General features: G+C 39.6%; 58 protein-coding genes and 1 other RNA gene (1 of these 59 running past the window's edge). 52 read left to right on the top strand and 7 right to left on the bottom strand.

Annotated features, from left to right (window positions below):
- The 19 genes from ndk to CBM15_RS15400 form a co-directional block, all read left to right on the top strand.
- Nucleotides 1–111, top strand: partial view of a nucleoside-diphosphate kinase gene (gene ndk / locus CBM15_RS15490; protein WP_008404915.1) — the 3' portion only. 309 nt of this gene lie to the left of the window's left edge; 111 of the gene's 420 nt are visible here — the last part of the coding sequence; its start codon lies off the left edge, out of view; its stop codon occupies nt 109–111.
- Between the two features lie 153 nt (nt 112–264).
- Complete coding sequence (locus CBM15_RS15485; protein WP_087618201.1) at nt 265–480, top strand: hypothetical protein; 216 nt, start codon at nt 265–267, stop codon at nt 478–480.
- A gap of 39 nt (nt 481–519) precedes the next feature.
- Entirely contained in the window at nt 520–741 is a 222-nt protein-coding gene (locus CBM15_RS15480; protein WP_008404913.1) for a hypothetical protein, read from the top strand.
- 21 nt (nt 742–762) lie between these two features.
- Nucleotides 763–1,002 carry a hypothetical protein gene (locus tag CBM15_RS15475; protein WP_008404912.1) on the top strand — a complete coding sequence of 80 codons (240 nt, stop codon included), beginning with the start codon at nt 763–765 and terminating at the stop codon, nt 1,000–1,002.
- Between the two features lie 80 nt (nt 1,003–1,082).
- Nucleotides 1,083–1,853: a CheR family methyltransferase gene (locus CBM15_RS15470; protein WP_014824305.1), complete on the top strand. Its 771-nt coding sequence runs from the start codon at nt 1,083–1,085 to the stop codon at nt 1,851–1,853.
- Nucleotides 1,854–2,118: 265 nt separating this feature from the next.
- Nucleotides 2,119–3,300, top strand: a complete 1,182-nt coding sequence (aroC, locus tag CBM15_RS15465; RefSeq protein WP_087618200.1) for a chorismate synthase — start codon at nt 2,119–2,121, stop codon at nt 3,298–3,300.
- A 1-nt stretch (nt 3,301) separates the two neighbouring features.
- A complete protein-coding gene (gene aroB / locus CBM15_RS15460) occupies nt 3,302–4,387 on the top strand; it encodes a 3-dehydroquinate synthase (RefSeq protein ID WP_087618199.1) in 1,086 nt (361 codons plus the stop codon).
- 2 nt (nt 4,388–4,389) lie between these two features.
- Nucleotides 4,390–4,752 carry a chorismate mutase gene (aroH, locus tag CBM15_RS15455; RefSeq protein WP_087618198.1) on the top strand — a complete coding sequence of 121 codons (363 nt, stop codon included), beginning with the start codon at nt 4,390–4,392 and terminating at the stop codon, nt 4,750–4,752.
- 25 nt (nt 4,753–4,777) lie between these two features.
- Entirely contained in the window at nt 4,778–5,878 is a 1,101-nt protein-coding gene (hisC, locus tag CBM15_RS15450) for a histidinol-phosphate transaminase (RefSeq protein ID WP_008404904.1), read from the top strand.
- On the top strand, nt 5,875–6,972 hold the full coding sequence (locus CBM15_RS15445; RefSeq protein ID WP_087618197.1) for a prephenate dehydrogenase: 1,098 nt from the start codon (nt 5,875–5,877) through the stop codon (nt 6,970–6,972). Before hisC ends, CBM15_RS15445 begins: the two co-directional genes overlap by 4 nt.
- Before the next feature lie 12 nt (nt 6,973–6,984).
- Nucleotides 6,985–8,271 (top strand): 3-phosphoshikimate 1-carboxyvinyltransferase, encoded by a 1,287-nt coding sequence (gene aroA, locus CBM15_RS15440; protein ID WP_087618196.1) that lies wholly within the window; start codon nt 6,985–6,987, stop codon nt 8,269–8,271.
- Between the two features lie 151 nt (nt 8,272–8,422).
- The gene (locus CBM15_RS15435; protein ID WP_087618195.1) at nt 8,423–9,667 is read left to right on the top strand and encodes a tetratricopeptide repeat protein; all 1,245 of its coding nucleotides are present in this window, start codon (nt 8,423–8,425) and stop codon (nt 9,665–9,667) included.
- Between the two features lie 15 nt (nt 9,668–9,682).
- Complete coding sequence (locus CBM15_RS15430; RefSeq protein WP_087618259.1) at nt 9,683–10,231, top strand: ReoY family proteolytic degradation factor; 549 nt, start codon at nt 9,683–9,685, stop codon at nt 10,229–10,231.
- 71 nt (nt 10,232–10,302) lie between these two features.
- On the top strand, nt 10,303–10,746 hold the full coding sequence (locus CBM15_RS15425) for a YpiF family protein (protein ID WP_087618194.1): 444 nt from the start codon (nt 10,303–10,305) through the stop codon (nt 10,744–10,746).
- A gap of 175 nt (nt 10,747–10,921) precedes the next feature.
- Nucleotides 10,922–11,428 carry a Rieske (2Fe-2S) protein gene (locus CBM15_RS15420; protein ID WP_087618193.1) on the top strand — a complete coding sequence of 169 codons (507 nt, stop codon included), beginning with the start codon at nt 10,922–10,924 and terminating at the stop codon, nt 11,426–11,428.
- A gap of 22 nt (nt 11,429–11,450) precedes the next feature.
- Nucleotides 11,451–12,125, top strand: coding sequence for a menaquinol-cytochrome c reductase cytochrome b subunit (qcrB, locus tag CBM15_RS15415; RefSeq protein ID WP_008404891.1), 675 nt, complete (start codon nt 11,451–11,453; stop codon nt 12,123–12,125).
- Between the two features lie 39 nt (nt 12,126–12,164).
- Nucleotides 12,165–12,959: a menaquinol-cytochrome c reductase cytochrome b/c subunit gene (locus tag CBM15_RS15410; protein WP_087618192.1), complete on the top strand. Its 795-nt coding sequence runs from the start codon at nt 12,165–12,167 to the stop codon at nt 12,957–12,959.
- A gap of 181 nt (nt 12,960–13,140) precedes the next feature.
- Nucleotides 13,141–13,740, top strand: a complete 600-nt coding sequence (gene lhaT, locus CBM15_RS15405) for a lipoprotein heptaprenylglyceryl N-acetyltransferase LhaT (protein ID WP_087618191.1) — start codon at nt 13,141–13,143, stop codon at nt 13,738–13,740.
- 49 nt (nt 13,741–13,789) lie between these two features.
- On the top strand, nt 13,790–14,470 hold the full coding sequence (locus CBM15_RS15400) for a zinc metallopeptidase (RefSeq protein WP_008404887.1): 681 nt from the start codon (nt 13,790–13,792) through the stop codon (nt 14,468–14,470).
- A gap of 126 nt (nt 14,471–14,596) precedes the next feature.
- Here CBM15_RS15400 and CBM15_RS15395 read toward each other — a convergent pair whose 3' ends face one another.
- Nucleotides 14,597–15,463: a YitT family protein gene (locus CBM15_RS15395; protein WP_008404884.1), complete on the bottom strand. Its 867-nt coding sequence runs from the start codon at nt 15,461–15,463 to the stop codon at nt 14,597–14,599.
- Between the two features lie 189 nt (nt 15,464–15,652).
- On the opposite strand from CBM15_RS15395, the gene dapB reads away from it, so the two are divergent.
- The 19 genes from dapB to CBM15_RS15295 all read left to right on the top strand — a co-directional run bounded on the left by dapB (nt 15,653) and on the right by CBM15_RS15295 (nt 34,930).
- Nucleotides 15,653–16,450: a 4-hydroxy-tetrahydrodipicolinate reductase gene (dapB, locus tag CBM15_RS15390; RefSeq protein WP_087618190.1), complete on the top strand. Its 798-nt coding sequence runs from the start codon at nt 15,653–15,655 to the stop codon at nt 16,448–16,450.
- Nucleotides 16,451–16,466: 16 nt separating this feature from the next.
- On the top strand, nt 16,467–16,871 hold the full coding sequence (mgsA, locus tag CBM15_RS15385; RefSeq protein ID WP_087618189.1) for a methylglyoxal synthase: 405 nt from the start codon (nt 16,467–16,469) through the stop codon (nt 16,869–16,871).
- A gap of 84 nt (nt 16,872–16,955) precedes the next feature.
- Entirely contained in the window at nt 16,956–18,128 is a 1,173-nt protein-coding gene (bshA, locus tag CBM15_RS15380; RefSeq protein ID WP_087618188.1) for an N-acetyl-alpha-D-glucosaminyl L-malate synthase BshA, read from the top strand.
- Entirely contained in the window at nt 18,088–19,257 is a 1,170-nt protein-coding gene (locus tag CBM15_RS15375; RefSeq protein ID WP_239835865.1) for a CCA tRNA nucleotidyltransferase, read from the top strand. The genes bshA and CBM15_RS15375 overlap by 41 nt, the downstream gene beginning before the upstream one ends.
- Nucleotides 19,235–20,221, top strand: a complete 987-nt coding sequence (locus CBM15_RS15370; protein ID WP_087618187.1) for a biotin--[acetyl-CoA-carboxylase] ligase — start codon at nt 19,235–19,237, stop codon at nt 20,219–20,221. The genes CBM15_RS15375 and CBM15_RS15370 overlap by 23 nt, the downstream gene beginning before the upstream one ends.
- 315 nt (nt 20,222–20,536) lie before the next feature.
- Nucleotides 20,537–21,373 carry a 3-methyl-2-oxobutanoate hydroxymethyltransferase gene (gene panB / locus CBM15_RS15365; RefSeq protein ID WP_087618186.1) on the top strand — a complete coding sequence of 279 codons (837 nt, stop codon included), beginning with the start codon at nt 20,537–20,539 and terminating at the stop codon, nt 21,371–21,373.
- A complete protein-coding gene (gene panC, locus CBM15_RS15360; RefSeq protein ID WP_087618185.1) occupies nt 21,373–22,236 on the top strand; it encodes a pantoate--beta-alanine ligase in 864 nt (287 codons plus the stop codon). Before panB ends, panC begins: the two co-directional genes overlap by 1 nt.
- Nucleotides 22,229–22,612 carry an aspartate 1-decarboxylase gene (panD, locus tag CBM15_RS15355; protein WP_087618184.1) on the top strand — a complete coding sequence of 128 codons (384 nt, stop codon included), beginning with the start codon at nt 22,229–22,231 and terminating at the stop codon, nt 22,610–22,612. The genes panC and panD overlap by 8 nt, the downstream gene beginning before the upstream one ends.
- A gap of 193 nt (nt 22,613–22,805) precedes the next feature.
- Nucleotides 22,806–23,384 (top strand): 3D domain-containing protein, encoded by a 579-nt coding sequence (locus CBM15_RS15350; protein WP_087618183.1) that lies wholly within the window; start codon nt 22,806–22,808, stop codon nt 23,382–23,384.
- A 138-nt stretch (nt 23,385–23,522) separates the two neighbouring features.
- Nucleotides 23,523–24,860: a dihydrolipoyl dehydrogenase gene (gene lpdA, locus CBM15_RS15345; protein ID WP_014824293.1), complete on the top strand. Its 1,338-nt coding sequence runs from the start codon at nt 23,523–23,525 to the stop codon at nt 24,858–24,860.
- Nucleotides 24,861–24,973: 113 nt separating this feature from the next.
- Nucleotides 24,974–25,312: a transketolase gene (locus CBM15_RS15340; protein ID WP_087618182.1), complete on the top strand. Its 339-nt coding sequence runs from the start codon at nt 24,974–24,976 to the stop codon at nt 25,310–25,312.
- A gap of 167 nt (nt 25,313–25,479) precedes the next feature.
- Complete coding sequence (locus CBM15_RS15335) at nt 25,480–26,628, top strand: cation:proton antiporter (protein WP_014824291.1); 1,149 nt, start codon at nt 25,480–25,482, stop codon at nt 26,626–26,628.
- 586 nt (nt 26,629–27,214) lie between these two features.
- On the top strand, nt 27,215–29,995 hold the full coding sequence (dinG, locus tag CBM15_RS15325) for an ATP-dependent DNA helicase DinG (protein WP_087618181.1): 2,781 nt from the start codon (nt 27,215–27,217) through the stop codon (nt 29,993–29,995).
- Between the two features lie 76 nt (nt 29,996–30,071).
- The gene (locus CBM15_RS15320; protein WP_008404867.1) at nt 30,072–30,554 is read left to right on the top strand and encodes a cell wall elongation regulator TseB-like domain-containing protein; all 483 of its coding nucleotides are present in this window, start codon (nt 30,072–30,074) and stop codon (nt 30,552–30,554) included.
- A gap of 13 nt (nt 30,555–30,567) precedes the next feature.
- Entirely contained in the window at nt 30,568–31,761 is a 1,194-nt protein-coding gene (locus CBM15_RS15315) for a pyridoxal phosphate-dependent aminotransferase (RefSeq protein WP_087618180.1), read from the top strand.
- A gap of 32 nt (nt 31,762–31,793) precedes the next feature.
- A complete protein-coding gene (gene asnS, locus CBM15_RS15310; RefSeq protein ID WP_087618179.1) occupies nt 31,794–33,089 on the top strand; it encodes an asparagine--tRNA ligase in 1,296 nt (431 codons plus the stop codon).
- Nucleotides 33,090–33,173: 84 nt separating this feature from the next.
- A complete protein-coding gene (locus CBM15_RS15305) occupies nt 33,174–33,905 on the top strand; it encodes a DnaD domain-containing protein (protein WP_087618178.1) in 732 nt (243 codons plus the stop codon).
- Nucleotides 33,906–33,923: 18 nt separating this feature from the next.
- A complete protein-coding gene (gene nth, locus CBM15_RS15300) occupies nt 33,924–34,583 on the top strand; it encodes an endonuclease III (RefSeq protein WP_087618177.1) in 660 nt (219 codons plus the stop codon).
- On the top strand, nt 34,580–34,930 hold the full coding sequence (locus CBM15_RS15295; protein WP_087618176.1) for a YpoC family protein: 351 nt from the start codon (nt 34,580–34,582) through the stop codon (nt 34,928–34,930). Before nth ends, CBM15_RS15295 begins: the two co-directional genes overlap by 4 nt.
- 113 nt (nt 34,931–35,043) lie before the next feature.
- Here the strand turns inward: CBM15_RS15295 and CBM15_RS15290 are convergent, their stop codons facing one another.
- Both CBM15_RS15290 and recU read right to left on the bottom strand, forming a co-directional pair.
- Nucleotides 35,044–37,731, bottom strand: coding sequence for a penicillin-binding protein 1A (locus CBM15_RS15290; protein ID WP_087618175.1), 2,688 nt, complete (start codon nt 37,729–37,731; stop codon nt 35,044–35,046).
- Complete coding sequence (gene recU, locus CBM15_RS15285; protein ID WP_087618174.1) at nt 37,718–38,401, bottom strand: Holliday junction resolvase RecU; 684 nt, start codon at nt 38,399–38,401, stop codon at nt 37,718–37,720. The genes CBM15_RS15290 and recU overlap by 14 nt, the downstream gene beginning before the upstream one ends.
- Nucleotides 38,402–38,582: 181 nt before the next feature.
- Between recU and CBM15_RS15280 the strand changes: the two genes are divergently transcribed.
- The 9 genes from CBM15_RS15280 to CBM15_RS15240 all read left to right on the top strand — a co-directional run bounded on the left by CBM15_RS15280 (nt 38,583) and on the right by CBM15_RS15240 (nt 48,840).
- The gene (locus CBM15_RS15280; RefSeq protein WP_008404851.1) at nt 38,583–38,813 is read left to right on the top strand and encodes a hypothetical protein; all 231 of its coding nucleotides are present in this window, start codon (nt 38,583–38,585) and stop codon (nt 38,811–38,813) included.
- Nucleotides 38,814–38,912: 99 nt separating this feature from the next.
- Nucleotides 38,913–39,278: a YppE family protein gene (locus CBM15_RS15275; RefSeq protein WP_008404849.1), complete on the top strand. Its 366-nt coding sequence runs from the start codon at nt 38,913–38,915 to the stop codon at nt 39,276–39,278.
- Nucleotides 39,271–41,547, top strand: coding sequence for a DEAD/DEAH box helicase (locus tag CBM15_RS15270; RefSeq protein ID WP_087618173.1), 2,277 nt, complete (start codon nt 39,271–39,273; stop codon nt 41,545–41,547). Before CBM15_RS15275 ends, CBM15_RS15270 begins: the two co-directional genes overlap by 8 nt.
- 4 nt (nt 41,548–41,551) lie before the next feature.
- Nucleotides 41,552–42,814 carry a ribonuclease H-like domain-containing protein gene (locus CBM15_RS15265; RefSeq protein ID WP_087618172.1) on the top strand — a complete coding sequence of 421 codons (1,263 nt, stop codon included), beginning with the start codon at nt 41,552–41,554 and terminating at the stop codon, nt 42,812–42,814.
- A 100-nt stretch (nt 42,815–42,914) separates the two neighbouring features.
- Nucleotides 42,915–43,214, top strand: coding sequence for a cell division regulator GpsB (gene gpsB / locus CBM15_RS15260; protein WP_008404845.1), 300 nt, complete (start codon nt 42,915–42,917; stop codon nt 43,212–43,214).
- Nucleotides 43,215–43,277: 63 nt separating this feature from the next.
- Nucleotides 43,278–43,660: RNase P RNA component class B (rnpB, locus tag CBM15_RS15255), an RNA gene on the top strand.
- Between the two features lie 198 nt (nt 43,661–43,858).
- A complete protein-coding gene (locus CBM15_RS15250) occupies nt 43,859–45,607 on the top strand; it encodes a putative bifunctional diguanylate cyclase/phosphodiesterase (RefSeq protein ID WP_087618171.1) in 1,749 nt (582 codons plus the stop codon).
- A 4-nt stretch (nt 45,608–45,611) separates the two neighbouring features.
- The gene (locus CBM15_RS15245; protein WP_087618170.1) at nt 45,612–46,751 is read left to right on the top strand and encodes a THUMP domain-containing class I SAM-dependent RNA methyltransferase; all 1,140 of its coding nucleotides are present in this window, start codon (nt 45,612–45,614) and stop codon (nt 46,749–46,751) included.
- A 187-nt stretch (nt 46,752–46,938) separates the two neighbouring features.
- Nucleotides 46,939–48,840 carry an ATP-dependent DNA helicase gene (locus CBM15_RS15240; protein ID WP_087618169.1) on the top strand — a complete coding sequence of 634 codons (1,902 nt, stop codon included), beginning with the start codon at nt 46,939–46,941 and terminating at the stop codon, nt 48,838–48,840.
- Between the two features lie 278 nt (nt 48,841–49,118).
- On the opposite strand, the gene CBM15_RS15235 is transcribed toward CBM15_RS15240, so the two are convergent.
- From CBM15_RS15235 to CBM15_RS15225, 3 genes are all read right to left on the bottom strand, one after another.
- Nucleotides 49,119–49,583 carry a chemotaxis protein CheX gene (locus CBM15_RS15235; protein ID WP_087618168.1) on the bottom strand — a complete coding sequence of 155 codons (465 nt, stop codon included), beginning with the start codon at nt 49,581–49,583 and terminating at the stop codon, nt 49,119–49,121.
- Nucleotides 49,584–49,896: 313 nt separating this feature from the next.
- A complete protein-coding gene (locus tag CBM15_RS15230; protein WP_008404837.1) occupies nt 49,897–50,349 on the bottom strand; it encodes an NUDIX hydrolase in 453 nt (150 codons plus the stop codon).
- Between the two features lie 72 nt (nt 50,350–50,421).
- Nucleotides 50,422–51,411, bottom strand: coding sequence for a S66 family peptidase (locus CBM15_RS15225; protein ID WP_087618167.1), 990 nt, complete (start codon nt 51,409–51,411; stop codon nt 50,422–50,424).
- 145 nt (nt 51,412–51,556) lie between these two features.
- Here CBM15_RS15225 and glsA point away from each other — a divergent pair, with 145 nt between their 5' ends.
- A complete protein-coding gene (gene glsA, locus CBM15_RS15220; RefSeq protein ID WP_087618166.1) occupies nt 51,557–52,477 on the top strand; it encodes a glutaminase A in 921 nt (306 codons plus the stop codon).
- 52 nt (nt 52,478–52,529) lie between these two features.
- On the opposite strand, the gene abc-f is transcribed toward glsA, so the two are convergent.
- Nucleotides 52,530–53,990: a ribosomal protection-like ABC-F family protein gene (abc-f, locus tag CBM15_RS15215; protein WP_087618165.1), complete on the bottom strand. Its 1,461-nt coding sequence runs from the start codon at nt 53,988–53,990 to the stop codon at nt 52,530–52,532.
- 485 nt (nt 53,991–54,475) lie between these two features.
- Between abc-f and CBM15_RS15210 the strand changes: the two genes are divergently transcribed.
- The 4 genes from CBM15_RS15210 (at nt 54,476) to CBM15_RS15195 (ending at nt 57,076) form a co-directional block, all read left to right on the top strand.
- On the top strand, nt 54,476–55,204 hold the full coding sequence (locus CBM15_RS15210; protein WP_087618164.1) for a DUF2087 domain-containing protein: 729 nt from the start codon (nt 54,476–54,478) through the stop codon (nt 55,202–55,204).
- Nucleotides 55,205–55,215: 11 nt separating this feature from the next.
- A complete protein-coding gene (locus tag CBM15_RS15205) occupies nt 55,216–55,563 on the top strand; it encodes a DUF6176 family protein (protein WP_087618163.1) in 348 nt (115 codons plus the stop codon).
- 222 nt (nt 55,564–55,785) lie between these two features.
- Nucleotides 55,786–56,835 carry a YeeE/YedE family protein gene (locus tag CBM15_RS15200; protein WP_087618162.1) on the top strand — a complete coding sequence of 350 codons (1,050 nt, stop codon included), beginning with the start codon at nt 55,786–55,788 and terminating at the stop codon, nt 56,833–56,835.
- Between the two features lie 16 nt (nt 56,836–56,851).
- Complete coding sequence (locus CBM15_RS15195; RefSeq protein ID WP_008404823.1) at nt 56,852–57,076, top strand: sulfurtransferase TusA family protein; 225 nt, start codon at nt 56,852–56,854, stop codon at nt 57,074–57,076.
- The last annotated feature ends 595 nt before the right edge of the window (nt 57,077–57,671 follow it).

The following is a 57,671-nucleotide window of genomic DNA, read 5'->3' as shown; positions in this document are numbered from 1 at the left end:
CGCGGTGACTACGCTGTAACTTTATCTCACAACGTAATCCACGGTTCTGACTCTTTAGCTTCTGCTGAACGTGAAATCGGTTTATGGTTCCCAGAAGGAATCGCTGAATAATAAAACTTACAGAAAGCTACCACTTTTAAGTGGTAGCTTTTTTTATATGGAAAAGGAAAAACATGGACTATTAATGGTATAATAAATCGGAATAATGAAACTATTTTTGGAATACATACGTATAAAAAGTACTGATAGATTAGGGGGATGTATATGTGGGTTTTGGCCGTTATTTCAGTTATGGCAGTAGGGGCGATTGCAGTCATCACCGATGCACACAATGAAAGTAAACGGATTGAAGTAAATAAATTAACGAAAGAAATTGAGCTGGAACAATTACGTCTTGAAAATTACGATAAAGAAACAGAAAAAATGCGACTGGAATTGGAACATTCAAAGCAAATATTGTTGGAGCATAACCAAAAGTAATTATTCTACTAATTTAACTATTCATAAGGGGTGACATCCATGTTCTGGGCAATGATTACAATAATCGCTGTAGTAGGGATATTAACAGACACGTATACGAAAAATAAAAATATCGAACTAAAGCGTCTCGATAAAGAAATCAAACTTGAAAAACTTAGACTCGAAACTTACGATAAAGAAACAGCGAAGATGCAGCTTGAATTGGAACAGACAAAGCAATTACTGCTTGAAACACAATTAACAGATCGATCAGACAAGTAAAATAATAATTAGAGGAGCGTAATGAAACGTATGGAAGATATTATTATTATATGTATTATTTTCGGGTCAGGGGCTTTGATTGCATTAACCGCAATACTGACAGCACATAAACGGTCGAGTATGAAACTGCAAATTAGAATGTTGGAGAAAGAGGCCGAACTTGAACAGATTCGTTTGCAGAGCTACCATTCCGAAACGGAAAAGATGAAGCTGGAACTTGAACAATCGAAACAACTTTTGCTGGAAAGACACATTGATTAACGTTTATGGGCGAAATCTGTTTCGAGTTCTGAAATTTTCAGCTATAATAGGCATACGTTAGATGAGGGGAAAGATGAATAATGTCAGATTATGTACAATTTATTGATGGCATTAAGCGCAAAACGGGCATTGATTTAGCCCTTTATAAAGAAGCGCAAATGAAACGTCGGTTAACATCATTATATGAAAAAAAGGGATATCGGGACTTTGTTGATTTTTATAATGCATTGATAAAAGACCGTGAACTGATGAATGAATTTTTGGATCGCATGACAATAAACGTTTCAGAGTTTTACCGGAACGGAAAACGGTGGGAAGTATTACAAAATAAAATTTTCCCTTTACTGCTGCAATCTAACAAACGTCTGAAAATATGGAGCGCTGCTTGTTCAACTGGAGAAGAGCCGTATAGTTTGGCGATGGTGCTGTCCCACCACTTACCGTTATCCCAAGTGAATATACTGGCAACGGATTTGGATGAAAATGTTATCCAAAAGGCGAAGTTGGGCCTTTACCCGGAACGGTCTCTTGCAGAAGTGCCAAAACCTGTTCAGTCAAAATATTTCACCCAAGAAGGTCCGTTTTACAAAGTGAAAGATGAGATTAAGCGTACAGTTAATTTTAAGAAACATAATTTACTAAATGATCCTTATGAATCGAATTTTGATTTGATTGTTTGCCGGAATGTGATGATTTATTTCACTGAAGAAGCGAAAGATCAGATCTATGCAAACTTCAGTAAAGCATTGCGTCCAGGTGGCATTTTATTTGTAGGGTCAACAGAGCAGATATTTAATCCTGCAAAATATGATTTTGAAGTTGAAGATACATTTTTTTACCGTAAAAAATAATAGTACAATAATAGATGCTCTGTCGAACGTAGAAGCTTAAGTTGAGATATACTTTAAAAAGCTATATATGAATGCGCTTTTCGGATAATAGAGCGAAAAGCGTATTTTTGTTTCTTTTTGCTGAAAAATGTGGCGTTTTTTAGTTGGAACGTTCAGAATATTCTAAAATAGCTTGTTTAATAGCGGAAACAGTACTGTTATTTAATTTGAAATATGTTATAGTGAAAAATACATACTTTAGCGAGTTGAAGGGAGAAAGTGTTTAATGCGTTATTTAACAGCAGGTGAGTCACACGGACCACAATTAACAACAATTATCGAGGGGTTGCCTTCATTACTTCCAGTAACAGCAGAAAAAATAAATTATGATTTAAAACGTCGTCAAGGTGGTCACGGTCGTGGTCGTCGCATGCAAATTGAGACAGATACAGTGGAAATTGTATCAGGAGTCCGTCACGGGCAAACATTAGGCTCACCAGTCGCATTAGTCGTAACAAATGATGACTGGAAACACTGGACAAAAATTATGGGTGCGGCCGAGTTGCCGGAAGATATCGATCCATCTGAAATTAAACGTCAAATTTCACGTCCACGTCCAGGTCATGCTGATCTAGTCGGAGGAATGAAATACGGTCACCGTGATTTACGGAATGTACTGGAGCGTTCAAGTGCACGTGAAACGACAGTACGTGTTGCAGTTGGTTCTGTGGCAAAAGCGTTGTTAAACGAGCTTGGGATTTCGATTGTTTCTCATGTTACGGAAATTGTAGGTATTAAAGCAGACAGCAGTTTATTAGAAGGAAAAACAGCAGATGAAATCCGTTCAATTATTGAAAACGACCCATGTTACTGTATTGATCCGGAAGCTTCGGCAAAAATGGTTACAGCTATTGATGAAGCGAAGAAGGCGGGGGATTCAATCGGCGGTGTTGTAGAAGTCATTGTAGAAGGCTTACCTGCTGGAATCGGTTCTTATGTACATTATGATCGTAAGTTGGATGCAAAGCTGGCATCAGCAATGCTAAGTATTAATGCATTTAAAGGTGTCGAGTTTGGGATCGGTTTTGAAATGGCGCGCAAAAAAGGATCGGAAGTACACGATGAAATTTTATGGGATGAAGAAAAAGGCTATACGCGAGCAACAAATCGTTTAGGCGGTTTGGAAGGTGGTATGACGACAGGAATGCCGATTGTCGTACGAGGTGTAATGAAGCCAATTCCAACATTATATAAACCGTTGCAAAGTGTGGACATTGAAACAAAAGAGCCGTTTAAAGCAAGTGTCGAGCGTTCTGACAGCTGTGCAGTACCTGCAGCATCAATCGTTGCGGAACATGTTATTGCCTGGGAAATTGCAAATGCAATTGTTGAGCAGTTCCATAGTGACCAATTACCACAATTAAAGGCGCAGTTAGATGAAATGCGTCAGTACACGAAGGAGTATTAATATGGAGATTCCGGTAAAAACTCCTTCACACTCATATGCTGTAACGATTGGGAAAGGGATATTACGTGAAGCTTTAACAGCACAGCATGATTTGTTTACTAAAGCCGATAAAATCATCGTATTGACTGACGAAAATGTTTGGACAGCACAGCAAAGCTATTTTGAAGCGAATTTCCCTTATATATTCGAAGTACATGTCATGCCTGCAGGGGAAAAGTGTAAAAGCTTTGAAAACTACAATGAGGTCCAAACATATTTACTTAAGCAAAAGTGTACTAGAAAATCACTCATTATTGCGTTCGGCGGTGGTGCAGTCGGTGATTTAGCCGGTTTTGTTGCAGCCACTTATATGCGGGGTATTCCGTTTATCCAAATGCCGACAACAATTTTGGCGCATGATTCAGCTGTTGGCGGAAAGACAGCCATCAATCATGAATTAGGGAAAAATATGATCGGTGCATTTTACCAGCCGGAAGCCGTAATTTTCGATATAACATTCTTACATAGCCTATCCGAAAAAGAAGTGCGCTCAGGGATGGCAGAAGTAATTAAGCATGCTCTGATTTCCGATGCACAATGGGTGGAAGAGCTGCTGGAAGGCGATCATGTTACGGAACTTCCGGAAGATCTATTGGCGAATTATTTGGCGCATGGCATTCAAGTGAAAGCGACTATTGTTGAGCAGGATGAAACAGAACAGTCTGTCAGAAAGTATCTTAACTTAGGCCATACTTACGGACATGCAATTGAAGCAGCTGCAGGCTATGGACGTGTCGCCCATGGGGAAGCTGTTATGATCGGCCTTATTTTTTCACTTTTATTAAGTGAGAAATTCGGAAAAGTAAATCATCAATTTACAAAGCGCTTTTTGCATTTTGCAATGGAAAATGGCTATCCGTTTGAAGCTGTTCGGGAATTTACATTTGAACAACTGACTGAATATTTACTGAAAGACAAAAAAGCAGACTACGGTCAATTGCAGTTCGTACTGCTTGAAACAATCGGACAGCCATTTGTCCAAAAAGTTGAACTTGAACAATGCAGAGAAATTGATCGTCAACTAAGAGCATTATTAGCGGAGGTGTAGCAATGATTCGTGGAATTCGCGGCGCAATTACGATTGTTGAAGATAAAGCCGAGTATGTATGGGGAGAAACGGCAAGACTTGTGAAAGAAGTTGCGAAACAAAATAAGATTGAACCGGAAGATATTGCCTCTGTGACAATTTCTACAACACCGGATATTCATTCAGCCTTTCCTGCCAAATCGGTACGGACGATGCCAGGATGGCAGTATGTACCGATTATGTGTATGCATGAAATGGATGTGCCGGGTGCATTGCCATTATGTATTCGCGTATTACTACATGTAAATACAGATACGCCACAAAATGAAATCCATCATGTATATTTAGAAGATGCGGTAAAGTTAAGACCAGATTTAGTGAAATAATTGCAAGTTAGAGGAGACGTTGAAGATGAAGTGGAAACAACAGTTATTTGGAATGAAAGCTTACCAACCGGGTAAACCGATCGAGGAAGTAAAGAAGCTTTTCGGATTAGATGAAGTCGTGAAGCTTGCTTCAAATGAAAATCCCTTTGGCAGCTCACCAAAAGTAAAACAATTTTTACAAAAAGATGAGTCCAATCATGCAATTTATCCAGATGGCTATGCACAAAGCTTACGTACATCGTTGGCGAATTTTTATGGTGTTGCCGAAAATGAACTTATTTTAGGGAATGGATCAGATGACTTAATCGCAATTATTACCCGTGCATTACTATATCCGGGTGTGAATACAGTCATGGCAGACCTGTCATTTTCTCAATACTGGCATAATGCAGAGATTGAAGGTGCAGAAGTGCGTAAAGTACCATTGAAAAATGGTGTCCATGATTTAGAAGCAATGCTAGAAGCAATTGATGAGAAAACATCGGTTGTTTGGGTATGTAATCCGAACAATCCGACAGGAACAATCGTATCGGATGACACATTAAGTGCCTTCTTGGCAAAAGTGCCTAAGGATGTTTTTGTAGTATTGGATGAAGCATATGTGGAATACATTAACGATGCCTCTTATAAAGATACATTGCATTATTTCCGTGACTACCCGAACTTAATTTTACTGCGCACATTCTCAAAAGCGTATGGATTGGCATCTTTCCGTGTCGGTTACGGAATTGCGCAGGCTGATATTATTGCGAAGCTTGATCCTGTGCGTGCGCCGTTCAACAATACGATCCTAAGTCAGCAAGTTGCGCAAATCGCTCTTCAGGACCAGGAATACATTGCCAGCTGCCGTGAAGCAAATGAAATCGGCAAAAAGCAGTTTGTAGAGTTCTGCAAGCAGCACGGTTTAAATTATTTCCCTTCACAAACAAACTTTGTGATGTTTGAAGTGAAGGCTCCGAGTAATGTAGTATTTGAAGAAATGATGAAGCGCGGATTTATTATCCGAAGCGGTGCAGCACTAGGATTGGAAGGGTATATTCGGGTGACAATCGGTACGGAAGCTCAAAATGCGAGATTTTTACAATTGCTTGGAGAAGTCTTAAATGAGCAAGGAGTACTTGCATGACACGAAATGTCTTCGTAATCGGACTAGGGTTAATTGGTGGATCTGTAGCGATGGCTCTGCAGAAGGCACCACATACAAAAGTGTTCGGCTATGATGCTCATGAACAAACACGACAATTAGCAGACACATTACAAGTCGTTCATGAAGTAGTTAAAAATCCTGCAGAGTTTGCAAAAGAAGCAGACGTAATTATATTCGGTACACCGGTTAATATCACACTCGATTTTATGGACCAGTTAAAGTCATGGGAATTAAAACGCAATGTCATTATTACAGATACAGGCAGTACGAAAGCGAAAATAATGGAAAAAGCATTAGAGCTGAGACAAATGGGCATTACATTTATCGGTGGGCACCCGATGGCAGGTTCCCATAAAAGCGGTATTACAGCAGCGAAGCCGTATTTACTGGAAAATGCCTACTATATGCTGACTCCTCATGAAGGAGAAGAACTTGAAAAGCTTGCGGCACTGGACGACCTGCTAAAATTTACGCTCGGTAAAATGGTCGTTGTCGATGCAAAGGTACATGATCATATGACGGCTGTTGTCAGCCATTTCCCTCATATTATCGCGGCATCTTTAGTACATCAGCTAAATAGTGAAAAACAGACTTATCCGATGACCTCTTCGTTAGCTGCCGGGGGCTTCCGTGATATTACACGTATTGCTTCCTCAAACCCTGCTTTATGGCGTGACATTACAATGCAAAACAAGCAGGAACTAGTCGGTCAGCTTGATAATTGGCTTACAGAAATGCAGCGAGTACGCAATTTATTAGCTGAAGGCGATGCGAAAGCAATCGAAAATTACTTCAGTGAAGCGCGTGATGTCCGGGACAGCTTGCCAGTCGCAAACGGTGCCTTATATATGCCGTATGATTTATATGTCGATATCCCGGATTATCCAGGGGTCATTTCAGAAGTGACAGGCTTATTGGCAGAAAACAATATTAGTATTACAAATATACGTATCGTTGAAACACGTGTCGATGTTTTCGGTATTTTAGTCATTAGTTTCCAGACAAACGAAGATCGGGAACGTGCTGCACAATGCATTGCACACAAGGCGAAGTTCGATACTTATATTTCTTAAAGGGGGGTTCATATGAGTACAACATTACAATATAGTCAACCGTCATTACAGGGAGATATTACAGTACCAGGTGATAAATCTGTCTCGCATCGCTCGGTTATGTTCGGCTCCATTGCAGAAGGAAAAACGACTGTCAGCGGCTTCTTATTAGGAGAAGATTGTCTGCGCACAATTGACTGCTTCCAGAAGCTTGGGGTAGACATTGAAGTGAACGGGACAGATGTAACGATTAACAGTCCAGGAATCGATGGTTGGACAGAACCGAAAGAAGTGCTTTACACAGGAAATTCCGGTACGACAACGCGTTTAATGTTAGGACTGTTATCCGGCACGAAATTACATACGATCATGACAGGTGACGCATCGATTGGTAAGCGTCCAATGCGCCGTGTTGCAGATCCATTGCGCTTAATGGGTGCGCAAATAGCCGGACGAGACAATGGTCAGTATACGCCACTTGCCATTCAGGGTGGACCGTTAAAAGCAATTGACTACAAAATGCCTGTTGCAAGTGCCCAAGTGAAATCAGCTATTTTACTTGCCGGTATCCGTGCAGAAGGTACAACGGTTGTACGTGAGGAAGAGATTTCACGTGACCATACAGAACGTATGCTGCGACAGTTCGGTGCAACAGTAACAGTTGAGGATGGTGTCGTGTCATTGCAAGGTGGCCAAACACTGTCGGGGACACATGTAAATGTGCCTGGTGATATTTCCTCGGCTGCATTTTTCCTTGTTGCTGGTGCAATCGCGAAAAATAGCCGAATTGTTCTAAAAAATGTGGGGGTCAATGAGACACGTGACGGCATTTTGGAAGTGCTTCAAAAGATGGGTGCGAAAATGTCGGTAGTAATCGATGACGAGAATGCGGCTGAACCAACTGCTACAATCACGATAGAAACTTCCGATCTAAAAGGAACGACAGTCGAAGGGGCTATAATTCCACGCTTAATCGATGAAATTCCGATTATTGCGCTGCTTGCCACACAATCAGCCGGTAAAACGATCATTAAAGACGCGGAAGAACTTAAAGTGAAAGAAACAAACCGTATAGATGCCGTTGTCAATGAATTAAAGAAACTGGGCGCAAATATTGAAGCAACAGATGACGGTATGGTAATCGAGGGTTCAACACCTTTACATGGTGGAAGTTTAAAAACATATGGTGATCACCGAATCGGGATGATGGGGGCAATCGCTGCCCTTATTGCGGACGGAGAAGTGGAATTGGATGATGCGGACTGTATCGCTGTTTCCTACCCAACTTTTTTTGACCATATCAATAATATTTTAAAATAATGATTTGCGGAGATGTAAAAAGAACTCACTTTTTACATCTCTTTTTCACTTTGCAAGATGAATTTATAAAACATCCAGATTCTTTTTCTTGTGATGCATTGCTTCGTCATGTAGCATAATATTGAGAACAAAAGAAAAAGGTGAACTACACATGGAACTATTACTACAAGCGATTCAAGAAGGAAATTTAGAGGAGATTAACCGACTTCTTGAATCTTTTTTAATGGATGCTGAACCCGCAGCACAATATGAAGTAGCTGAAGCACTTATGCATTACGGATTTTTAAATGAAGCAGATCGCGTATTTGAGCATTTGCAATTTTTATTTCCTGAGGAAGCGCAAATTTCAATCGACCGTGCAAGTGTCCTAATTGAGCTAGGTGAAGAGGATAATGCCCTTGATTTATTAATGGGGATAGATGATGATGCACCTGAATATCCTCAAGCACTGTTAGTATTGGCCGACTATTATCAGATGCAGGGATTATTTGAAGTGGCGGAACAACGAATTAATGATGCGCTGCAAATTTTACCGCATGAACCTTTACTGCAATTTGCAAAAGCAGAATTATTATTTGAAACAGGACGTTTTACTGAGGCTGTTCGAATTTATGAGGAGCTTTATGCAATTGATAAAAAGTTTGCCGGTATAATTTTAGCCCAACGTCTAGCGGAAGTTTACCGTGCAGGTGCAGGTTATGAAACGGCCCTGGATTATTATATGGAAGCACTTGAAGAAGAAGTTACAGCAGATTTACTGTTTGGCTCGGCTTATGCAGCCTTCCAGACGGAAAAATATGAGCTTGCTATAAAACAATTGGAAGATTTAAAAGAGTTGGACCCTGACTATTTCGCTGCTTATTTACTGCTGGCGGAAAGTTATGCAATGCTCGAGGATAATGAGCGTGCTTTAAAAGTGATTAAAGAAGGTCTTAAACGAGATGAATACGATAAATCCCTCTATTTATTTGCGGGGAAAATGGCGATAAAAAATGGCAAACAACAAGAAGCAGTAGAGTTTTTAAGTGAGGCTATTGCCTTGGATCCAGAATATATGGAAGCAATTTTAGTATTAATGTCTGTTTACAATACAGAACAACGCTATGAAGAAATTATTTCACTATATGAACAATTGCATCAAAATGAGTTCGAATGGGTCGCTTTATATCCATTTGTGGCCAATGCTTATAATGAAGAAGAACTGTTCGAAAAAGCATACGAAATTTATAAAGAGGCATATAATGAATTTAACGATGATGTTGAATTTTTAGAGAAGTACTTCCTGTTTTTAGTTGAGGACGGCAAGCGTGATGAAGCAAAACAAATTGCAGAGCGACTTGTCCAATTACAGCCTTCTGAACAGCAATGGACTGATTTATTAGAACGCTTTGAGTAAAGGGAGGATTGCATGTTGACATATTCCGTACCACTGAATGACAAAAAGTTGTTTATCAGGTGGTTTTTAAAAAATTTCCAGTTAAAAAGACGTGAAGGTGTATGGATTTTAAATTACTTACTAAGTAATGATGACTTGTTGCAAAACGTTCACTTTGTTGATGAAGCACATTATTGCCCGCGCTCCATTGTTATGTCGACAATTGAGACGACGAGCATCCCATTCCGATTTTATAAAGAAAATATTATGACATCCGATGCTGAAAAAGCATTCCATGATTTACGTATTAACGCTCATGAAGCAATTTATTTTCAGCTGAATTTTCCTAATGTACCGCCTGATCCTCTGTATTTGGCGGTACTGGAGGAGAATCCTTATGTACCAGCTGATATCTTTATAAGTGAAAAAGACCGTCTAGCAGCAGAGCGTTTGCTGGAAAATAGTGTTCTAGAATTCCAGGAACAGCAACTATTGAAAGAAATTGATGAAGCGCTGGATTCGGGAAATAAAGAGCGTTTTTTCGAGTTATCTAATTTATTGCAAGCATTAAAGCATACGAAGTAATTTTGAACTTTATTAAAAAAATTACTTCTTTCCTATTTTCAGAAGTTATATATGTACTAGGAGGAAAGAATATGAACTTTATTGTAAAAGATGTAGAGCAGTTTCAGGCACAAAAGCAGTTTATAGATACGGCGATTGTCCCGCTCGTACATTTGGATTTTTCGGATCAAGGAATGAAGCAGAGCAGTTCTGCTTCAGAATATTTAATGACGTTGACGAATTTCATAGAACAGCAGTTTAAAGGTCGTCTTTTGTTATCCCCCCCCTTTTCATATACGATGGGAACCAAGTCAGATACATTGCCAGCAACATTGGAAAAGGAACTGAAGGAAGCAGGTTTTAAAGCAGTGGTCTTTATTACCTGTGACCATTCATGGACTGAATATAAAGAATATTTAAATATTATTTGGCTTCCGGCTATCCCGCTTGAGTCCATGGATCAAACCGTTAAACAGCGAATTTTGGAAGATCAGTTAAAACAAGTCATCCCAACCTTTACGAAAATGTGGATTTAACGAGCAATTATCTGCAACATTTGTTTCATTAAATGTTCACAAACTACACTTTTGGAAATGAATGCTATATTGACCAACTTATTCAGTTGATATATCATAGATATGTCCTAGTTATTTACTATTTTTAAAAGTATATGTCCGTTGGACTGACCTTTTAGTAAGAGGGGGGAAAAGGATGAGTAGGAATCGAGTTACAAGACGTCAATTTTTAACTTATACAATTACTGGTGTAGGTGGATTTATGGCGGCAGGAATGTTAATGCCAATGGTACGTTTTGCTATTGACCCAATTCTTCAGTCAAAAGAAGATGGAGATTTTGTACAAACAAGCAAAAAAATTGCCGAAATTACAGAAGTTCCAGTTAAAGTGGACTTCTCGTATGAACAGACGGATGGTTGGTACAAATCAGAAGTATCAGATGCTGCTTGGGTTTACAAAGAAGGTGACGAAATCATCGCAATCTCACCTGTATGTAAGCATTTAGGGTGTACTGTAAACTGGGAAGGTAATCCAGAACACGCAAATCAGTTCTTCTGTGCATGTCATGCTGGGCGTTATGAAAAAACAGGTGTAAACGTCAAAGGTACACCACCTCTTGGACCACTGGATATGTATGAAGTGTCAGAAAATGATGGTTTCTTAATGCTTGGGAAAAAAATCGCTAACACACACAGTAAATAAATAAGTTAGGGGGTACGACACAGTGCTAAATAAAATTTATGATTGGGTCGATGAACGTTTAGATATTACTCCTATTTGGCGTGATATTGCCGACCATGAAGTGCCAGAGCACGTTAACCCTGCCCATCACTTTTCAGCATTCGTTTACTGTTTCGGGGGATTAACATTCTTTATTACAGTAATTCAAATTCTATCAGGTATGTTCTTAACGATGTATTATGTACCAGATGTAGAGAATGCTTGGAAATCAGTTTACTATTTACAAAACGAAGTAGCATTCGGTGAAATCGTTCGTGGTATGCACCATTGGGGGGCATCTTTAGTAATTGTCATGATGTTCTTACATACACTTCGTGTATTTTTCACAGGTTCATATAAAAAACCGCGTGAATTAAACTGGTTAGTTGGTGTAGGTATCTTTGCCATTATGTTAGGTTTAGGTTTCACAGGTTATTTATTACCATGGGATATGAAAGCATTATTCGCAACTAAAGTAGGTATCGAAATTGCTGCATCTGTTCCGTTTTTAGGTGAAACGATAAAAATATTATTAGCTGGGGATTCCACGATTATCGGGGCGCAAACTTTAACTCGTTTCTTTGCTATTCATGTATTCTTCTTACCAGCAGCGTTATTTGCTTTATTGGCAGTTCACTTTATTATGATCCGCCGCCAAGGTATTTCAGGACCTCTATGATCCGAAACTAATTGTACTATTTTTTAAGGAGGGGACACTATGCAACGCGGAAAAGGTATGAAGTTCGTAGGTGATTCACGTGTAAAAGCGAATAACCGTATGCCGAACGTGCCAAAAGATTATTCCGAGTATCCGGGGAAAACAGAAGCTTTCTGGCCTGACTTCTTATTAAAAGAATGGATGGTTGGTGCAGTTTTCTTAATCGGTTATTTATTATTAACTGTCGCACATCCTTCACCACTTGAAGGTCCGGCAGATCCAACAAATGCATCGTATATACCGTTACCAGACTGGTACTTCCTATCAATGTACCAACTATTAAAATACTCTTATGCATCTGGTCCATATAACGTAATTGGCGCGATGGTCATTCCAGGTATTGCATTTGGTTCATTAGCATTGGTACCATTTTTAGATAGAACACCTGAACGTCGACCATTTAAACGACCATTACCGACAGCATTTATGTTGTTGGCAATAGCAGCACTTATTTATACAACATGGGAATCTGTTCAGGCTACTAACTGGGAAGCAGTTCATGCTCAAGGTGAAATTACGGATAAACATTTAGGATTGCTTCCGGATGTTGAAGTAGATGAAACGTCCGAAGGTTATGAAATCTATCAGGCCCAAGCTTCATGTATTGGGTGTCATGGTGGAGACCTGGCAGGAGTATCAGGCCCAATGCTTCTCGGCAATGAGTTAACAGCTGAAGAAGTTCAAGAAGTAATTGTGAACGGACGTGGCGGTATGCCTGCCGGAGCATTTACAGGTACAGACGAAGAACTTCAAGTTTTAGCCGAATTTATTGCAGGATTAAAAGAAGCTGAATAATTTTTACACTGGAGAGTCAGAATATTGACTCTCTTTTTAATTTTCATTTAGTTGCAATGTTATAGTGAGCGCTTGCGTATCAATTGAGAACATATATAATTAAAGACGTACAATATTTAGTTTAGTTGCACAGAATACATAATACGGAATGATGAAGAATGAAGGAGAAAAAGGTGAATAAATGAAAGCATATATGATGCAATTATGGTACGTGTTAAACCATCGTGCCTTTTTAACCTTACTGCTTATTATTAACTTGCTTGGTACGATTTACGGCTATTACTGGTACCGAGGGCAGTTGGCAGTAACAGAACCGATTTACTATATATTCGTACCGGATTCGCCCACCGCAAGCTTATTTTTCTGTTTTGCCATTATTGGTTGGCTGATCGGCAGAAATTTTAAATTAATGGAAGTTCTTGCCTTTATCACCTTAATTAAATATGGATTATGGGCAGTTGCGATGAATCTTCTAACATTTGCGGAGAATGGACAGTTGGGAACGGATGGTTGGATGCTCGTGGCCTCACATTTTTTAATGGCTGTACAGGCTGTACTTTATTTACCGAATTACCGATTTAAAATGTGGCACGTGATGGTTGCGGCCATTTGGACATTGCATAACGATATAATCGATTATTTATTTGGGCAAATGCCATTTTACCGAGTCATTTATCAGTATCCGAGCGAGATTGGGTACTTCACTTTTTGGCTTTCTGTGGCCTGCATAATCTTTGCTTTTCTCGAAAGTCGTAAGCGTGAATATTTGCAACAAGACTAGAAAGCCTTTAAAATTAAAGAATAGAAAGAGATAGAAAGGGAGTTCGATAATGGGATTGTATATCATTTATTTTATCATCATTTTGCTGTTACCGTTGTATGCGCAAATGAAGGTAAAGAGTACGTACAAAAAATTTGCTCAAGTTTCAGCTGAAAAAGGGATGACAGGTGCTCAAGTAGCACGTTATATTTTAGATCAACATGGTTTAACAGATGTTCGTGTAGTTCCGACTCAAGGTTATTTAGCTGACCACTATAATCCTGCAACTAAAACGGTTGCCTTGTCTGAAGACAACTACTATAATTCTTCAATCGCCGGTACAGCTGTAGCGGCGCACGAAGTCGGTCACGCAATGCAACATGCGGAGGCTTATTCGTTTTTAACATTACGTTCAAAGTTAGTGCCAGTAGCTAATATTTCATCGAATATGTCTTGGATTTTTGTAATGATCGGTATTTTTGCTTCATCTTCAGGTTTCCTGTTACTAGGTATTGCTTTATTATTAGCAGGTGTTGTTTTCCAAGTTGTAACATTACCGGTAGAGTTCGATGCATCAAAACGTGCGATGAATGAAGTTGTATCTTTAGGTATTATTAACAATACTGAAGAACGCTCAGCACGCAAAGTTTTAAATGCAGCGGCAATGACATACGTTGCAGCAGCAGCTGTAGCAGTAATGGAGCTATTACGTTTAATTCTGATTTACACTGGTATGACTTCGGAAGATTAATCATTAGCGTAAAAAAGTTAGAAAAAAGTCATTTTCTCATTAGGGAAAATGACTTTTTCTTTTGATAATTATTCAAACATTAACCTGAGTATGTCCACTTAAATCACTGTACTTTATAAGAAAGGCCTAATGGATAGGCTGCTTTTTATCATCCAGTGTGAAGCCTTCTCCTGTTACATCGCGGACATCCATGACGGAAACAAATGCATGCGGATCAACGCCGTGGACGATGTTTTTTAACCGGACGAGTTCGTTTCGGCCGATGACACAGTACAGAACATCGCGATGCTCTTTTGTAAAATGCCCATGTCCGTCAAAAACGGTTACGCCGCGGTCCATGTTATTTGTAATTAAGTTTGCGATTTCATCGGACTTAACCGAAATAATAAACGCGCCTTTTGCTGAATAGGCACCTTCCTGCACTAAATCGATGACACGACCGCCGACATAAACGGCTACTAATGTATACATCATCGAGCGGGCATCCAAAAACGTCATCCAGGAAAGAATTATGACAAAGAAATCAAAGCCGAACATCGTTTTACCCATACTCCAACCAAGGTATTTATTTGCCAGTCGGGCTAAAATATCGACCCCGCCAGTTGTCCCACCGAATCGGAACACAATCCCTAAACCGATTCCGACAAATACCCCTGCAAACAACGATACAAGGAATAAATCATCCTGCAAGTTCATATCGACTTCGTAAATTTGAAAGATTTTTAAGAATACCGATACGCTAAGTGTACCGATTATCGTATAGATAAATGATTTTTTCCCTAGTAAACGCCAGCCTAGAATAAACATTGGAATATTTAATAGTAAATTCATTAATGCTGGGTCCCAATTTAGTGTAAAATATAAAATAAGTGTAATACCACTAAATCCACCTTCACCCAGTTGGTTTTGCATATTAAAGTGGACAAAACCGAAACTGAATATTGCGGATCCTATCAGAATTCCGATGATATTCTGTATTTTTATTCCTTGCATAGTAAACCTCCTAAAATCGGTTGAGTAAGAATATATGTGTTGGAGCAGAAAAAAGGTTACATTGTTTATTATGTTTGATTTTGTCGCATTTGACAACAATATGGATGAACGGTTGAATGACGCACCATATTACTCAAAATTAATTAAACAAGGATAAAGCAACTAAAAGTAAAAAGGAGTTATTTTAGTATGACAATTAGAGTAGCAATTGCCGGTGCACGAGGCAAAATGGGTACAGAAGCAGTACATACAATCATGAATAATGACGGGATGGAACTTGTGTCAGCACTCGACTATAAAGAGGTCGGTACATCACTGGGCTTGCTTGAAGAGTTTCCGAATCATTATGAAGTTCCGATTTATACAAATTTTGTTGAGCTTGTGCGTGAGACAAAGCCGGATGTGCTTTTGGATTTAACAAATCCGCTTTGTGTTTATGAACGAACAAAACAGGCACTACTACATAATATACGTCCAGTTGTAGGGACGACAGGTTTTACCGAAGAACAACTTGAAGAACTGCAGCAAATGGCAACCGAAAAACAATTAGGCTGTATTATTGCACCGAACTTCGCGATTGGTGCAATATTAATGATGAAATTTGCGAAAGATGCCGCAAAATATTTCCCGGATGTGGAAATTATCGAAATGCATCATGATCAAAAGCTTGATGCGCCATCTGGTACCGGCATTAAAACAGCGCAAATGATCAGTGAAGTACGAGAGGCGAAAAAGCAAGGGCATCCGGATGAAAGAGAAACACATACTGGTGCAAGAGGCGCAAACTATGACGGAATGCACATCCATTCAGTAAGACTTCCAGGTTTAGTAGCGCACCAGCAAGTACTGTTTGGCAGCACAGGTGAATTATTAACGATTCGTCATGATTCTTTAAATCGCGGAAGCTTTATGAGCGGTGTTACATTTAGTATTGAAGAGGTAATGAAAACCAATACATTAATCTATGGATTAGAGAACATCATTTAGAAATGAGTTGATAATAATGAAAATTGCATTAATAGCACATGACCGGAAAAAGGATAATTTAATTCAGTTTGCGATTGCTTATCGCGATATTTTGAAAGAACATGACCTATATGCGACCGGCACTACGGGCACAATGATTGAAGCAGAAACAGCACTTCCGATTACGAAGTTTCGCTCAGGTCCACTGGGGGGAGATCAGCAAATTGGTGCGATGATCGCAAATAATGATATGGATATGGTATTTTTCTTCCGCGATCCATTGACAGCACAGCCGCATGAACCGGATGTTATGGCGTTAGTGCGGTTATGCGACTTGTATCATATACCGCTTGCGACAAATATGGGGACAGCTGAAATTTTATTAAAAGGGCTTAAGGAAGGTTTTGTTGACTGGCGCATTTTAGAAGAGCGCAGAAAATAAAGAGCCAGTCAATTTTACTTTATAAATGTGTTAAATCATTTTGAAGAAAGTAAAAATCGTATAGTTGAAAGGATGGGGAGCCGAATGAAAAAATTAAAAATTGGTATTACATGTTACCCGACAGTGGGAGGCTCGGGTGTAATTGCAACAGAGCTAGGCAAAATGTTGGCAGAACGAGGACATGAAATTCACTTTATTACATCAAGTGTGCCATTTCGACTTAATAAAATTTATTCAAACGTCTTTTTCCACGAGGTTGAAGTGAATAATTATTCGGTATTTCAATACCCACCATACGATATTGCATTAGCAAGTAAAATGGCTGATGTTATAAAAGAGGAAAAACTCGATTTATTACATGTTCATTATGCGATTCCTCATGCGGTTTGTGCGGTATTGGCCCGTCATATGAGCGGCGAGAACTTTGGTATTGTCACAACACTTCACGGAACAGATATTTCTGTTTTGGGAGAAGATTCTACGCTGGCGCAGGCAATCAAGTATGGAATTGATTGTTCGGATGCAGTGACGACTGTTTCGGAATCGTTAAAACAGCAGACATATGCTTTAATCGATACGAAAAAACCGATTGAGACAATTTATAACTTCGTCGATGAGGATGTATTTAAGCCAGTGGACCCTGGCAATCTAAAAGAGCAATTTGGTATTTTGCCGAATGAAAAAGTAATTATCCATGTGTCGAATTTCCGTAAAATAAAAAATCTGCCGGATGTAGTCGATTCATTCCTGAAGATTCGTGAGCGTATGCCGGCAAAATTATTATTAGTCGGGGATGGCCCGGAAAAGCATCGTGTCACAGATATGGTTAAAGATTCACCTTATACGGATGATGTTTTGTTTTTAGGTAAGCAGGAAAACATTACAGAACTTTTTGCAATCAGTGATTTAAAGTTATTGCTTTCAGAAAAAGAATCATTCGGGCTCGTATTATTGGAAGCGATGGCATGCGGTGTACCAGGTATCGGTACTGCAATCGGCGGGATTCCTGAAGTGATCAATGATGGTGTGAACGGCTATTTGGTACCACTTGGTGATACCCAGGCTGTCGCGGATTATGCGGTCGAACTGCTGCAGGATGAAGAAAAACATCAAGCTTTCAAAGAAGCCGCACTACAATCAGTACGCGAACAGTTCCATCAAACAAAAATGGTTGAACAATATGAACGGATATATGAAAGTGTGGTTGAAAAAAAGAATGATTCCGCAACAATGGCAAGCGGCAAAGGAAGTCATTAAAAAGATTGAACATGCCGGCTTTGAAGCATTTATTGTAGGTGGAGCGGTACGTGATTATTATTTGAAAAAGGAAAATAATGATGTCGATATCGCAACGAGTGCAATGCCTGAAGAAATTCAAACGATCTTTTCACAAACAATTGATGTTGGAATCGCTCACGGGACGGTCATTGTACTGGACTGTGGAGAGCCAATCGAAGTAACAACGTACCGGACAGAGTCTACTTACAGTGATCATCGTCGTCCGGATACTGTCGAATTTGTTCGTAATTTACAAGAAGATTTAAAACGCCGGGATTTTACAATGAATGCGATGGCACTTAGCCAATCGGGAGAGTACATCGATTATTACAATGGCCGCCAACATATCGATAGCAAAGTTATTTGTGCGGTAGGTGAGCCGGATCAGCGTTTTGAAGAAGATGCTCTCCGAATGCTGCGTGCTGTCCGATTTGCTGCACAGCTTCACTTCTCAATCGAGGAAAATACATTCGAAGCAATCCGGCAAAAAGCAGCTTCAATTGAGTATGTCGCAATCGAGCGCATTCAGGTTGAACTTTCAAAGATTTTTATATCTGCTCATGCGTCATTCGGCATTGATTACATGGAAAAAACGACATTGGGCGATTACTTGCATGGCAATTTTACTGCTTCTAATTGGGCACATTATTATTCGGAAGATCGCCAAGTTGGGTGGGCATATTTCTGTTTAGTAAACGGCAGCGATTTATCGTTGCTTACGAAGTATCGCTGTTCAAATAAGGATAAGCTCTTCGTAAAAACAGTTTTGGATGCTTATGAAAGCTTACGCAATGGGATGAGTCTTGTAGATTTGTTACGCTATGATACAATCGTTCTTAAAACGTCCTTCCAGTTTACTATTTGGCAAAATTGCAAACTTGAATTGAGCTACGAAGAATTAGTGGCCAGAAAAAATGCATTGCCAATTCAGCATGTAAATGAGCTTGCGGTTACAGGAAAAGACTTGTTGGACTGGTCCTCAAAAAAACGCGGCAGCTGGATTAAACAGACATTAGATGCAGCAGTAGAAGCGGTCTTAAATGAGGAAGTACAAAATGATAAACAACAATTAAAGGAATGGTTTTATGCATTTCACGATGAAGGATGAAATTTTGAAACGGTTTTTGACTGCGGAAGGAGAACCGATTTCCGGCCAAGTGTTGGCGGATGAGCTGAATGTTTCTCGAACAGCAATATGGAAACATATGCAAACATTGAAGCAGGAAGGCTATGAGTTTGAAACAGTAAAAAAACGCGGGTATAAACTTCTATCTGTACCGGATAAAGTGGATATGGGACAATTGCAGCAATTTTTGACGACGGAACGTTATGGCCGCCAAGTACATTATTATGAAACGGTTGAGTCGACACAGCTTGTTGCGCATGAACTTATCCGAGCTGGTGCACCGGATGGCACGGTTGTCATCGCTGAGCATCAAACAGCAGGGCGAGGGCGGATGATGCGTGAATGGGAATCAACAGAAGGGCAAGGGATTTGGATGACGGTCATCATTCGTCCGGATGTTGCCCCACACCAAGCCCCTCAATTTACCCTAGTCACTGCTGTAGCCATTGTTGAAGCGATGAAGTCCAGTTTTAAAAATTTCACTCCTGAAATCAAATGGCCGAATGATATTTTAATTAACGGCAAAAAAACAACGGGAATTTTGACTGAAATGGTAGCTGAGGCTGATCGTATCCAGGCGTTGTTAATTGGTATTGGCATCAATGTCAATCAGAAGATAGATGATTTTCCTGAACAGTTACAAACGATTGCCACTTCGATTGCGATTGAAGAAGGAGAACCGGTTGAACGTGTACATTTCGTCGCCAATGTGCTTGAATCTTTGGAGAAATACAGTGATGAATACGTGAAAAATGGCTTCGGTCAAATAAAACAGCTCTGGGAACAGTCTTCGGGGACAATCGGAAAGCGTGTAAAAGCAACAACGCTGCGGGAAGTCGTTGAAGGGGAAGCTGTCAGTATCACTGAGAGCGGTGTCCTGGAAATTCGTCAAGCGAACGGGGAAATCAAAGGCATTTACTCTGCGGATATTGAACTTTTACCGTAAAAGCTAAGTAGAAATATTTTTTTACATTAATTATTTATTCTGTACGTTTTCTTCCAAACTTGTTATAGTAGCTTTAGGACAGTATCTTAATAGAACTGTACCTGCAACTGCTAGTCAACATTTAAAAAATCTGCTTTGATCTACACAAGACAGAGACGGAAGAAAACGCGCATAAATGAATTCATTTTATACTTGTAGTTGGATTATTTCCAATTTAAGTATGGAATGTATTGAATTTACGTATGGTACCTACCCTTCTGTCTAATTTTAGATAGAAGGGTATTTTTGTTTTCTTTCCACTTAAGGAGGAAGAACATGAAAACAACAGCACAGTTTTTAAAAATGAAAGAGCAAGGCGAGAAAATTGTCATGATTACCGCTTATGATTATCCGGCAGCAAAATTTTCAGAAGCGGCAGGTGTTGATATGATTCTTGTCGGGGATTCCCTCGGGATGGTTGTATTGGGCTATGAATCGACAATGCGTGTGACGGTAGAAGATATGATCCACCATAGTAAAGCGGTTCGCCGTGGTGCACCCGATACCTTTATCGTAGTCGATATGCCTTTTGGTTCTTATCATGGAGATATCAATGAAACATTGAAAACAGCTGTGAAAATGATGCAGGAAACGAATGCGAATGCCTTAAAAGTTGAAGGTGCAGATGAAATCGTACCTGTTATTAAGAAGTTAACTAATGCCGGTATCCCGGTTGTTGCACATTTAGGCTTACTACCACAATCGGCAGGTGTACTTGGCGGTTATAAAGTGCAAGGCAAAACAGCCGAGCAAGCGGAAAAGTTAATAAAGGATGCTATACGCGTTGAACAAGCAGGTGCATGTGCCGTCGTACTTGAATGTATTCCGCATCAGTTGACGGAAGCTGTATCGCAAAAATTAACGATTCCGACGATTGGCATCGGTGCAGGTGTAAAAGCGGATGGCCAAGTACTTGTATTCCATGACTTATTGCAATACGGAAAACATCACATACCAAAATTTGTTGAAGCATTTGCACGAGTAGGTGATGAGGTAGAGAAGGGGATTACAAGTTATACAAACGCAGTAAAATCAGGTACTTTCCCGACATTACAACAAAGTTTCACAATGAAAGAAACCGAGCTAATCGAGCTTTACGGAGGCGTAAAATAATGAATGTATTAACAACAATTACCGAGCTGTGTGAAGTAGTTAAAACGGCAAAATACAACCGGCAGTCAATCGGTCTTGTCCCGACAATGGGCTATTTACATGAAGGGCATTTAACATTGGCAGCAAATGCACGCAGCGAAAATGAACTTGTCATCATGAGCATATTCGTCAATCCAACACAATTTGGTCCAAATGAAGATTTTGAATCATACCCAAGAGATTTACCGCGTGATACAGAACTGGCAAAATCGGTAGGGGTAGATTATATATTTGCGCCGTCTGTAGAGGAAATGTATCCGCACGATGGAGGAATCACTATTCGAGCAGGACGTCAGGCACATATTTTATGCGGGGCGACCCGACCTGGTCATTTTGACGGAGTTTTGCAAGTTGTCGCGAAGCTCTTTAATTTAGTGCAGCCGGACCGTGCTTATTTCGGACAAAAAGATGCCCAGCAAGTGGCAATCATTCAAACAATGGTGCGCGATTACAATTTTCCGGTAACGATCCGTGTTGTTCCAGTTATACGTGAAGAGGATGGTTTAGCCAAATCAAGCCGCAATATTTATTTGTCTGCTGAAGAGCGTTCACAGGCACCTGCAATACAGCAGGGGCTCCAACTTGCAAAAAGGGAACTGTTGGAATCCGGAAGTGTGGAATCCGCCATATCACTGGCTAAGAAAATAATACATGACAACACGGATGGCCACGTTGATTATTTGATGATATTAACCTACCCGGATTTACAGGAAGTCGATGATCAGACAGATCAAATCGTTGTTGCAGCTGCCGTTCATATTGGTGAAACACGTTTAATCGATAATTTAATTTTTTCGTTAAAAGGGGAAGTAATCCATGTTTAGAATGATGATGAACAGTAAAATCCACCGTGCCCAAGTGACACAGGCAGATTTAAATTATGTTGGTTCCATTACAATTGATGTAGATATTTTGGATGCAGTTGGAATGCTGCCGAATGAAAAAGTCCATATTGTCAATAACAACAACGGTGCGCGCTTTGAGACATATATTATTGCCGGGGAACGAGGTTCAGGCGTTATATGCGTAAATGGAGCAGCGGCACGTCTTGTTCAAAAAGGTGATATTGTCATCATCATTTCTTACGTGTATGTGGATAATAAAGAAGTTGCCGAACATACCCCAACTGTGGCCATTATGGGGGAAAGCAATAAAATTAAAGAAATAATCGCATACGAACCGGAAGCAACAATTTTGTAAATGAACATATGAAAAGCTGTCATGGATTATTCCTATATGACAGCTTTTTTTATATTACATTTTTGGTTTGAAAAGGATATTTTTGTAATTTTTATATTATCTCCCTGTAATCTTTTTGAAATATTAAATGTGTAGACTTGGATTTAGCTTTATTTTACAAAATAGACAAAAGATACAGGGGGGAATAATTAGTATGTTTCAAAATAAACTATTATTTAGCTTTGCCTTCTTTATGGTCACTACCTTATTTTTCGCGAGCGGAGCAATCGCAGCTACGCATACAGTGAAGAAAGGTGAAGAATTGGATGAAATTGCAGATCTTTATGACACATCAGTATATACATTGCTTGAACTAAATGAGGTTGAAGATATTGAAGAAGTTACGGAAGGTCTCGTGCTGAAATTACCGGACCATATTCAAAATAAAAAAGTACCGGCTGAAAAAGAGAAAAAAAAGGAAACGATTGATGACTATGAGGTTGTCAAAACATTAACTGTTGAAGCAAGTGCTTTTACAGCCTATTGCAAAGGGTGTTCGGGAAAGACGGCATCCGGAATTGACTTGAAGAAAAACCCGGATATAAAACTAATTGCAGTCGATCCAAAGGTGATTCCGCTTGGTACAAAAGTATGGGTGGAAGGATATGGGGTAGCGGTTGCCGGTGATACGGGCGGTTCGATTAAAGGAAATCGTATTGATGTATTTGTCAAAACAAAAAAAATAGCCCTTAATTGGGGACGTAAAAATGTGGAAATTAAAGTATTGAAGTAATGGATGAAAAAGCGGCGAGTGCAGTTGGCACTTCGCTGCTTTTTTATTGACCGAATATTTTTAATAAAATAAAAAAAGGTATACGATTTGTTGCATTCACTGAACTGTAATGCTAATGTGAAAAATGAGGTGGTATATATGGAAAACTTTGATTTAGCAGTTATTGGAGCAGGTCCCGGTGGATATGTTGCAGCAATCCATGCGGCAAAAAGCGGGCTGAAAGTAGCGCTTGTAGAAAAAGATAAAGTCGGCGGGGCTTGTTATAATGTCGGCTGTATTCCATCGAAAATTATGCTTGAGCATAGCAAACTGGTACAGGAAATTCGGCGCGGGACGGATTGGGGTGTGACAGTACCGACGATTAATATTGATTTTCCGAAGTTAATGCAGCGAAAAGATCGAGTTGTTGACGAACTATTATCAAATATTGAAACGTTTATCGAAAATGCGCAGATTACAATGTATCGGGGGAAAGCGACTGTCACCGCAGAACGAAAAGTGATCATCGGTAATCAGGCATTTACAGCAGATCATGTCATTTTAGCAACAGGCAGCCGCCCATTTGTTCCGCCATTTAAAGGGCTTGAAAATGCAAATTATCATACAACCGATACGTTTTTTTCGATCCAGGAGCTGCCGAAACAATTAACAATTATCGGAGGCGGGGTCATTGCAATTGAAATGGCATTTGCGCTAGCGCCAATGGGAACAAAAGTAACCGTATTAAACCATAGTAAAGATATATTGCAAACAGAAGAACCAGATGCACGACCGATTATTAAAGAAAAAATGAAACAACTGGGAATCGAACTTGTGACAGACTTTACATTCGAAGAAATCCATGCTGACTATGTTCAAACATCAATCGGAAATTTCCCGTTCGAAAATTTACTGTTTGCGACAGGGCGCCGTCCAAACACTGAAATCGCGGAAGTGCTGGAAATGCAAATGGACGGTCGTTTAATCAAAGTGAATAACCATTATGAAACAAGTATTCCCGGTATTTTTGCAATCGGGGATTTAGTTGGCGGATTCCAGCTTGCCCACTCTGCAAGCGCAGAAGGGGTACATGCAGTGGATTATATTTTAGGGAAACATCCAAAAGTGATCAATCAGCAGGAAATCCCGCGATGCGTTTATACGCATCCTGAAATTGCTACATTTGGCATGCTGGAGCATGAAGCTCCTGCAGATAGTATTGTTACGAAGATGTATTTACCTACAAACCCTAAAGCATTGCTTGAAGGTAATACACAGGGCTTTATGAAGTTTGTAGCGAGTCCTGAAGGCGATATTTACGGGGCATGTGTCGTTGGTGATGGAGCGACAGAAATGATTAACTCCATGCTGGCGGCAAAAGTATTGGGGGGATCGGTAAAAGATCTGGCAAGGCTCATTTTCCCGCATCCGACAGTGAGCGAACATGTTGGAGATGCGGCACGTTCGGTTTTCGGAAAAGCAATTCATGCAAAATAACCTGGTGCTACGGTGCAGATAAGATGCTCCGTAGCTTTTTTCAATCCAATTTCTTTTTTATTGTGCGGAATTCTACTATACTTGTTGTATACAATTCCAACATGAGGTGACATATGGAAAATCAGTCAATGGAGCTTGTAGAAAAAGAAGTGGAAAACACATTATATCAATGTATTGATTTTAATATAGAAGAAAACTATATTGCGATGGGACAAGAATTTGCAAAAGTGCTTGCACTTTTGCAGGAACATAGGCTTATTAGTCCGGCTTTACAAGTAATTACTGATTCGGAACAATGTCTGACGGAAACACGGATATTGCTCGAAAGTCTGCAGGAAGCGCAAAGAAGGCATGCTTCACGGAGAAAGCTACTGACACATCGCCATATTTTAAATGTTTGGTTAAGAAAAAATCAATATTTTCAACGAGAAGTATTGCCGGGGTTTTTCTAATCTATCTCCTTGTCATTGAATAGGGAATATTCAGATAATGATAAAATGTTATTGCTTTTTCCTTTTTTATTGTTTAAAATAAAACTAATCTTATATGAAGCGGGGCATGGTGGAGTCAGTCAAAACTGGCGGCACCATGCCTTTTTCTATAGTAAAAGGGGGATATTATGTTTATTTTTCAAATAGTTATCGTACTATTGGCAACAAAAATAGCAGGGCATTTTACAGTTCGTCTAGGACAACCTTCAGTACTTGGGAAAATCCTGATCGGTATTATTATCGGTCCTGCTATGCTTGGCTGGATTACTGACAGTGAAGTTATGCAAACATTCAGTCAGATAGGGGTTATTCTATTAATGTTTTTAGCCGGTTTAGAAACCGATTTGGAAGATTTAAATGCAAATATGAAAGGGGCAATTTTTGTTGCAATTGGCGGGGTCATTTTACCGATTGCTATGAGTTATCCGCTAGCATTGGCATTTGGACTTACACAAGGTCAGGCAATTTTCATCGGACTAACATTAGCTGCTACATCAGTTAGTATTTCAGTTCAAACATTAAGCGAAATCGGTTGGCTGAAGAGTAAAGAAGGCTCTACATTATTAGGTGCTGCCGTACTGGATGATATTATCGTCGTAGTATTAATCGCAATTGCAATGAGTTTCCTTGTAGGGGATGATGTTTCAATTCCAGTATTAATCGGCGGAAAAGTATTCTTCTTTGTTTTATTATTTGTTGTAATGAGATGGGTTATTCCACCGTTCCTGAAAGCGTTCAGCCGTCTGAAAGTTACGGAGGCACTGTTAAGCGGAGCGCTTATTGCATGTTTTGCGTTAGCATACATAGGTGAGCATTACTTTGGTATCGCTACAATTATCGGAGCATTCTTTATCGGTATTGCGATCGGACGCACTCCATATAAAGAGACAGTCGAGCATAAAGTTGAACCAATTGCGAGCGGAATTTTCGTGCCGTTCTTCTTCGTTAGTATCGGATTATCTGTTACATTTGATGGGATTACAGAAAATATTTGGTTTTTGGTGATCTTCTCAATCGTTGCAATTTTATCTAAGCTGATCGGATCTGGTATTGGTGCGAAATTGGCAGGCTTTAGCTGGAAATCTTCTGCAGGTATCGGTGCAGGGATGATTTCTCGTGGTGAAGTTGCATTGATTCTTGCGGGTATGGGTTTATCAAGTGGTTTACTGCCGGCGGAAGACTATACGCCAATGGTAATCGTAATTATTATTACAACATTGGTTACACCACCAATGTTAAAAGGAATTTTCGGAAATCGTTCAAATTTAATGGATTAATCTAGTTGAAAGAATTCTTAATTTGTTGTATTCTATATTTTAGGTGCCAAAACCTCTGTGAAGATTTAGTCTTCACAACAAAAGCCTCCACCAACAGCACGGATTTGCTGGGAAGCTTTTGAATTGTGCAGGGAGATGAGCCCCTGCACACCTATACATAGTATATTAACCTAGTGTTGTCCTTGAGGCGGCACTAGGTTTTTTTTGCCTAAAAAATATGAAAAGTAATACGTTAATGGCAAAAGTGAAGCTGCACGTAATATTTATTAGAACAATTGAGCTTATATTAGAAAACTTGAGGTGGATATTAGATGAACTTGAAATGATATTCGAACAATTTGGATGTTTATTCGAACAGTTGGCGGTTATATTAGAAAATCGTAATTTTATTAGAACAAATAAAAATATATTAGATGATTTTAAAATATATTAGAACATTTAGAACGTTCATATATCGGCATCGACTCTATATTTACGATGGTAGCATTCCACCGCCACGTTCATCCGTTCTATCCAATTACATGACCTCATCGCCTCCAGTATGATAAAATGCCGTTATATTACTTGAACTGTGAGTTGAAGAAAAATGAAGGAAAGTCAAAAGTATGCGATTGTCGACATAGAAACTACAGGACATTCTCCTGCAAGCGGCGACCGTATGATACAAATCGCGATCGTCATTATGCAAGGATGGGAAATCGTAAAAAAATATTCTACATTTATCAATCCGGGAAAACCGATCCCGTTATTTATACAGGATTTAACTAATATTACAGACGAAGATGTAAAAGATGCTTTACCATTTGAGGCGTATGCGGATTATATTTATGAGCTGCTGGAAGGGGCAGTATTCGTTGCCCATAATACCGATTTTGACTTGAACTTTTTACAGGCAGAATTTAACCGTGCAGGCCTATCGAAGTGGCACGGCAAGAAAATTGACACAGTCGAACTAACAAAAATTTTGTTCCCGATGTCGTTAAGCTACAAATTATCGGATTTAGCGAACGATTTTAATATCGTGCTGCAAAGTGCACACCGCGCGGATGATGATGCACTCGCAACAGCGTACCTGCTTAAACATTGTTGGGAAGAGCTGTTAACATTGCCGCTCGTTACTTTGGAACAATTGCATAAACGTTCTTTCCGTTTGAGAACAGATTTGGCCCAGCTGTTTTTTGATGCGCTTGTCATCAAACGCAACAAAGCAATAACGGATGAAGGGCATGTCTTTTACCGTAAAATTGCAATTCGCAAAATGGCACCAACGCCAAAGAGTGATGGGGATGAACTTGTTTATCCGCAGACGACTGATGAAAAAATGACTTTATTATTAAATGGAATTCCCGATTTTGAAGAGCGTCCGCAGCAGTTTCAAATGATGGACAGCATTTGGCATGCACTCAACACAAATGCGGAGCACGTTATCGAGGCATCAACGGGCATCGGAAAAACGATGGGGTATTTAGTGCCATCGATTTATTATGCTAAGAAAACGAATCAAAAAATAGGAATTAGTACGTATACTTCTCATTTGCTTGATCAGCTTATGCAAAATGATATTCCGATATTGGAACAGGCACTTGGCCAGCCGATTAAAATGGCTTTATTAAAAGGGATGAATCACTATATCGACGTTGAAAAGTTCGAGAAAGAGCTAAAAACCCAGGATGAATCCTATGATCAGACTTTTACAGTACTGCAAACACTGATCTGGCTGGCGAAAACGGAGACCGGTGATTTAAGTGAGCTGAATGTGTCAGGCGGCGGCCAGCTGCTCCTTGATAAAATCCGAAAGAGCGCATTGCCGAAAACGACAATGCCGCTCTATGATTTTTACTCACGGGCAATTCAAAATAGTCGCCAGGCAGACATTATTGTGACAAATCATGCAATGCTGCTAAGTGATCTGGTTCGCAATGAGCAGATTTTTAATTCATTAGGCGGATGGATAATTGATGAAGCGCATCAGTTTATTCAAGCTGCAATCAATCAGCATGAAAAAATCTTCACTTATATGAATTGGAAATATTTATTTGGACAAATTGGTATACAGGAAGATGAACAGCTATTTTATAAAATTCGTCGGGTTGCAATTAAGAAACAGCTGCTGAATTATCAAACACTGGATCAGCTGGAAAAGCGCTATATTCAAATGGTCAATGCGTTTGATACAGCAATGGCGGCATTGCTTCGAGAAGTGAAGGTTGCAAATCACCAGTCTAAACAACAGAAAATTGAAGTCTTCATTTCTGAATTGCAGTTGGGGCGTGAAGTTTTAATAAAAGTTTCGCTCACTGTGCAGCAATGGGTGGATGAGGCGACCGAGCTTATACGGAAGTTCACTTCTAGTGTGGAGGAGCTTGCGCCAGAGCATGAATATTTAATTGAGCAATGGCAGTATATCGTCAATGAGTTTACGATTAAAATTGCAGAGTGGGATGATGTATTTTTAAGTCAGGATCCCGACTATTCATGCTGGCTGGAATTGGACCAGCGCAGTGTTCCGGGAAGTATCCAGCTTTATAAAAAACCGATCGAAGTGACATCGACAATTGGGAAACTTTTTGATCCAATCCGTGAAAAAAGCGGCATCGTCTGGACATCCGGAACGTTAACAGTGCCAAGTAATGAGCGTTTTATTACGAACCAGCTGGGAATCGATCCTTCGATCCCCATTGAAAAGCTGCATGCGGACCCGGGTTATTATGACGGGGCGGAGGTGTATATTGTCAATGACATGCCGGACATTCAGGCCGTTTCACAATCCGAATATATTGAAGAGGTCGCGCATGCGGTCACAAATACAGTGCGAATGACGAATGGTAGATGTTTTGTTTTATTCACATCTCAGGACATGCTGCGTAAAACGGTCAATCTAATACAGGAAAGTGAATTGTTAAGCGACTATATGATTTTTGCACAAGGTGTCACATCCGGAAGCCGTATGCGCTTATTAAAGTCTTTCCAAAAGTTTAATCATTCCGTATTATTTGGAACGAACAGTTTTTGGGAAGGGGTCGATGTGCCGGGTGACGGTTTGTCTGCAGTTATTGTCGTGCGGCTGCCGTTTTCTTCTCCGGAAGAGCCTGCATTTAAAGCGCGGGCCAATTATATAACACAGCAAGGACGCAATTCCTTTACAGAGCTTGCGCTGCCGGATGCTATTATCCGGTTCAAACAAGGGTTCGGCCGGTTAATTCGTTCCAGCCATGATAAAGGGGTGTTTATCGTTTTGGATCGCCGGATTGAAACAAAATCATACGGACAGCAGTTTATCGAGTCATTACCGCCAATTTCTATACAAAAACTGCCTCTACACAGTATGGTACAAAGCTTAGGAAATTGGTATAATGAAAAACGATGAGGAAGGAAAGCAGGTTGACAAAAATGAAACAAAATTTTAAACAACATTCAAATACATCGGAATGCAAGGTGCAGTTATGAAAAACTGGATTATCTTTTCGGTTGTCTTTATTTTATCTTTGTCGCTTGTTATTTCAGTGTTCGTATTTTGGAAAGCCAATGCACCGTTTAGTGAAATAGAACAAAAGGCGGAAAGTTTTGCGCTGGATACGAAAGCACTTGCTGTTGTTGATGATTCCTATGTTTACAATGGGAATAAGCCATATGTCACTGTTTTCGGAGTGGATGAGTATGGGAAGGAAAAAGCAGTCTTCGTCCCGATGAGTTTAGATGAGAATTCAATGCAAGAAGTATTTTTAGCGGATGGCATTACAGAAGAACAGGCGTTGTCTGTTTTTCAGGATGATACTGCCGTGAAAGAGATTCTTCATATGAAGTTAGGATTCGAGGAGCCGGGTCCGGTATGGGAAATTACCTATAAAAGTGAATCCGGCAGCTTGAATTATGTCTATCTTCTATTTGAAGACGGGCAATGGTGGAAACGCATATTGAATTTGTAGAGGAGAGAGCAACATGAAACAATTGTTGGCAAATCGTGTAAAAACTTTAACACCATCTTCTACTTTAGCGATTACAGCTAAAGCGAAAGAGTTAAAGGAGCAAGGTATTGATGTAATTGGTTTAGGTGCAGGAGAGCCTGACTTTAATACACCGGAGAATATTTTAAATGCAGCAAAAAAATCGATGGATGCTGGTCTGACAAAATATACGCCGGCTGGAGGGTTACCTGCTTTAAAGAAAGCAATTATTGATAAATTGGCTCGTGACAATAACCTTACATACAAAGCAAATGAGATTATCGTTGGTGTCGGAGCAAAACACGTTCTGTATACATTGTTCCAGGTTATTTTAAATGAGGGCGATGAAGTAATTATCCCGATTCCTTACTGGGTATCTTATCCTGAACAAGTGAAGCTTGCTGGCGGTGTACCCGTATATGTAGAAGGAACACAGGAACAAAGCTTTAAAATTACAGCACAGCAATTACGTAATGCTGTTACAGAAAAAACAAAAGCTGTAATTATAAACTCGCCATCCAATCCTTCTGGTATGATTTACACGAAGGAAGAATTGGCAGAGCTTGCACAAGTGGCAGAAGAAATGGATATTTTAATCGTTTCAGATGAAATTTATGAAAAGCTTGTTTACAATGGAGTAGAGCATTATTCAATTGCGGAAGTTTCAGACGCAGTGAAAGTACGTACAATTGTTGTGAACGGTGTTGCAAAATCTCACTCTATGACAGGATGGCGCATTGGCTATGCAGCTGGTGATGCGACAATCATTAAAGCGATGACGGATTTAGCCTCTCACTCTACTTCAAATGCTACAACTACAGCACAATATGCAACGATTGAAGCATATAACGGCTCGCAGGATACAGTAGAAAAGATGAGACAAGCGTTTGAATCACGTTTAGAGGCGATTTTCCCGAAATTAGCAGCAATTCCCGGCGTAAAAGTATTAAAGCCACAGGGTGCTTTCTACTTATTGCCGGATGTTTCAGAAACAGCCGAAAAAACAGGTTACACTTCAGTGGATGATTTTGTATCGGCACTATTAACAGAAGCAAATGTTGCGGTCATTCCAGGTTCAGGATTTGGTGCACCCGCGACAATACGCTTATCGTATGCGACATCTTTAGAACTATTAGAAGAGGCAGTTCGCCGAATCGATGCATTTGTTAAAGCAAAATGGCAAGATTAAGCGAGCCTGCAACTTAAGCTTTGGAGGACTTTATGAAAAAAATTATGATTAAAGATATGCCAAATCATATTGGCGAAACAGTAAAAATTGGTACATGGTTAGCTAACAAACGTTCTAGCGGTAAATTGGCTTTCCTTCAGTTACGTGATGGCTCAGGCTTCGCACAAGGTGTAGTCGTGAAAGAAGAAGTAGGCGAAGAACTGTTTGCAGTAGCTAAAGGCATGACACAGGAAACGTCAATGTATGTGATTGGTGAAGTTAAAGCAGACGAGCGTTCTTCTTTCGGTGCTGAGTTAAATGTTACAGGTATCGAAGTAATCAGCCCTGCTAAAGACTACCCAATTACACCAAAAGAGCATGGTACAGAATTTTTAATGGACAACCGTCACTTATGGTTACGTTCTCGTAAACAACATGCGATCATGAAAGTACGTAACGAAATTATTCGTGCAACATATGAATTTTTCAATGAAAATGGCTTTACAAAAATGGACCCGCCAATTTTAACAGGTTCTTCACCTGAAGGGACATCAGAGCTGTTCCATACGAAATATTTCGATGAAGATGCATTCCTTTCCCAATCAGGTCAGCTTTACATGGAAGCTGCTGCAATGGCATTAGGAAAAGTATTCTCGTTCGGTCCTACATTCCGTGCAGAAAAATCAAAAACGCGTCGTCACTTAATCGAGTTCTGGATGATCGAGCCTGAAATGGCATTTGTCGAACATGATGAAAGCTTGGAAGTACAGGAGCAATATGTATCACATATCGTACAATCTGTTCTGAAAAACTGTAAGCTTGATTTAGAGCGTCTAGGCCGTGATACATCAAAACTTGAAAACGTGAAAGCACCATTCCCGCGTATTTCTTATGATGAAGCGATCGAGTTTTTACATGAGCAAGGCTTTGATGATATTCAGTGGGGTGATGATTTCGGTGCACCACACGAAACAGCAATTGCCAACCATTATGACAAACCAGTATTTATCACATGCTACCCAATCGGTATTAAACCGTTCTACATGCAGCCACACCCAGAGCGCGATGATGTAGTTTTATGTGCAGACTTAATCGCTCCGGAAGGCTATGGTGAGATTATCGGTGGTTCTGAACGAATTTATGATTATGAATTAATGAAGTCACGTTTAGAAGAACATAACTTATCAATGGATGCATATGCATGGTATTTAGATTTATGTAAACAAGGTGCAGTACCTCACTCAGGCTTCGGCTTAGGGTTAGAGCGTACAGTTGCATGGATTTCCGGAACAGAGCATATCCGTGAATCCATCCCGTTCCCACGTTTATTAAACCGTTTATATCCATAATTAATTTTAATTTATACAACGAGAAAACGTCCGGAATTTTGCCGGGCGTTTTCTCGTTACGAGCGCACAAAGGGGGATTCAACTATGTCTAAAAATTTTAATCGAATCCGCGTTTGGACGGAGCAATTGCAAATTACTATTCCACAATTATTTTTTAAACATTATAGCGAACTAAATATACAAGATGACGAAGCATTAATTATTCTGCATTTACTAACGTTCGAACAGGAAGGCATCGACTTTCCGACACCAAATGATTTAATGCAGCGGACCAATTTCCAATTGACGGCTATTTCTCAAATAATACAACGCTTAATGCAAAAAGGCTTTGTCGAAATTTCTCAAAGTACTGATGAATCTGGACGGCTTGCCGAGAAATACTCGATTTATCCTTTATGGGAACGACTATTGGATTTGCTGCAGTCAAAAGAACAACAACAGGTTTCAACTGCCAACAAAATAGATGAGGCAAAAATTTTCCAGCTGTTTGAACAAGAGCTGGGACGCCTGCTTTCCCCAATGGAAATCGAAACAATCGGTATGTGGATGGACTTGGACCAGCATAGTCCTGAAATCATAAAAGCCGCATTAAAAGAAGCGGTACTGGCTGATAAAGTGAACTTACGCTATATTGACCGTATATTGATCGAGTGGAAGAAGCGCAACATAAAGACACTCGCACAAATTGAAAAACATAGTGAGCAATACCGGAAAAATACGATGACAGCTTCACCGGTTCAACCGGTACATCAGCAAGATGCGGTTCAGAAAACGGAGAAAGTTTCTTTCTATAACTGGTTAGAGGAGCGAGAATAGGAGGACATTCAACTTAATATGATAACAAAAGCAAAGTGGAATCACTTTTTAGATGAGATGGATCGCATGTATCCCGATGCACATTGTGAATTAGTGCATGACAATCCGTTTGAGTTGACGATTGCAACATTATTATCTGCACAATGTACGGATGTCCTCGTCAATAAAGTGACAAAACAATTATTTCAAAAATATAAAACACCACAGGATTATTTAAATGTGTCACTTGAGGAGCTGCAGAATGATATTCGTTCAATTGGACTTTACCGTAACAAAGCAAAAAATATTCAATTACTATGTGCACGTCTGATAAATGAATATGGTGGAGAAGTTCCGGGATCTCGTGAAGAACTAGTCACATTGCCAGGTGTAGGCCGTAAAACAGCAAATGTCGTTTTGTCGGTTGCATTTGATATTCCTGCGATGGCTGTCGATACACATGTAGAGCGTGTCTCGAAGCGATTAGGACTTTGTCGATGGAAAGACAGTGTATTGGAAGTAGAAGAAACAATTATGAAAAAAACACCGATTGAACGATGGAGCCGTGCACACCATCAAATTATTTTCTTTGGTCGCTATCATTGTAAAGCGCAAAATCCGGGTTGCGGAACATGTCCGTTACTGGATGACTGTAGGGAAGGGCAGAAGCGTTTGAAAAAAGGTTTGGTAAAAATATGATGATTTCAGTACAACAAGAGGCAATTTCAAAAGAAGTGGTGGACGCGTGGTACAGTGAGTGGGAGACAATGCGTGAGACGATTCATGCAGCCCATGAACGACGTGATGGAACAGCACAGCAATTCATGATGGAAGGTATCGAACATTTTGAACAGTTTATTGTGGGCGGTTCAATTACAGAAACACCGTTTTCAGTACATAGCGAGTATGAGCTCATGCCAATCAATGGGATGGAACGTCTGCAGTTTATAAAAGCACGTCCTGGGCAATATGCATGCTATCGTCAATTGGACGAACTTTATAAAGAAACAAAAAAGCGCTGTGCAAGACTGAGAATGAAAAAGTAAACTAACCTGAAAATTTCTTCGCTTATTTTCACGTATTTCATGAATTGCGAATTATATATAAAAGAAAAAAACATCAATTTTTCCCTTAATGAGAAAAATTGATGTTTTTTATTTTAATCGTCTTCTGAGTCTTCAGGTCTTGTTTCGCCGCCTGAAGCGGGTGGGCTAGGCTGGTTCGGTGCTGGTGGTTCAGGATTGGATTCATCTGGCTCTACCGTATTATCGTTGCCATTTCCATTGCCGTTATTTCCGTTACCGTTCCCATTATTTCCATTCCCGTTCCCGTTGTTTCCGTTGCCATTTCCATTATTCCCATTGTTGTTCCCATTACCCGGCTGTTCAGGTTGTTCAGCTTCGTTCGGATCTTCAATGGAGTCATTCGGATCTTCAGGTTCTGTTATCTGGTCACCTTCCACGAATAATGCAACGCTTGCCGGATCACTTCGTAAATCACCTGAAATCGCTGTAACTGTAAATGTATACTCTTTACCGCGTTCGATGTTCGGTACTTGAATTGCGGTTGCGCTTGTCGTAGAAATGACCGTTGCCGGACCGCCATCAACTTTCATCGATACTTCAAATGTAACGGGATCCGTTTCTTCGCCGGAACCGTCCAGTGACGAATGTGACCATGTAACATCGGCCAGTTGTGCTGCATCATTGTATGACGCTTGTAAACTAGTAGGTGAATCTAAAGTTTGAGGGACAAATTCCTCTGTATATTCAGTTGGCTCTGTTCCTTTAACGAACAGCTCTGTTGCCTTTTGTGTAGCAGGTGTATATTCATTTGCCAGTTTTAAAGGATTCGATCCGATTACAATCGAAGCTGATACAACGCTGCTTGGCTGTTTAAATGATGATGACGGGTTATGCTGATTTAAATCCGTCATGATCGATTTGAACAATGTTTGTGGCAACCAGCGCTCTTCCCATGTTGTAATGGCATCTTTACGCTGTGAATAACCGCCCCAAATAGCGATCGAGTAGTTTGTTGTATACCCGGCAAACCATGTATCTGGTACTGAGCCATTCTTTAAATTGAACTTTTCAAATTCATCTGAGCCATAGTTTGTTGTACCTGTTTTACCTGCGATATCAACGCCTGATACCATCGCACGTGTTGCAGAGGCATTGCGTTTGTTACTAACTACATCACGTAAAATATCCGTTACCATATAAGCAGTATAATCACTCATCGCTTTTTTGGTTTTCGGTTTAAACGATTTTGAAGTTTTTCCATCACGGAAAACAATTTTAGTAATGGCATGCGGACTATTATAAGTACCGTTGTTGCCGAATGCTGCATATGAAGCAGCCATTTGGACAGGAGAAATATTGACGCGTCCTCCACCTAAAGCTTCAGATTCTGTTAATCCGCTTGATTCAATACCTAAGTTGCCTAAAAACTCTTTGGCGCGGTCCGGACCAACTTCACGGAAAGTTTTCACCGCCGGAATATTTCGTGATGTATAGAGCGCTTCACGCACTGTCATCGTCCCTAAATAGCGGCCATCCCAGTTTCCGATAACCTGATCTGAACCGGAATACGTAATTTTTTCATCGACCGTTGTTTGACCAGTTGACCATTTTAAATATTCAATGGCAGGACCATAATCAATTAAAGGTTTTAAAGTCGAACCAGGCTGGCGGGTTGTCATATCGTAGGCGAAGTTATAGTTAAATTCACCTGTGTAATTGCGTCCGCCGCCAATTGCACGAATTTCACCTGTTGGTGTATCGATGACTGCAACACCGGCCTGTATCTCTTCAGTAGGGAAATTGCTGTCATTGTTCATCATATCTTCTACAATCGTCTGTGCTTTCGGGTCTAGCGTTGTATATACTTTAACCCCTTCGGAAGTCAATTCGCTATCACCATTTTTTTCAAGTTCTGCTAACACAACATCCAAAAATGCAGGATATTTAGTAGTATTGTTTGCTACACGCTCTTCTTCAGGAATGAGACCGCCTGTAATAGGTTCCTTTTTTGCTTTTTCTGCGTCAGCTTCATTAATTTTGCCGTGCTGAACCATTAAGCCTAAAACGATGTTACGACGTTTTTTTGCACGGTCCGGCTTTTTGTATGGATTATAGTTATTCGGACTTTGCGGCATCCCTGCTAATTGAGCGGATTCAGCCAATGTTAATTCACTCAGTTCTTTTCCGTAAAATTCTTTTGCGGCTGTACCAAAACCGTGAATTCTACCTGACATTAGGATTTTATTAAAGTACATTTCAAAAATTTCTTCTTTACTATATTGACGTTCCAGCTTAATTGCGAGCCAAGCTTCCTGTGCTTTACGCTCCAGCTTTTTCTCATTTGTAAAGAATGAGTTTTTTACAACTTGCTGTGTAATTGTACTCGCACCTTGTGCACCAAATCCATCGCGGAAGTTGGCAAGTACGGCACCGCCAAGACGCCACAGGTCAACACCGAAATGTTCAAAAAATCGTGCATCTTCTGTTGCAATGATCGCGTCAATCATTTGCTGTGGAATATCTTCGTACTTTACATAATTTCGTTTTTCTGCACCAATTGTTGCAAAAAGTTCTCCATTTATATCATAAAACTCCGACGAGATCGGATCCTTTAATGCATCTTCATCCAGTTCAGGTGCTTTGCTGACATAGTAGCCAAATAATGCAGCACCACTTAGGAAACCAATTACCCCAATTAAAACGATTGCTAAAACAATGCGCTTAATCCATTTTCCTGCAGAAGTTTTCGGTTTTCTGGATTTTTTGTTTTTTTGTTGACGTTCGCGCTTAATTTGTTCGCGTGTTTTTCTATTTTCCGTCACGTTGTTTCTCCTCACTTTCACAAACATTGTAGTTTGCGATTAACTTTTTTACCGCCTGTAAATAATCGAGCCTTGGTACATAACCTTCGGAAATTTCGATGGCATCCTGCTCAAAAACGGCGATTGGTATGGATTTCCTTCCACCTTCACCCATTGCTGAAAACCATTTTGCCACAACATGATACGAAATGACAAAGTTACGGTTTAACGTGCTGAATCGTACAATGAAAAATGCAACTCCTCGCTGGTTTGTCACGGAATGCATATGATCCATTTGGTGAGAGTGAATGTTTTTTAATGGAAAGGATGTTTTACTATCCGTTTCTTTTGCTTCAAAGTCAATGTAATATCCATTCCATACGCCATTATAATCCGTCGTTGAAGGTGTGCGGAAATAAGCCTCTTTAATAACCGCAGCACTTCTTGCCGGATAATCTACTTTGACGATTTGTATAGGAACAGGTTTCTTGTGTATATTTGCCATATTCCTATGTAAATAAAACATATTTGTTTCATTTAGGTCATCTTCTAAGCTTTTTCCACGGTTACTGTAATTGACGGCTCTTTTATTTTTTTCTTTTGCAACCGATTGAGGTTTGGCGGATTCCTTTTTTGTCTCAATCTTTGGCGCACTTTCATAGAGTTTACCGTTTGGATAACGAATCACCATGGAATCACCTTCTTTCCTGGAAGAAATAATACTTTAATAGTGTATCACAAACAATGTACCCGTTAATAATTTTGTAAAAGCTATGCAAAATATAACTTCTTTTAGCGAATGGACACTATTTTTGCCACATGACAAGGATTCCGTGAAAAAAGAAAGAATCATTGTGAAAAGGGGGCATTATATGTCGAAATTATCACGCTTAATCGAACAAGTTGAAATGGCACAAACATTATTATCTTTGCAAATGGAACGCGAGCAATTAAGAATGAAAGTGGAGCATTTAACCAATCTACTCTCAGTTTATCAAAAAGTTAGCTTAGCAGAAACAAAGAGTCAAGTAAAGAATGCCTGTTCGCATATAAGTAGTACAAACGATGAGAATTTGATACACTTAAGAACAAATATACTTTAGCCTGAATGGGCAAAGACTATTAAAATATTGTCTTAGCAGCGAACTACAGTAATTTCCGCTGCAAGGCTAAAACAGATGAAATCATTCGAGGTGCTCTTTATGCAATTAATAGATAAAACATACCAATTAATAGAAGAATGTGATGCGTGTTTACATCGTTTTCAGGAAATGCGACGTTTAGACAAGGAGCCGGATTTCTTTCAAGAGGTCAAGCCACATGTCGATGAAGTCCATACACGTATTCACGAATGGCAGCAGCAGTCGACAAATTGGATAAAAAGTACGTACCCAAAAAATTTATATGTACAACAAATTGACCACGCAGCCGATGCGATGGAACAATTTGTTGTACAGTCTTTCTTTAAAGGAACGAGCAAAAAACGGTTTATTCAATCAATCCAATCTGCCCAATATACATTGAAGCTACTCGCAACGAAGATTGAGGAAGGTGAAGACGGTGCTTAGTAAGAAAAGAACCATTTCGCAGCTTGTCGACGAGTGGCAATATGACGAGGAAATGAAGCAAAATATTGTCGCCATGCATACGATCGATGAAAAACAGGCCCAGTATGCAGACTTTCCGTCCAATCTACACCCATCGATTATTAAAGCATTGCATGGGCGCGGCATTGAGCAGCTTTATATCCATCAGCGTCAAGCATTCGACTATGCACAACAGCAAAAGCATTTTACTGCGATTACACCGACTGCTTCGGGGAAATCGTATTGCTACCATTTGCCGGTTTTACAGCAAATTTTAGAAGATCGCTCAAGTCGCGCCATTTATTTGTTTCCTACTAAGGCGCTTGCACAGGATCAGAAATCAGATCTTAATGAACTGATTGAACTGATGGATGAGGATATATTAAGTTACACATATGATGGAGATACAGCACCAGGCATTCGCCAAAAGATTCGAAAAGCCGGTCATATCGTCATGACAAATCCGGATATGCTGCATTCAGGCATTTTACCGCACCATACGAAATGGGTATCCCTTTTTGAAAACTTAAAGTATATCGTCATTGATGAGCTGCATACGTATAAAGGCGTGTTCGGTTCACATGTCGCGCATGTTATAAGAAGACTTCAGCGTATTTGCGAATTTTATGGAAGCAATCCGATTTTTATTTGTACGAGTGCCACGATCAAAAACCCTAAAGAATTAGCAGAAAGCCTGACAAATAGTAAGCATGAGCTGATCGAGCAGTCAGGTGCACCTGTAGGGAAGAAAACATTTGTTTTTTACAACCCGCCGATCGTCCATCCGACATTTGGCGTTAGACGCAGTGCCGTGCTCGAAGTACGCGATATTTCAAAGCGCTTGTTTGAAGCGGGTATTCAAACGATTATTTTTGCAAAGTCAAGAGTTCGTGTGGAAATGCTCGTTACGTATTTAAAGACATTAACAGCAAAGAAAATTATGGATGAATCCATTCAAGGCTATCGTGGTGGTTATTTACCGAGTGAACGGCGAGAAATCGAGAAAGGCTTGCGGACTGGGTCGATTCAAATGGTTGTCAGTACGAATGCACTAGAATTGGGTGTCGATATCGGCCAATTACAGGCATGTATTATGACCGGTTACCCCGGGAATATTGCGAGTGCCTGGCAGCAAGCGGGTAGGGCAGGAAGACGTCAAGATGAGGCGCTCATTGTGTATGTTGCGCAATCGACGGCATTGGACCAATATGTTGTCCAAAATCCTAGCTATCTATTAGGAAGTTCACCAGAAGAAGCACGTATTAACCCGGAAAACCTGTTAATTTTAATGGAGCATTTAAAATGTGCGGCGTTTGAACTGCCATTCTCGATGGAAGATACGTACGGGGAATATGAAGTTCAGGAACTATTAGCCTATTTAGAAGAAGAAGGCGTGCTTGTGCGTACGAGTACGAAATGGCATTGGATGAGCGACCGTTTCCCGGCTCATGAAATTTCGCTGCGATCTGCCGCACAGGAAAATGTCGTCATTATCGATATCTCAACACCTGCCAATACGAAAGTAATCGGGGAAATGGATACGTACAGTGCGATGACTCTTTTACATGAAGAAGCCATCTATTTGCACCAGGGGATTCAGTTCCAAGTTGAAAAGCTCGATTGGGAAGAGAAAAAGGCATTCGTTCGTGAAGTGGATGTCGACTATTTTACGGATGCGAATTTGGCTGTCGAGCTGAAAGTGCTGAGTGAAGATAAATCGGCACCATTTAAAAACTCGACAGTAAGTTACGGAGATGTAAGTATTCTGGCCATTCCTACTATATTTAAGAAAATCCGTTTTAATACACATGATAATATCGGATCCGGTCCGATTTCGATTCCTCCGATGGAAATGCATACAAATGCGACATGGATGAGCTTTGACTTACCGGCTAATTGGACAGAAGAGCAGCTGACCGATGCACTGACAGGGGCTGCCTATGCAATGGGGAGCTTTATCCCTCTATTCATCCATTGTGACCGGTCGGATGTGTCGGTTGTCCCGCAAGTAAAAGCGATTCATAATGAAAAGCCGACATTGTTTATTTATGACAGTTATCCCGGTGGTATCGGCTTGAGTGAACGTGTGTACGATGTATTGCTGTCGCTGCTTGAAAGAACAGCACAGCATGTGGAGAACTGTCCGTGTCAGCAAGGTTGTCCTTCATGCATTGGTGCGCAGGATAGTTTAGGTGAAAACAAAAAACAAGTAATGAAAGTATTAAATATTTTAATAAACGAAATGATGTGAAAACATGTCGTATGAAAATAAACTATTGCAAATGAAAAAACTGCTTGGTAAAAAAACGGAGCAAAAAAAAGAAAAGCCAAAATTCATAAAACCTGAACCGCCTTTATATAGCGAGCAGTGGCAACAGGCAGGGCTTGAACGGGTAGAAAATGAATTCGGTATGCTTTTTAAACGGGAAGTGCATTATCCTTTTGATTATCAGCACGGCGACTACAAGCTCGGGGAATTTTTTCATTCCTTAAAACGCTGGAAGTTCGAAGCCGAAGATCATCCGTTTGCCATAAGCGGTAATGAAACGATAGTATTTTTTGATACAGAAACAACCGGTTTAAAAGGTGCGGGTACCCACATATTTCTGCTCGGTTTTTTGGAAGTGGATGATGAAGGTTTTACGCTAACACAGTATGTATTGGCGGATCCTTCGAATGAAGCGGCACTTCTTTTTGAATCAAAGTTATGGCAGCGAAATGTTACAATTGTTTCCTATAACGGAAAAAGCTTCGACTGGCCGCAGCTTCAAGTGCGCTGGACGTTGAATCAGCAATTTTTACCGCCTTTGAAATCACAGCGGCAAATTGATTTGCTGCATAGTACGAAACGTCTTTGGAAAGATGATTTATCGCGTATGAAGCTTACCCAAGTGGAACAGGACAAGCTCGGCTTTTACCGAAAAGGAGATATACCAGGTCATTTAGCACCGATAATTTATTTTGATGCGGTAAAAAGCGGGAATGCGGAAACGTTAATGAAAGTACTGTTGCATAATGAATGGGATTTACTGTCGCTGATTACTTTGTATATTCATTCAACGAATTTATTGTTCGATGATATATCAACAGAATCGGCAACAACGTATACGAATATCGGAAAATGGTTTGGCGATTTAAAAAAGCGGCAAACTAGTACGGAAATATTTCAGGCAGTGACAGCACATTTCGAAACAAAAGATACCGGTTATGCGCATTTTTATTTAGCGTATGAATTGAAGCGCATTGGAGAAACGGATCTGGCAATCCAATCGTTTCAAACAGCCCTTCCGGCAATCCCTGTCAGAAAACAGCTGCAGGCATACGAACAGCTAGCCATTCTATATGAACATAAAGTAAAGGACTACGAACAGGCATACAATTATACAAAAATAGGGAATAATCTACTTCCTGAAATCCCGTTTCAAAAAGAAACCCATCTTCAAAACCAGCAAAAGAATTGGCAGAAAAGGCTTAGTCGTTTGGCCAATAAAAGAAATAAAAATTTTTTCGACAAATAATGAAAAATTTTTCGACAACTAGAACATATGTAGTCGTCCCATTTGTCAGACCTATGCTATAATAAATCAAAGAAGTAGCGTGATGGAAGGACGAGGAATAATGGATATTAAATTAACAGCTGACCATATATTGGAAAAAGAATTCAAAAAGAGTATGAAAGGTTATAACATTGACGAAGTGGATCAATTTTTGGATGTAATTCGTGAAGATTATGACACATTTACTGCAAAAATTGCTTCTTTAGAAGAGGAGAACGAGCGCTTAAAGCAAGAGCTGGCAAACTCAAGCCGCAAATCGGCGGTAGCTCCTGCTCCAACAGCAAATAGTACAAACTTCGATATTTTAAAGCGACTTTCAAACTTGGAGAAGCATGTTTTCGGGAGTAAGCTTTACGAATAGTTAAACTATTCATGGGAATATTGTTTTTTTTCTATTATTGCAGTATACTTTATTCATACATCAATATTCGAGTAATCGCTGCGATTTCTATATCGTAGAGGAAAGTCCATGCTCACACGGTGCTGCGATGCCCGTAGTGTTCGTGCTTACTGAAAAAATAAGGTAAGGCAAGAGAATTTCTCTTGACGGCGGAAGGAACTCCTAAGTCTTTTAGATATGGACAAAACTTCCTGAAAGTGCCACAGTGACGGAGCTTATAGTGAAAGCTATAAGGTGGAACGAGGTAAACCCCATGAGTGAGAAACCCAAATTATGGTAGGGGCACTCTCCTGAAGGAATTGAACGGATGGAGGGACGGTCAGCATGGCCGTAGATAGATGATTACTACCTAATCGTACGAGGCGCAAGCTGTTTGAGTACTTAGGAACAAAACATGGCTTATTGATTATTGATGCTTTTTTCTGAACATATAAAAGGGCTCTCCATTCTTTTGTGGAGAGCCTTTCTTAGTAGAAAAAATTATTATAATTTTAAAAATGAAGGCTCATAACGGGCGATTACGGATCAAAATCTATAAAACAACACTTATTTCTGCCGGAGTGAATATATATATAAAATTGTTTTTTATTTAAGGGTGATATTTCTTGAGCGAATTGAAGTCTAATAGATCCATCATGCAAGAACTGGCACTGTCTCAGTTCCCAAAAGAATTAATCGAAAGAGTTTTTGAAAATATTGCGGAAGGTATAATGATTACCGATCGGTATAGAAGAATTTTATCGATTAATGTTGCTTTTGAATTTGTAACAGGCTTTAAATTAGAAGAGGTACAAGGGGAAAAACCATCTATTTTGCAGTCAGGTGTTCATGACAGAGCTTTTTATATTGATATGTGGAAACAAATTGGCAAGACAGGTATATGGCAAGGCGAAATTTGGAATAGACGCAAAACGGGTGAATTATACCCGGAGTGGCTGACAATACTATCGATTAAAGATGAGGCAGGGAAAATCACAAATTACTGCGGCATTTTTACTGATTTGTCGGAACGTAAAATCGTAGAAGACGAACTTGAAAAAAGGTCTCTTCATGATTCATTAACTGAAGTCTGCAACCGTTTTGCCTATATTGAACGTATGAAAGCATTGCTGGAAGTGACAGAAAACAAGATGATGCCGATACAGCATGCCATTCTTTTTATGGATTTAGACCGTTTTAAGCAAGTAAATGACATGCTCGGACATGCCATTGGTGATCAGTTATTGATAGAGGTATCCAAACGTGTAAAGGCTTTAGTGAAAAACAAGGATATTTTAGCGCGCTTTGGCGGAGATGAATTTGTCATTACATTAGCAAATATCCAGCATCCACGAGAAGCTGCAAAATTTGCGGAACAGGTACTCAGAGTTTTTGAAGCGCCGATTAAAGTTCATGATCAGGATGTCTATATATCGACAAGTATGGGAATCAGTATTTATCCGGCAGACGGTACGACAACAGAACAGCTGTTAAATCGTGCAGATCGTGCTATGTCATTTTCAAAAGATAATGGGCGTAATTGCTATTCGTTTTACTTTGACGAGTTGGAAACGGATTCGAATCGAGTGCTGACACTTGATAGTGAGTTACGTAAAGCGATTGAAAACAGAGAATTTACGCTTGCCTACCAGCCGAAAATTAGTACAGAAAAAAACGAAATTGTCGGGATTGAAGCATTGGTACGTTGGAACAGTGAGAAACTTGGCTTTGTATCTCCTGCTGAATTTATCGAACATGCCGAAGAGTCGGGTTTAATTATCCCATTGAGCGAGCTTATTTTTGAGCTTGCATGTGAAGGCTATCATCAGCTTGTTTCTGCTGGTTATCCGAATGTTCCGATCGCGGTAAATGTTTCCAGCATCCACTTTCAGCAACAAAGCTTTTTGGATTCGGTTCAGACAATTTTAGAGCGTAATAATACTTCGGCCCAAAGTTTTGAAATCGAAGTGACAGAGCGGACAGTGATGAACAGTGCGCAGGAGACCGTGAGTAAATTAGTAAAGCTAAGGCAGTTAGGTTTTAAGCTTTCAATCGACGACTTCGGGACGGGGTATTCTTCGTTAAGTTACTTGGTACGGTTCCCGCTCGATGTGCTGAAAATTGACCGCAGCTTCATTCAGCATATTTGCTCGCTTGATGATAAGCAGGCAATTGTCGATGCGATTATTCAAATGGCGCATCGCCTGAAAATGAAAGTAGTGGCAGAAGGTGTGGAAACAAGTCAGCAAGTCGAACTGCTTAAATCGATGGGCTGTGATTATATTCAAGGGTATTACTACAGTAAACCTTTGCCTATGGAAGAATTAATTGACTTTATCCATTTTTGGGAAGTTGAGTATCAAGGAAGGATTTAAACGCATGACAAAATTAAATTTAGTTGCAACAGCAGCGATGGGCCTAGAGGCAATCGTAGCAGAAGAAGTACGTGAACTAGGATATGAAACACGTGTCGATAACGGGAAAGTATATTTTGAAGGGGATGAGATGGCGATTGCACGCACGAATCTATGGCTACGTGTAGCAGACCGTGTGAAAATCGTCGTTGCCCAATTCCCTGCTAAAACTTTTGACCAGTTATTTGAAGGCGTAAAAGCGGTTCAATGGGAAAAATACTTACCGGTGGATGCAAATTTCCCGGTATCAGGAAAATCGGTAAAATCGACATTGTTCAGTGTACCGGATTGTCAGGCAATCACAAAAAAAGCAATTGTTGAACGAATGAAGCTTGCATATAAACGTTTAGGATTTTTAGATGAGTCCGGCCCGACATTTAAAATCGAAATTTCGATTTTAAAAGATATGGCAACATTAACGATCGATACATCCGGGGTCGGTTTGCATAAGCGCGGATACCGCACGACTCAAGGTGAAGCACCATTAAAAGAAACACTTGCAGCAGCATTAGTAAAAATCTCAAAATGGTCACCAAGCCGTCCATTCGTAGATCCTTTCTGTGGTTCGGGAACGATTGCATTGGAAGCGGCAATGATTGGCCAAAATATTGCACCGGGTTATAACCGTGAATTTATTTCGGAATCATGGCCATGGATGAAGCAGGATATTTGGGATAAAGCGCGTGATGAAGCGGATTCTTTAGCGAATTATGATCAGGAATTAACGATAATCGGTACAGATATCGATCATAAAATGGTTGCCATTGCGCAAGAAAATGCACTTGAAGCAGGCTTTGGCGATTTATTGACATTCAAGCAAATGCAGGCGACAGATTTCACAACGAAGCTGACAGACGGGGTTATTGTTACAAACCCACCATATGGTGAGCGTATCGGTGAAGTGGAAGAAATCGAGAAAATGCTGCGCCAGTTTGGACAAGTTATGCAAAATTACCCTACGTGGTCAGTGTATATGCTGTCATCAATGGAAGACTTAGAAGTACATTACGGTAAAAAAGCGACGAAAAAGCGTAAATTATTCAACGGATTCATCCGCACAGATTTATACCAGTATTGGGGTCAAAAATCTAAGCGCGAAAATTAATAACGAAGAGCGTGTCCGAAAAGACATTTCGGAGAACGCTCTTTTTGTTGCATATTATTAGTCTTTTTTATGTAAATCATTGTATAATGATGAGTACGGAATTTTTTAATAAAAATTGTAAAATGTTAGTATTTGCGGAAGAAACTGTAATGTTTCCTTCCGCCTCATATTGAGGGGGAACATCCATTTGAGAAAATCTTTACCTTTTGAACTTTCAAGAGAAAAAACTTTCTTTGATTCGTTAGGTGATTGGCTCGGTGACGTATTATATGATGAGCTACCAGAACGAGGATTTGAATGCCGTGACGAACAAATATTCATGGCTTACCAAATAGAGCAAGCTTTAAAAGAAAAGAATGTATTATTTGCGGAAGCGGGTGTAGGAACAGGAAAAACAATTGCCTACTTATTACCGGCCGTATCATATGCGCGTTATACAGGAAAACCGGCATTAATTGCCTGTGCTGATGAAACTTTAATCGACCAGCTCGTAAAAGAGGGCGGCGATATTCATAAACTTCGTGATGTATTAGGACTTGATATCGATGTCCGTCTTGCAAAATCACGTGACCAATATTTATGTTTAAAGCGTTTTGAAGAAGCTGAAAAAACGGAAACGGAAGATTGGATTGATGATATTGCGTTTTCAATTCCGGATGGTGTGTATGCACAAGGCAGTATGATTGCGGTGCAGCCATACGGTGAGCGCTCGGACTATCCGTTAGTGACAGATGAAGACTGGGAGAAAGTAAACTACAATTCAATCATGCAATGTGCGGTTTGTGATTTACGTAATCGATGCGGTCAAACATTGCACCGTGCCCATTACCGTAAATCGACGGACCTTATTATTTGCTCGCAGGACTTCTTAATGGAACATTTGGCGACTAAGGAATCACGTGAGCGTGAAGGACAATTGCCGCTATTACCGGAAGTTTCAATGATGGTGCTTGATGAAGGACATTTACTTGAATATGCAGCTCAAAAGGCATTAACGTATAAAGTTCAGGCTTATACGATTGTCGAGTTATTGGAACGATTAATGGTAGATGGTGTCCGTGAGCGTACTTTATATGCGATGGAACATTTACAAGATCACCATGAACTGTTTTTTGACCAGTTGCGTGAAGATGTCATTAAATCAGAAGAAGAACGTAAACGTATTGTGAAATCAGAGCGACTGATCCAGTTGGGCGAACGCGTTATTGCAAATGTCGACCAATTGCTGGAAGAATTCGTTTTTGAATCGGAACTCTATATGATTCCTGAATATGAGCTGAATATGGCAGAAGAATTTTTAGAGCATTATGTTGCGGCAATTCGTATATTTGTTGCACAAGGTGATGCTGTTGATTGGCTGGAGGACACGGATGGCGAAGAGACGCTCGTCATTATGCCGCGCCTAATTACCGATGTCCTTTCCGAAACATTATTCTCGAAAAAAATGCCAATCGTGTTCTCATCGGCTACACTTTCGGTGAATAAGGATTTCAGCTATATCGCATCAAGCTTAGGCATCGAACAATACCAAAGCTTCAGTGTCCCATCACCGTTTGATTACGAAGAAGCAATGAAAATTTATTTACATGAACTTTCTCAATCTGAAAAAACGGCAAAAGTAGAGCAGCTTTTAAAAGATGGTAAACAAACGTTAATTTTATTTAAATCAAAACAGGCAATGAATCACTTTAAATCAAATGTAGGTTTAATGGAGCGATTGAATATCGCATTTGAAGGCGACCGTGAGCTTTCGGCAATCGTCCGTGAGTTCCAAAACGGTGAAGTGAAGACATTATGTTCCTATCATTTATGGGAAGGCTTGGATTTACCGGAAGAAGCGTTAACGCGCGTTATTATTTTCGACTTGCCATTCCCGCCGCATGATCCATTGTTTGATGCAAAACGTTCATTTGCACAAAATCCTTTTGAAGAAGTGGAGTTACCATTCATGCAGCTTCGACTTCAACAAGGAATGGGCCGTTTAATTCGTACATCGAATGACCATGGTGACATTCATATTTTATTAAATAATGAAGAAGTAAAAGTGAAACCAAACTTTGTGGACATTTTGGCAGTAGAGCCACAATAGTATTACTTAACCCGTTCGTTTATTCGAACGGGTTTTTGTTTAGAAATTTCTTGGGAGGCAGGCTTTTCTAATAAACGTAAGGGTGTTCTAATATAATGAAAAATCGTCTAATATAATGCTGATTTTCTAAAAAGTAGATCATATTTTCTAAAATGGGGTCGACAAGTTCAAATAAACTAGTGAATTGTTCTGATAAAGTGTAGAGATGTTCTAATATACGTAAATTTCTTCAAATAAAAAAACCTTTTATTGAAATAGTCAACAAAAGGTAATACTAATTACTCGTCTTCTTCATCATCGATTGTATAAAGGATAATGATCTCTCCAATACCTTCTATTGTTGCGGGTATTTTAAATGCTTGCTTAAAACCATATAATTTCGTATGTCCAACCATCACGGTAGGTGGCGTAATATCAAGCTCCAAATCATGTTGGACCGTGTATGTACATAAATTACCGGCAATCATATTGCCGAGTTCCCCTGTAAAAGATTCCAGCATAGCACCTTCCAAAGGCATTCCGAACATTGCAGAGCCGAGTGAACTAAATTTTTCCGGTGTACCGTCAATGATAATGCGTCCTTTAATATCACCAACTAATCCTATAAGCACACCCATCTCAAGTTGTTCATACGGTTCATTTATGATGGAAGGAGATTTTACATCTATAATCATAGGTAATATAGTTTTTAGTGAATTTATTGTCCCGTTTAAAATGGTTTGAATATGCGTCGAATTACTCAATATTTATTTCTCCTTCCTAGACTTTTAATTCATATTAACATGTTGCTTCGGTATATGTATAGAACAAATTTAAAAGAGACTGTATTGACAGACAATTCCAGAGCATATATAATGAAAATGATAATTATTATCAGTAAATAGGGCGGTGTTTAAAATGTTGTATACTTTTATTGGGGCAACAGTGATCGTTTATGTAGCAATTGGAAACTATGTATTAAAAAATGTAGCGAATTAGAAAGTAAATATTTGAAAATTATTCATCGCATTGTCACGTGGACAATGCGATTTTTATGTGGAAGCTAAATCATTTAGTTCAATTAATAGTTTCCAAATACTTTTGGATAACTATTTGATCGGGAGGGCTGATTTTTTCAGGCAGAGCACTGAAGGGAAAAAATTTCAAATCTATTGCTTCATCTGAATCAAAACGTAATGTACCGGAATAATCATCACAAATATATGTTGTTGCAACTATATATACTTCATCTCCATGTGGATATTGATAGTATAATTCTTTGCCGGAGAATATACCAAACTGTTGTAGACTATGTGCTGTAAGTCCAGTTTCCTCGTACATTTCTCGTATAGCGACTTCTTCCAATGTTTCACCTAATTCCATTGATCCACCTGCAAGTCCCCAGCATCCATTATCCTTACGAAGCTGCATTAGTAATTGCCTTTGTTCATTTAAAATAATCACGCAGGCACCCACCATAATAATAGGTGTAGTGCCAATTTTTTTGCGTAGATTCATTATATAGCTCATTGAAATTCTCCCACTTCCATTGGTTATTTTTACAATAAACGTTTCATAGACAAAATAGGTTGCGTTAATTTACTAAAGCCAATGTTCAATACAGGTAATCGTTTGAGTGATTGTATCGAGACGTATTTTTTTACTGATTGCTAAAGGAAACATCGGATGGGTATGGGCACAGTCAACATCGGCAAGTATAGGAATTATTTCTCCATCCAACTGTTCCAATAACAGATCAAGCGGCTGTTTACCGGTTCCTTCATCATCAAAGAGCTCATGTTTTCCAAGGATTATACCTCCAACTTTGTCGAAGATTCCGTGCAGTTTCAACATGGCCAAATTCTTTTCTACAGTTGACGCACTCTTTAAAGAATCCTCAATCAATAAAATATCGCCGTTTTTAATAACAGGAAAATAAGGTGTCCCGATGAAGCCATACATTGTATTATTATTGCCGCCAATTAGCCGTCCTTCGACAACACCTTCATAAATGCTAATCCATTTATTTGAATAGAGTGTTTTTGGCTTCTCATAAGTTAGCCAGTTTATCATTTCATCTGACCAGACAGGTGACATTGGAATCGTATACGGAACGCTTGGTTGACAAAAATAGTGTTTGAAATAATTGTAAGTTTCATGGACAAGCGGCTCAAATTCGCCAAATGACGGGATGAGTGCAGGGCCATAATATGTAGGTATATTCGTTTTTGCGAAAAGGGCCAATAGAATTGCAGTAGTATCAGAGTATCCGATCACAATTTTCGGATTATTTTTAAACGCTTCGTAATCGATATAGGGGAGCAGGCTATTTGAATTTGTCCCACCGATTGAGGACATGATCATTTTAATCGAAGGATCTCTTAGTAGTTGATTGAATTCTTCAGCTCGTTCTTTTGGCGTACCTGACCGATAGCCATCTTGTTTACCTGTTAGATTTCCCTCTATAATTTGAAATCCTTTTGTCTGTAAAAATTCTTTACCGCGATCGTAGCGTAATTTTGCGGTAGAAGTTGCCGGGACAGAAGATGAAAAAATACCAATTTTATCTCCTCGTTGCAATGGTTGAAACACACAATCACCTATCTTTGCTAATTTATAGTTTTCGGTATATGTTAAAATTATACAATATATTCGAATGGAAAAAAGGAAATAATAAATATAGCGTATATGATAGAAAATGGGGAGGTGAGCAGCTAGTTACGGCAACTAGTGTCCAATGAATAAATTACAAAAGATTTATGAACAGGCAAAGCAAAGGACAGCCAATGGTCAGGTCGCATCTTATATACCGGCGCTTGCTGCAGCAAATGGTGACTTGTTTGCTGTAAGTTTACTAAGTGCAGAACAGGAAATTGAATTAGGGAATTGTACAGAAACTTTTACGCTACAAAGTGTCGTGAAAGTAATCAGTTTTATGGTTGCTGCTAATTATCACGGGATAGAGGAGATTATGCACTATGTTGATGTGGAGCCGACAGGAGATTCATTTAATTCGATCGTCCGCTTGGAGAGCCATAATAATAAGCCGTTCAATCCGATGATTAATGCAGGAGCAATAACAATTGCCTCGTTACTTCCAGGTGAGACAATGTTCGAAAAAGTGAAATCTGTGACGACTTTTTTAGAACAAATTATCGGAAAGAAAGTGCATATTAATAATGAAGTGTATTTTTCGGAATATCAGTCGGCTGATTATAACCGCGCCATCGCCTATATATTACAGGCGAATGGTTTTTTGAAATCCGATGTGGAAGAAGCGCTTCAAGTGTATTTACAGCTTTGCTCGATTACAGTAGATGTATCGGATTTAGCGAAAATAGCATTTTATTTTGCGACGAATGGAAAAGAAAGTGAAGCTATCTGCAATAAGGGAGTCATTAATATTGCGAAAGCATTAATGATTACATGCGGAATGTACAATGCGTCCGGAAAATTTGCGGCTTTTATTGGATTACCAGCCAAAAGCGGTGTATCCGGAGCAATTATTGCCGTTGTACGTAATGGTGAAATAGAACAGCTGCAAGGGCCAATTGGAATCGGTATCTATGGACCCGCAATTGATCAAGTCGGCAATAGTGTGGCAGGCATCGATTTTTTGATGCATCTGTCAAAGGAATATGATTTGTTTTGTTTATAGTACGAAAAGGAACATTCCATCATAATAGATGAAGGAATGTTCCTTTCTTAATTTAATGATAAGGGATGAGCTCAATAACTTTCGCTGCTGTATTTTTTACGAATGTTGCATCATGCTCCACGAATAATAAAGTTGGTTTAAAGTGAGCGATCATTTTCTCGATTTGTTGCTGGTTAAAGACGTCCAAATAGTTGAGCGGTTCGTCCCAAATATAAAATTCTGCTTCGAGTCCGAGCGACCTTGAAAATTCGACTTTCTTTTGCTGACCCATACTCATCTTTTCAATAGGCACCTGAAAAACATCACGGTTAAATCCGAAAATACGTAAATTGTTCAAAAATAAGGTGTAATCGATTTCATGCTCCGAAGCAAAATCCTTTAATATCCCCCGGTTATCCTCATAATTTTGGCGAATTATACTTGTGCTCAACCCTTGCGGCATCATTATTTCACCATTTGCAGTACCGGAAAATGTCCCTTGTAAAAATTGAACAAGTGATGTTTTCCCGCTGCCGTTCGGTCCGACAATAGCAACTTGTTCTCCTTGGAATAGTTCAAAGGAAATAGGGTGGAACAGCGGTTGGTCACTGTAACTTAACGTAAAGTTTTTCATCCGAAGCACAGGATTCCGATGCTTATATTGACAGTTAATCGTCAAATCGCTTACCGTCTCGATATTTTTTAACAGTTTTGTTTTATCTTCAATTTTCTCCTGTGTCCGTTTTTCAATCGCCTTTGCCCGTTTATTCATGCGCTTTGCAATAGCATTCCCAAATGGATCATTGCCAGAAGGTTTTTCGCGTTGCGCGGCCCAGTTCGATTTTTCCCGCGCCGTTTTTTGCAGGCGATTTATTTCAGCATTTAATGAGCGATTTTGCTCGAGTTCAAACTCATCCTGTAGCTTTTTTTCCTGTTCATAGATGGAGAAATTCCCTTTGTATAGGCTAAGCCGGCTTTTTTCAATCGCTAAAATATGCGTCACTACTTCATTGATAAAATGCCGGTCATGACTGACGACAATAAAGCCTTTTTTCTTTTTCAAATAGTTTGCCACAATGGATCGGCCTTTCGTATCCAGGTGATTCGTCGGTTCATCGAGCAACAAAAAACGGTTTTCTCCACAAAAGACGGCCGCAAGCATTACTTTCGTTTGTTCACCGCCTGATAATTGCTCAAAGGGCGCCCATAACAACGATTGATCAAGCGACAAAAGCCGACATTCCCGCTCTAGCTTCCATAGCTCTACAGGCATTACTTCATCAATTGCGTAATACGTACTAACTTTTGAATTACGGATGGCAAGGGGAAAATATTGAAATTCTTCGTCGCTCGTAACCGTTCCGCTGTAAGGCAATTTGTTTTGCAGTAAACGCAATAAAGTTGTTTTTCCACGACCATTGCGTCCTATTAGTCCGAGTTTCCAGGAATTATCGATCGTTATGTTAATGTTGTTAAATAATGGTTCATCCAGCAAGTCATAGCTGAACGATACGTTTTTCATTTCTATCGGCATATATGCATACCCCCAAATGTTGATTTGAAAGTATACGCATTCACAAAGATATCGATATATAAAAAATCCTTCTGAAAAAGTCAGAAGGATTAGTATTCATACGTAAATAAGCCTTTAAGTTCGCTAAAGGAAGTATAAATGGGCAGACTAATCCTATTTTATGTGAAAATGCGTATACATTTTACGTGTAAAATAGAATTATTTATCCATCAGCCATTCAACTTCCTTTCCAGTAAATTACTAGTAGTATGGCATAGATTGATTGGAAATTCAACCCTCTTTATTCCTGGAACAAATAACTCCAGAGTGCATTGACCTCCGAAAAACCTGTCTTGAAGTAAAGCCAATTTGCTTCAAGGATACAATAAATCCGATTTTTCCGCGAAGAAAATGATAAAGGTAAATTAGTTATATTTAATAAACAAAAAATAAAAACGTTTACAAATATAATAACGTATATTATAAATGTTATAGAGGTGATATTTTTGGAAATTCAAAATATTTCAACGGAAGCACTTATAAAAGGATATGAAATGAAACAGGAACGATATCAATGTTTGTTTTGTGGAGAATCCTATCATTTGGATGAAGTTTTTCCTTATGACGAACGTTTTCTAACAGCGGAAGGCATGATTAAAAAGCATATTGAGCGCGCACATATTTCACCATTTCACGCTTTGCTTGCTTTAGATAAAAAAGCAAGCGGGTTGTCAGATGTTCAAATTGAAATGATGCAGCATTTTTTCGAAGGTAAAACAGATCAGGAAATTGTAAATGATAGCAATATTTCAAGTGTATCAACGGTTCGCCAGCATCGGTTTAAACTTCGCGAAAAGGAAAAACAGGCGAAAATTTTTATTGCCCTTATGCAGTTAATGAAAAACCCTGAACCTTATCAGATTCATAAAGGAGCGAGACAAGTGGACGAACGTTACAGTATTGAACAGAAGGAACGAGAAAAAGTGCTGACTACCTATTTTAAAAACGGATTGGACGCCGGGATTGAAACAATTCCAAGTAAGGAAAAGAAAAAGCTTATTATCCTGCAACATATTTTAAAACGTTTTGAAGAGGGTAAACACTACCATGAAAAAGAGGTAAATGAAATTTTAAAGACTGTTCATGAGGATTTTGTATCGCTGCGCCGTCATCTGATTGAGTACGGCTTTATGGAGCGCAATGACGATGGTTCGGAGTATTGGGTGAAAAAATAGGGGGGCACGAGATGAAGGTGGAGTTGACACGATATCGTGTTAAAGAAGGGAAAACTCCCAAAGTTATGGAATGGCTTGATTTTCTAAACAATCACATGGAAGATGTACTCGTAACACTGGAGGGGGAAAAGATGTTTGTGGAAACAATTTTTCATGAACATTTGAATGGTGAAGAATATTTATACTGGTATTCTGTGCAAGGAAACGGTGGATTGGATGTCGAAGATTCCGCACATTGGATCGATAAAAAACATCTGGAATACTGGGATGAATGCATCGATGAAAGTTTTGGTTCGGTTGATTTAACAACAAAAGTTGTAATGATTCCTGAAAAAGTTCGGGCTAGTATGAATGATTAACGAAGCCATTACTCATGATTTCAGGAAAAGGAACTTTATAATAGAAGTGATTGTTGCTGAATATCCCTTAATAAAAATCGTTCATTTTTGTCCTTTAAACAAGAAAACCGACTAAAACTATACGATTATCTTAATATCAATCAAAATACTTGTATTATAGTAGTATTATATTATATTATATCCCTATTGATAAACTTGGTTTTATAAATAGGAGGAATTATTTTGTTGCAAATGGCAATTACGGGTATCCTTTGTGGTGCTCTTTTAGGTTTTGTGATGCAACGTGGACGCTTCTGTTTAACAGGCGGTTTCCGGGATATGTACATCGCAAAAGATAATCGTATGTTTTATGCTTTACTAGTAGCCATTGCAGTTCAAGCGGTAGGTGTATTCCTACTGATTGAGGCAGGGGCGTTTGAATATACAGCAGGCCAGTTCCCATTGTGGGCAACGATTGCCGGCGCGTTTATTTTCGGTATTGGGATTATTTTAGCTGGCGGCTGTGCAACAGGTACTTGGTATCGTGCGGGTGAAGGCTTAATCGGAAGCTGGATCGCCTTAGCATTTTACATGTTAATGGCAGCTATTATGAAGTCAGGTCCATTAGCACAATTTACAGTTGAAGCACGTACACCGGTAGTAGGTACAGATTCAATTGCCGATACATTTGGCATTAATGTCTGGTTTTTAGTCATTCCGTTTGTTGCATTGGTAGCATTTATTGTTTACCGTGAATTGCGCAAACCACGTGTGAAAATTCCAGGCTTGAAACCAAAGAAAACGGGCTTGGCACATATTTTATTTGAAAAACGCTGGAATCCGTATGTGACAGCAATTTTAATCGGTTTGATCGCGACATTGGCATGGCCGTTAAGTGCCGCATCAGGACGTATTTTCGGTTTAGGGATTACAACACCTTCAGCGAACATTCTGCAGTTTTTAGTAACTGGGGATTTAGACATCATTAACTGGGGTGTATTCCTTGTAATGGGTATTTTATTCGGTTCATACTTTGCTGCTAAAATGAGCGGTGAATTCCGTTTACGTACACCCGATACAAAAACCGTTGTACGAAGCTCTGGCGGCGGTATTTTAATGGGATTCGGCGCAAGTCTTGCAGGTGGCTGTTCAATCGGGAACGGTCTTGTTATGACATCTATGATGACTTGGTCAGGTTGGGTAGCTTTAGTATTCATGATTTTGGGGACATGGACAGCATCGTACTTCGTGTTTGTGCGTCCATCAAAAAAACGTGCAGTAGCGCGTGCTTAAGGAGAGAATAATTAATATGAAAAAAACATTAGAAGTTTTAGGAATGGTTTGTCCGTTTCCGTTAATCGAAGCAAAAGAAGCAATTAAAGAGTTAAACACAGGCGATGAGCTGGAAGTGCAATTCGACTGTACTCAAGGCACGGAATCAATTCCACGCTGGGCAGCAGAAGACGGTCATGAAGTGACAAACTACGAGCAGTTAGGCGAAGCTTCTTGGACAATTACAATTAAGAAGAAATAATTTTAAAACTATGGGGTAGCATCTCGAATTTTGAGGTGCTGCTTTTTTTATTCATTTAGGGGGTGCGGGGGATTAATTGAAATAAAGCATTTTGTGCGCTGTTTTTGAGTGGGATTCATGGGGTGATTGTGTTGTTATCGCTTTTATTAGAATTAGTGAGAGGCTTATTCGAAAAAGAGTGTGAAATCAATATTTTTTGACGGCGGGAGCGATAGGGAGTATGCGGCTTTGGTTTTTTATTAGAACATTGTAGTGAATTATTAGAACTATAGGGATGTTTATTAGAAAAAGTCGGAGGGATATTAGAAAAAAAGCGCGCCGACCCTATTTTTGACGAACGGGTGCGATAGAAAAGTACTTGGCTTGGGATTTTATTAGAACAAAATAGCGGTTATTAGAAAAAGTCGGAGAGGTATTAGAAAATCCAAAGGTGATATTAGAACATCTGGTCTTCCGTCAATATTTCGGACAAACGTTAAGAGACTTTTTTGCTACCGCCCTTCGGTTGCTCTGCTTTTCATCCCTCCATGCCCAGACCTGGGCATGGAGGGATGAAAACCCTGTAAGAGAACTTTATGAGGCATTTTGACAAACA

This window comes from Solibacillus kalamii, assembly GCF_002174535.1.
Classification (GTDB): Bacteria; Bacillota; Bacilli; order Bacillales_A; family Planococcaceae; genus Solibacillus; species Solibacillus silvestris.
This window is presented reverse-complemented; position numbering and strand designations above follow the sequence as displayed.

Excerpts from the sequence above, each read along its gene's own strand:
- CBM15_RS15425 (WP_087618194.1), top strand. The coding sequence starts at position 10,303 with ATGAACTTTATTGTAAAAGATGTAGAGCAGTTTCAGGCACAAAAGCAG.
- CBM15_RS15230 (WP_008404837.1), bottom strand. The coding sequence starts at position 50,349 with ATGAGCTATATAATGAATCTACGCAAAAAAATTGGCACTACACCTATT.
- CBM15_RS15275 (WP_008404849.1), top strand. The coding sequence starts at position 38,913 with ATGCAATTAATAGATAAAACATACCAATTAATAGAAGAATGTGATGCG.
- CBM15_RS15195 (WP_008404823.1), top strand. The coding sequence starts at position 56,852 with ATGAAAAAAACATTAGAAGTTTTAGGAATGGTTTGTCCGTTTCCGTTA.
- aroA (WP_087618196.1), top strand. The coding sequence starts at position 6,985 with ATGAGTACAACATTACAATATAGTCAACCGTCATTACAGGGAGATATT.
- panB (WP_087618186.1), top strand. The coding sequence starts at position 20,537 with ATGAAAACAACAGCACAGTTTTTAAAAATGAAAGAGCAAGGCGAGAAA.
- lpdA (WP_014824293.1), top strand. The coding sequence starts at position 23,523 with ATGGAAAACTTTGATTTAGCAGTTATTGGAGCAGGTCCCGGTGGATAT.
- CBM15_RS15305 (WP_087618178.1), top strand. The coding sequence starts at position 33,174 with ATGTCTAAAAATTTTAATCGAATCCGCGTTTGGACGGAGCAATTGCAA.
- CBM15_RS15205 (WP_087618163.1), top strand. The coding sequence starts at position 55,216 with ATGAAGGTGGAGTTGACACGATATCGTGTTAAAGAAGGGAAAACTCCC.
- CBM15_RS15335 (WP_014824291.1), top strand. The coding sequence starts at position 25,480 with ATGTTTATTTTTCAAATAGTTATCGTACTATTGGCAACAAAAATAGCA.
- CBM15_RS15445 (WP_087618197.1), top strand. The coding sequence starts at position 5,875 with ATGACACGAAATGTCTTCGTAATCGGACTAGGGTTAATTGGTGGATCT.
- panD (WP_087618184.1), top strand. The coding sequence starts at position 22,229 with ATGTTTAGAATGATGATGAACAGTAAAATCCACCGTGCCCAAGTGACA.
- recU (WP_087618174.1), bottom strand. The coding sequence starts at position 38,401 with ATGGTGATTCGTTATCCAAACGGTAAACTCTATGAAAGTGCGCCAAAG.
- hisC (WP_008404904.1), top strand. The coding sequence starts at position 4,778 with ATGAAGTGGAAACAACAGTTATTTGGAATGAAAGCTTACCAACCGGGT.
- CBM15_RS15340 (WP_087618182.1), top strand. The coding sequence starts at position 24,974 with ATGGAAAATCAGTCAATGGAGCTTGTAGAAAAAGAAGTGGAAAACACA.
- aroC (WP_087618200.1), top strand. The coding sequence starts at position 2,119 with ATGCGTTATTTAACAGCAGGTGAGTCACACGGACCACAATTAACAACA.
- CBM15_RS15470 (WP_014824305.1), top strand. The coding sequence starts at position 1,083 with ATGTCAGATTATGTACAATTTATTGATGGCATTAAGCGCAAAACGGGC.
- CBM15_RS15485 (WP_087618201.1), top strand. The coding sequence starts at position 265 with ATGTGGGTTTTGGCCGTTATTTCAGTTATGGCAGTAGGGGCGATTGCA.
- CBM15_RS15245 (WP_087618170.1), top strand. The coding sequence starts at position 45,612 with ATGACAAAATTAAATTTAGTTGCAACAGCAGCGATGGGCCTAGAGGCA.
- dapB (WP_087618190.1), top strand. The coding sequence starts at position 15,653 with ATGACAATTAGAGTAGCAATTGCCGGTGCACGAGGCAAAATGGGTACA.
- CBM15_RS15435 (WP_087618195.1), top strand. The coding sequence starts at position 8,423 with ATGGAACTATTACTACAAGCGATTCAAGAAGGAAATTTAGAGGAGATT.
- CBM15_RS15370 (WP_087618187.1), top strand. The coding sequence starts at position 19,235 with ATGCATTTCACGATGAAGGATGAAATTTTGAAACGGTTTTTGACTGCG.
- CBM15_RS15315 (WP_087618180.1), top strand. The coding sequence starts at position 30,568 with ATGAAACAATTGTTGGCAAATCGTGTAAAAACTTTAACACCATCTTCT.
- CBM15_RS15395 (WP_008404884.1), bottom strand. The coding sequence starts at position 15,463 with ATGCAAGGAATAAAAATACAGAATATCATCGGAATTCTGATAGGATCC.
- asnS (WP_087618179.1), top strand. The coding sequence starts at position 31,794 with ATGAAAAAAATTATGATTAAAGATATGCCAAATCATATTGGCGAAACA.
- CBM15_RS15480 (WP_008404913.1), top strand. The coding sequence starts at position 520 with ATGTTCTGGGCAATGATTACAATAATCGCTGTAGTAGGGATATTAACA.
- CBM15_RS15320 (WP_008404867.1), top strand. The coding sequence starts at position 30,072 with ATGAAAAACTGGATTATCTTTTCGGTTGTCTTTATTTTATCTTTGTCG.
- CBM15_RS15420 (WP_087618193.1), top strand. The coding sequence starts at position 10,922 with ATGAGTAGGAATCGAGTTACAAGACGTCAATTTTTAACTTATACAATT.
- CBM15_RS15280 (WP_008404851.1), top strand. The coding sequence starts at position 38,583 with ATGTCGAAATTATCACGCTTAATCGAACAAGTTGAAATGGCACAAACA.
- CBM15_RS15375 (WP_239835865.1), top strand. The coding sequence starts at position 18,088 with ATGATTCCGCAACAATGGCAAGCGGCAAAGGAAGTCATTAAAAAGATT.
- aroB (WP_087618199.1), top strand. The coding sequence starts at position 3,302 with ATGGAGATTCCGGTAAAAACTCCTTCACACTCATATGCTGTAACGATT.
- panC (WP_087618185.1), top strand. The coding sequence starts at position 21,373 with ATGAATGTATTAACAACAATTACCGAGCTGTGTGAAGTAGTTAAAACG.
- dinG (WP_087618181.1), top strand. The coding sequence starts at position 27,215 with ATGAAGGAAAGTCAAAAGTATGCGATTGTCGACATAGAAACTACAGGA.
- abc-f (WP_087618165.1), bottom strand. The coding sequence starts at position 53,990 with ATGCCGATAGAAATGAAAAACGTATCGTTCAGCTATGACTTGCTGGAT.
- CBM15_RS15295 (WP_087618176.1), top strand. The coding sequence starts at position 34,580 with ATGATGATTTCAGTACAACAAGAGGCAATTTCAAAAGAAGTGGTGGAC.
- lhaT (WP_087618191.1), top strand. The coding sequence starts at position 13,141 with ATGAAAGCATATATGATGCAATTATGGTACGTGTTAAACCATCGTGCC.
- nth (WP_087618177.1), top strand. The coding sequence starts at position 33,924 with ATGATAACAAAAGCAAAGTGGAATCACTTTTTAGATGAGATGGATCGC.
- aroH (WP_087618198.1), top strand. The coding sequence starts at position 4,390 with ATGATTCGTGGAATTCGCGGCGCAATTACGATTGTTGAAGATAAAGCC.
- mgsA (WP_087618189.1), top strand. The coding sequence starts at position 16,467 with ATGAAAATTGCATTAATAGCACATGACCGGAAAAAGGATAATTTAATT.
- CBM15_RS15410 (WP_087618192.1), top strand. The coding sequence starts at position 12,165 with ATGCAACGCGGAAAAGGTATGAAGTTCGTAGGTGATTCACGTGTAAAA.
- CBM15_RS15350 (WP_087618183.1), top strand. The coding sequence starts at position 22,806 with ATGTTTCAAAATAAACTATTATTTAGCTTTGCCTTCTTTATGGTCACT.
- bshA (WP_087618188.1), top strand. The coding sequence starts at position 16,956 with ATGAAAAAATTAAAAATTGGTATTACATGTTACCCGACAGTGGGAGGC.
- gpsB (WP_008404845.1), top strand. The coding sequence starts at position 42,915 with ATGGATATTAAATTAACAGCTGACCATATATTGGAAAAAGAATTCAAA.
- glsA (WP_087618166.1), top strand. The coding sequence starts at position 51,557 with ATGAATAAATTACAAAAGATTTATGAACAGGCAAAGCAAAGGACAGCC.
- CBM15_RS15400 (WP_008404887.1), top strand. The coding sequence starts at position 13,790 with ATGGGATTGTATATCATTTATTTTATCATCATTTTGCTGTTACCGTTG.
- CBM15_RS15265 (WP_087618172.1), top strand. The coding sequence starts at position 41,552 with ATGTCGTATGAAAATAAACTATTGCAAATGAAAAAACTGCTTGGTAAA.
- CBM15_RS15475 (WP_008404912.1), top strand. The coding sequence starts at position 763 with ATGAAACGTATGGAAGATATTATTATTATATGTATTATTTTCGGGTCA.